The organism is Edaphosphingomonas fennica (genome assembly GCF_003034225.1).
Lineage (GTDB): Bacteria > Pseudomonadota > Alphaproteobacteria > Sphingomonadales > Sphingomonadaceae > Sphingomonas_E > Sphingomonas_E fennica.
The window spans coordinates 1-52,448 of the sequence record NZ_PHHF01000030.1 but is presented as its reverse complement, the minus strand read 5'-3'; the positions used below and the strand labels follow the sequence as shown (position 1 = coordinate 52,448).

Here is a 52,448-nt window from a genome sequence, read left to right as displayed (position 1 = left end):
TCCAGGGCCATCGAATGCGACACGCGCCTGATTGCCCGGAACGCAAGCTCGCGAGCGCGCAGTTCGACCATCTCATTCAAGCTGGTCTTTGGGAGCAGCGCGTAGACGAGGACGCAATCCATCGCCTCGGCAGCGCGGCGCAATGTACTGAGCTGAATTTTGCCGTGCGCTTCGGATCGTTCGAGACTGACGATACCCTGCGCGGTCATGCCCAGCCGTCGGCCAAGCTGCGCGCCGGTCATACCAATGGCATCGCGGATGGCTCTGATCCACCCCTTCGGAGGGACAGTGAAGTGCTCGAGCGGTCTGATGGCGCCGAGCTTCTCATCCAGCCGATCTCTGGCTCTGGTGCGAATTTCCGATTTCATAAAGTCAGGGCTTTATCTTTACACATCCATATCAACCCACAGATTGATACCATGGTACAAAATATAAATCTATAAGCTTATCGCTCTCAAACTGGATAAAGCTTAAAGTTTATAATTGATGGGCTCTTTTCCTTCGCCGGGGGTGCTCATCGCGGCTACAGGTTAGCACTATGAAAGGCGCCCGTGGAAGCGTTGATGCGCTAAGGCGCTCTCGCTAAAGCGCCTCAGGTTCTGCGAAAGGTCGCGGGAACTAATCTCGGCATTAGGGTCGGCCTAACCAAAGCCAACGTGGGCAGCAGAAGGTTGAGTAACGCGATAAAAATTCTCCACCTTCGCAACCGGACTCCCGTTATCTTCCGAGTCCAACCTCCGCGCAAAACTGACTGACCGTACCAATTTGCCATCGAGGATGGACCACCCTATCCGTGCAAAACTAAATTCTAGATTTAGATATGCAAGGATGACGATCGAGCGTAGCGCCAAGAATGAGGTCAGGGGTGCCACTCATCGGTAGGCCGCTTGGCAGGGGCCTCGGCTCGGCGCTCGATGTCGGGCAGTAACTTGACTTGACGGACAATCTGGTTCGCAAGCTCAACGATGCCGCCGGAAGTGCGCCACGGGCCGGAAAGCCGATCTTCCGCTCGGCGATCGACCGCCTCAGTTTGTCCGACGTGCCCGGGATCGCGACCCAGAATGATGGCGCCACCCGATATCTTCAGCACAGTGCCGGCGACGAGCTCAAGACAACGTTGCGGCCGCTAATCGATAGCGCGCTGGGGGACACGGGTGCATTCACGCAGCTCGACCGGTTGTCTCGCAGCTCGAGCCTGCTCCGCATCGCCGGCATCACGCGAGATCGGCTCGGGAGCTCCGTCACGGATCAGGCCCCTCAGCTGCATCTTCAAATATATCGGCGCGGAGGAGGGGCGCCTGCGCGCCAACCCGCTCGGCGCCGCGGGCGGCTGCTGAACAAGGTTCTCGGGAAGTAGGGTGGAAGGCCCGGCCGGTTCCGCGACCACGCGCTCGTGGACCTGCTGCTGAAGAGCCCTTAGTCTTCGCACAACGCGCGCATCGCGTTCATTAGGGGATTATAATGGCAGGAAAAAACTTCACGAGCCTCCGCAAGCCGGCACCTGATGAGGCGCAGATCCGGGTCAATCCGGAGACTGGGAAGGCCTACATTTTCGTCGAGCGCCCGAAGGTGATGTCCCTGCCTACCGCGTCGCCGGAGGAAATCGCCGAGATCGTCGAAGCGCTTCGGAACGCCCCACCGACTTCCGAGCCCGCGGACAGGAATGACATTGGCGAGTGAAAGCGCATCCGGGATCATCGAAAATGCGCGGCACAAATGTGCCGCGCCGTGTGCCGCGCCAGTCTTTCTCACCGAACCGGGATGCGATAATTGATGCCGCCATCGTCTGAGGGATCCTGCCTACTCAATCGCTCACCACCGAGGATGCCTGAAGGCCCGAGAGGTGCCCGCGACAAAAGTTGCCCACCCGCCTGTACAGCATGGCGACGCGTTCCATCATCCACCCTATTTCGCGAGCTGTGATCGGGAAGGACGGCTCATAGCGGGCTTCGACGTAAGCGCGTCGAACCTGTGCGAAGCAGCGCCGCTCGAACCGGCTCGTTCGTGGCCAGACTGACCGAAGCCGTTCATCGAGTCCTTCCGCCAACCCGCGCAGCTCATCCAGGCTATGGGTTCGTCGACCGTGCAGCATCACCGTCCAGAAGACACATTGGTAGAGATGCTCGCATGCCTGGTGGAGCAGAAGGGCCGCCATGCGCATATTCCCCTCGTCGCGATAGAACGACGCGCCGGACAGAAAATCTTCCGCTCTTGGATACCACCGCTCAAATTCCGCACGGCCGCGCCAGCAGCGCTCATCCGATGGAAGATTACGCGGCGTCGCCAACGGCGTTCGATCGAGCTCGTACAGCACGATTCCGCGCCGCACGATCGAGGCGAGGTATGGCAGACCGGACACCAAGGCCCGGTTCACGTCCTGCAGGCAATGCACATCGAGTCGGATCTCGCGGGGTAGGACACCCCGCTCGCGATCGCGGCGGAGCCGCGCGAGCGCATGCCTCCAGTGCTGATCCTTGTCCGCCAGCTCGCGGTGATTCACGATCACAAGAACATCGATGCTCTCGGATGCTGCAAAGCCATCGCCTTCGGCCGTTGAGCGGGGAGCATGGACGATCAGCTTCAGAATACGACCAGCCTTGCGATGGGAAGCTTGCTTGCCCCGCATCGCTTCCTCGAATTCTTCCAGCAGAGCCGATCGCAGAGTGAGTAGTTCGCGGGAAATCTCGTCCGGCAGTCGCTCGATATCGAAATTCGTCATTTGCGCGCCCAAGTTCGGCGAAATTGCGATTCTCATTCCAATTGAGATCAGCGATTTGGACACCGATCGCAACCACTTGTGATAGACCCTGGGGATGCTCGGCCGATCCGCACCCCCAGCGTTCCTGGAGCATATGCGCCGCGCACTTGGCGGGGCCGGGCCGTTCGATCGGCAATCCAGTGATCGTGCGCCGAGTGCCGGTGGTTCCTATGTCCTGCTTGTCCATCTTTCCCGATCGCTGGAATTTGAGAGGCCCGGCCTGCGGCATCGCTTCGAGCCCGGATGGTATGGCTATGTCGGGAGCGCGCGGGGGCCCGGCGGCATTCGTGCGCGGATCGGACCTCATCTCTGCGCGGAGAAGGCGGTTCATTGGCACATCGATAGCCTGACGATCACGGCCGATATTGTTCTGGCGTTTTTTGTCGAGGGCGCCAGCGAATGCACGTTGAGCCATTCACTGCTTCGGTCCAGGTATGGCAGCCGTCGGCGGCGGGTTTCGGGAGCAGCGATTGCCGTAACTGCGCCACCCATTTGCTGGAACCTGATATGGCCGCCATCGACCGCGGTAATTGAACGATCCTGCGAATTCGAGTGGACCACGGGAAATCGGGAGACCAAGTCTGAAAGGGCGGGGCTGATCTAGCCAAGGAGAACAAGCGACGAGCATCACGTTGACCCTACTCGATCTGGGAGGCCTCGTCGCGCTCCTGCTCTGGGGCGTGCATATGGTCCAGACAGGTATTCAGCGGGCGCTCGGTCCTCAGCTCCGGGCGTTCCTCGGTCATAGGATGCAGAACCGGGCGACCGCGTTCTTCGCAGGCCTAGGTGTGACCGCGCTGCTTCAAAGTAGCACGGCGACGGCGCTCATGGTTAAGGGCTTCGCCTCCAGCGGACTGATCTCGCTGCGTCAGGGTCTCGCGGTCATGCTGGGGGCGAACGTCGGCACGACACTGATCGTACAAATCCTCTCGTTCGACGTCGCGTTGGTGGCGCCAATCCTGGTGCTCGCAGGATATCTGCTGTTTCGGAGAGGTCGGGCCGGTCCACGAGATTTCGGGCGGGTCCTCATCGGTCTCGGCTTGATCCTGCTTTCGCTTCACCAATTCCTGTCGGTTCTGGATCTCTTGGCAAGGAACGAATTCGCACGGACCTCCCTGCAGGCGCTCTCCGAGCACATCGTGTTCATCGTGTTGATCGGCGCACTGTTGGCGTGGGCCGCCCACTCGAGCGTGGCGATTGTCCTCTTGGCAATATCATTCGCGGCAAGCGGCGTTCTGAGTGTTGCCGCGGGTATCGCCCTGGCTCTCGGCGCAAACGCGGGCACCGCGATCAATCCGGTTTTGGAAGGTTCCACCGCCGATGCCGCTGCACGTCGGCTTACGATAGGGAAGCTGATCGGCCGGCTGGGCGGCGTTCTGCTCATTCTCGCCGTCTATCCCTTTGTAACCCCACTGATGACCGGTGTGGAGAGCGCGCCGGCGCGCGCAATCGCGAACTTCCATGTCGGCTTCAACCTCGCGTTGGCGCTCATCCTATTTCCGCTGCTCACCCCCTATGCCCGCTTGCTTGAGCGCCTCTTTCCCTCCGCGCAGATTGACGATGCGCCGGATGCTCCACGCTTTCTTGAGCCGATCACCGCCGAGACGGCTCCTGCGATGGCGTTGGCGGCAGCCACTCGCGAAGCCCTTCGCCTGGCAGATGTGCTCGAGGAAATGATCGCGGGGCTGCGCGCTGTGCTTGCGCAGCCTGATCGGCGCCGGGTCGAGGAGACGCGCGCGCTCGACGACAGGCTCGATCGCCTCAACCGCGCGATCAAGGAGAACCTCCTGGCGATCGAGGCCGAGCGGCTAAACGAGGAAGAGAGCGACACCCTGGCGAGGATATTGACCTTCTCGATCAATCTCGAACAGGCGGGCGACCTCATCGATCGCGGACTTCTGAACATGACACAGCGACGAATAAAGCGCGGTGTGGCATTTTCCCGGGAGGGCATCGCTGATCTGCTTGCTCAGGCGGACAAACTTCACGCAACGCTTCGGCGCTCGACCGCAGTGTTCTTGAGCGGCGATCCCATCGGCGCAAGGGCGCTTGCGTCCGAAAAGGAAGCTTTTCGTCGTCTGGAGGACGAAGCTATAGCCGCTCATTTCCAGCGTCTGCGGTCTGGAAACATCGATACGATCGAGACGAGCGCGCTGCATCTTGATGCTCTGCGGGATTTGAAGCGAGTGAACGGCCACTTGATCGAGGCGTCAGCCTATCCGATCTTGAAGAAGCGCGGTGAGTTGCTCGCATCTCGGCTACGTCAGGTGATTTGATGGATTGATATCGGCGTGGCGCGCTTGAAGTCTGATCACCTCGCGATCCAGCGGCGCCCTCCGGCGCCGATCGTCGCAACAAACGCCGCCGGCACGGTCAGGCCGGCGAGCCCGACGAGGCCCAGCGGGAGGAGACTAAGGTCGGAGCCGGAAAGCAGCACGATGGGCAATTGTGCAAAGATCAGGACTGCCGCCCAGCGCCATGGCCGGTCGGGAAACAGGATGCCCAGGCCAAGAGACGCGAGAAGCGAGATTGGATAGGCCACCGACCAGAAGAGCGGATTGTCCCAGGGTTCCGGGCGCGTACCTACCCAGGATGTGGCGGACCAGAGCGGCAGCCCAAGTGTGGCGGCAAGAACGAACGCCCTGAGACTTTGACTCATGTCATACCGCTCCGGTGATGCTCACCGCAGCTTTTACGGGGCAAGCGTTTGAGTTTCGCTTAACTTCGCGAATTGCTTGTGAGCGAGCCGATTCTTCGCTCAATATACCGGGTATAGGGCCAGGATGGGGACGAAGAAGGCCTGCCCCGTTCCTGTGTGGAGGTGGCCATTTCGGGCGGGACGGGGCGATGAGCGACATCGGCGAACAGGTACAGAAAATCACCGTTGAACATTTGGGCGTCTATCCTGACAAGGTGACGCCTCAAGCAAATTTCATCGATGATTTTGGAGTGGATAGCCTCGACGTCGTCGAGCTGGTCATGGCGATCGAGGATGAATTCGGTGTCGAGATTCCGGATGAGGACGCCGAGAAATTCAACACCGTCCAGGACGCGATCCGCTATATAAAGGCAGCGAAAGGCCAGGGGGGTGTTCGCTACGCCCAACATAAGGGCGCGGAGAGGAAACGAGGAAAGGCGCGTGAGGGTTAGGTAATGGCGAGTACGAGTATCGAGCTGCCGATGGATTATCGCCCGTCGGACGACGAAGAATTCATGTGTCCAATGCAGTTGGAATATTTCCGGCAGCGTTTGCTGGCCTGGAAGGCGCAGATCTTGAGCGAGGCCGAGACGACACTGAACGTCCTGCAGATGGAGGAACTGCGCAAGCCCGATCAGAACGACCGCGCGACGAGTGAGGCTGGGTGGTCGATCGAACTGCGCGCCCGTGATCGTCAACGCAAGGTCATCGCCAAGATCGATGCCGCGCTGCGCCGGATCGACGAGGGCGACTACGGCTATTGCACGGTGACGGGAGAGCCGATCTCGCTGCGGCGGCTCGAGGCGCGACCGATCGCGACGATGACGGTCGATGCCCAGGAGCAGCACGAGCGGGCCGAGAGAGTTTCGCGCGACGGGTGAGGGGGCACGGCTAGTCTTTTGGTCTGCGGCCGAAGAGCAACCGCCAGAACCCTCTGGGAGCTGGCGGCTTGGGCATCACGTTTGGAGAATGGTCTCCCGACGGCGCCGAGGCACCATCGGGAGTGGAGGCCCGAACTAAAGGGGGGCCGAGCCTCTCTTCTCTATAACGCTCCTCAGCAAGGTTTAAAGCCCACCGAAGGTTGATGGCTGCCAACTCTCTTATAACCATGACAATATCTCCGACCAGACGATGAATAGTGAAGAACCTTTTCGCGATGACCGACGGCATGATCCGTATGACCCCGCGCAGCGCCGATAGTCCGGACGAGATCGCTGAAGCGCTGTCGGGCCGCGTTCGCGCGCTCGCGATGGCGCATGGCTTTTTGCAGCGGCGCGTTCGTTCGATGGATTCGGAACGCTCGACAAACCTATGTGAGCTGGTTGAATCGATTGTCGCGGTCCATGAAGGCGCCGCCGCGGAGAGAACACCGCGCTTCCGTATCTGCGGCCCGGATGTGCGGTGCGGCGATCATGCCATCAACGGCATCGCGCTCCTCATTCATGAACTGGCGACGAACGCCGCCAAATATGGCGCCCTGAGCAAGGCAGAGGGTAGCGTTTCCATTGCCTGGTCTATAGCTGATGATCGGCTGGAGCTGGTCTAGCGCGAGACGGGCGGCCCTCCGCTCGACGGATCCCCCGAAAGGTCAGGCTTTGGCAGCACGCTGATGAAGCGGACGATCGAGCACCAGCTTCGCGGCACGATGCGGTACGACTGGTTGCGCCAAGGCCTCGCGGTCGAGATTTCGGTGCCAGCCGAGGCATTGACCCGCTAGGCTCCGGAACGCGGCAGGAAGTCCGGGGTGGCTCGATGCGCACCCTGACGTAACAGTGTGCACGCCGGGAGATTGATATGGACAGCAAGATTTCCCGCATGCCGGCGTTATTCATCGGTCACGGCAGTCCGATGAACACGCTGGAGGACAACGGCTACACCCGCGCGTGGCGCGAGATGGGCCAGCACCTTCCGCGACCGCGTGCGGTGCTCGTCGTATCGGCGCACTGGTTCTTTGGCGCGACGGCCGTGACGGCCATGCAGAAGCCGCGGACGATCCACGATTTCTATGGTTTTCCGCCGGAGCTTTTCGCGTTTGACTATCCAGCGGCCGGTGCGCCGGACGTTGCTCAGGAAATCGTAGAGGTTGTGAAACCCCATTGGGTCGGGCTGGATCGTGATCAATGGGGACTGGATCACGGCGCCTGGTCGGTTTTGGCACATCTTTACCCGCAAGCCGATGTGCCCGTGGTGCAGCTTTCTATCAACGCTTTGAAGCCCCTCGACTACCACCTCGATCTTGCGGCCCGTCTCGCGCCGCTGCGCGAGAAGGGCGTCATGATCGTCGCCAGCGGCAATGTCGTCCACAACCTGGGGAAGGTTCAATGGCAGCGCCCCGACGCGGCCTTCGATTGGGCTGAACGTTTCGACGATGCCGTGGTCGATCAACTCGCGCGCGACCCGGGTGACATCCTGCGCGTCGCGGATCATCCCGACTACGGCATGGCCGTTCCCACTCCGGACCATTTCATTCCGCTCCTGTATCTGGCGGGATTGGCGGCTGCGGAAGATATCGGGATCAGTCCGCTGCTGCGAGGCTATGCGATGGGCTCGATATCGATGACCTGCTACGGGCTCGGCGCGGATCTGACCCTCAGCGCGGACCCGTGCGATGCGGCCGATTTGCCGAGTGGGATTCCGCCCGAGCAAACCAACATGTGAGCCCGCTCACAAATCGACCGCCAGTTCGGCGACACTGGTGGGGCATCTGAGAGGGCTGAGTAGCCGCCCGCTCGCCACGATACTGGCTCGAATATTCAGGAGCACCAGCCTTCAACATGGCATTCAAGCGCTGGACCGGGATGACGCCGAGCGAGTTTCGCGCGCAGGCCGATCCGGGCGTCATCGCGTCGATCGAATAAGCCGCCATACCTAACCGCCCGGGTCAGCGGCGCACCCGCGAAAGGACACGCGCTGCGACGTTGCTGCGAACGGCGAGCTTACGGCCATAGCGCAACGCGGTTGTCGGAGAGCTCCAGCGCAGCGCCTGCGCGATGCCGGCGCCATCCTCGCCCGCAGCGAAAAGATCCTGGGTCAGGCCAACGCGGAGCGAATGGGTGGATAGGGCCTGGACGGCATCGCGCAGCTTTCCGGCGGGCAAAATGACGAGGCCCATTTCGTAGGCGGCCAGCGCTACGCGCCGATAGATCCCATTGACGCCTTGCCGGGTGAGAGCAGTCTTGCCGATCGTATAGATCGTTCGCGCCAACTCCATTTCGGGATCTGACTGACGAGCACGCCGGCGATCCACGCCCACTCTGCGGAACATCAGTCCTTGCTTGATGGAACTTGCGTCCTGCCATGCGGCAACCCGTCTCATCGTCTCGACCGACAGCCACGCCCAGGCGCCTTCCTGTTCCTGATCGGTCTTGGAGAAGGGGATGAAAAGGGTGGCCGAACCGTCTTCCTGAAGATCGATATGCTCCACTTCAACCCTGGTGAGTTCGCTGACCCGAAGCCCTGCGTCGTACCCGAGTGAGAGCAGCGCCGCGTCCCTTAGCCCTTGCAGGTCGCCGCCACAGGCGTCGAGCAGCGCGGTGATAGTGAAACCCTTCACGTCGTCGTTCAGTGGGCCGCCGAAACGCAACGGGGCGGCCTGTTTCTGCACGGCGCCTTTGCGGCGCCGATTGGCCCGCAAGGCATTGCGGACCATCGGATGATCGGTTGGCAGATCGTCTTTGTCGCTGTGACCGATCAGACGGTGGATGTTCGCCATGCTCGCCATACGTCGCGAGAGGGTGGCGGGCTTCTTCCCCTCCGCCTCGAGGTGACGAAGATACAGCACGAGACCCTCCGGGGTGGCGGGCAGCGGTGGCCGCTGATCACGGCGCGACCAATCAATGTAGCAATCGAGGTCGGCCGCGATCGCCGCCTTGGTCGCGTCGGCCATAGCCTCCAGCGCCGTCTCGACCTCCAGCTGACTGACCGGCGGGTAATCGGAGGGGAGGGAGGCCGCGATGGTTCGAAGCAAGCGTGTGTCGGTCGGTTCGGCCGAGCCGCGTCGCCTCCGGGGGAGGTTGCCGGCATCCTGGCGGTGGATAACGATCTCACTCATCGGCTGAGGTTTCTTTGTGCGGAGAGCCGAAAGCCGAGACCATCCTTTCGCAGATTGGCTCAAGCCATTTTCCGACCCGATCGCGTGGCTCGTCCCAGACCGCTTTGCCGGCATAGCCGACCATCAAAATCCAGAACGCGATGAAGCCGGCGAACTTCGGGTTGTCACCATGCTGGTCAGCCGCAAAAGCTGCCATGGCGCCGCGCATTTGATCGAACATCATCGAAAGCCCGGCCAGCAGCCCCAGTCCGAAAAGGAAAAGCCACATCAGCTGCAGGTGTTGCCGCGTCAGGCAGGCCTTGGCGAAGCCGCCAACAGTGATCGACCAAAGGAATGTCGCACCCATCAACGCCGCGACCAGCCAGTCGCCTAGGGGCGTCAGGTGAACGATTCTTCCGTCGGTCGTGCCGGCATGCTTCGCGATTGCAGTGAGCAAACTGAGCGGCCCCACGATCAGACCAAAAATCCCAATAAGGTAGGCGCCGATCACAATCACCGATTTCAACGTCTTCTCGGCGTTTGGTATCACCCACGTACCTAGTCGTCGCCAGCCTGAACGCAGCGCCATCACCCCTTCCCCTTTCGCGCCTATACTTACCATAACCTCTCATTATGGTAAGTGAGAAAATCGCGTGGGGAGGGCGGTTTTTCGCGCGTCTTGCTCGATGCGTCACAGACGGCGCGGCGTAGATCGTTCTTGATCACCGCCGCCTAAGCGAGCGACCGGATAATGCTACCTATCAAATGGCAACGCTGGCAAGCTTGGTGTTGGCGACGGTAAACGCTCCCATGGCGCGAATGTCTCCGCGCACGAATTCGCCGACCTGATTGTTGATCCTAGCAGCGCGACCGATTTCAGTGCGCCCGCGTTCTCCTTGTTCTCGGAAGTCAGCCCAGTTCTGCAACTGGAGTTTGTCGAGGAAATGAGCATTGCCGTCGGGAAAGTCTGAGCGGTTGCGCGGGAGTTTTCGCGACTGTCGGGCTACGCGCTTGCACTGGCCACCTGACGCGATCACGCTCGGAGCCTAGCAATTAGAAAATTCTGGAAACTTTCATAAATTGGAAGTATCAGGAATTTCATGTCATCGTTGGCGCAGCAGGTCACGGCAGCGGGTCTGGCCGATCATATCCTCAGCGAGCGCCAGATCGGCGACCTGCTGGGGGGCGGTGACGCGCGGCGCTACGGTCTGGTCAACCGTGCGCTCAAGGATGGTTCCCTGCTTCGCATGAAGCGCGGGACTTATGTGCTAGGCAAGCGCTATCGTAGCGAAACTGTCCATCCCTTCACTATTGCGCAAGGTCTGGTGCCGGGTAGCTACGTCTCTTTCGAAAGCGCGCTCGCCCATCATGGCTGGATCCCCGAAGCGGTCTTCGTGACCGCGAGCGTGTCTCCCGGCCGCAAGACGCTCCGCTTCGAAACGCCGGACTTCGGCGCGTTTAGCTTCCATCCGCTCGCCATCGCGGACTACCGATTTCTGACCGGCGTTGATCGCGTGCAGATGGGCAAGCTCACGGCCTTCGTCGCACAGCCGCTGCGGGCATTGTTGGACCTCGTTGCCCTGCGCAAGGAGGAGTGGGCCGGCCTCGAGTGGCTGACCCAGGGCATGCGGATCGATGAGGACATGCTCTTCGGGCTTCGACGGAAGGATTTCGCCAAGCTGAAATCGGTCTACAAGCACAAGGCGGTGAACGGCTTCCTCACCGCGCTCGAGAGCGCCGTGCTGGCGAGGAAGAGGCCGTCGGTAGATGATTGATATCATCCAAGAAAAGCTGCGTCGCTATAATGCCGCCAACGCGATCGAGGAAGAGAACGCGGTCAAGGAAATCCTCCAGGAGATCGCGCTCTACGCGCTGTGGCGCGGCGATTTCTTCGACATCGCCCTCTTTCAGGGTGGAACGTCCCTACGTATCCTCCATGGCCTGCCGCGTTTCTCCGAGGATCTCGACTTCCTGCTGCGGGAGCCTGATCCAGGGTTCGACTGGACGCCCTATCTCAGGACGCTGATCGAGGTGTTCGGCCAGTTCGGGCTGAAGCTTGATGCGCTGCCCAGGACGAAGATGGACACGGCGATCCGCCAGGCGCTGATCAAGAACGATTCCATCGCGAGCCAGCTAGACTTGTCTTTCGCTGGAGCGGGCAAGCCGAAGACGATCCGGATCAAGCTCGAGATAGACGTCAACCCGCCCACGGGCTCGGGCGAGGCATCGACCTATCTCGATTTTCCAGCGGATCACGAGGTCCGCCACCAGGATCTGCCGTCCAATTTCGCGCTCAAGATCCATGCCCTCCTCTGCCGGGGCTTTCTCAAGGGCAGGGACTGGTTCGATTTCTCCTGGTATGTCGCCAAAGGCGTAGCGCCCAATCTGCCGCTTCTGCGCACGGCGCTTGTCCAGGCCGGCCCCTGGGCGGGCGATGATCACATCGTCGTCAACACGGTGTGGCTGAACGAAGCGCTGGGGAGCACGATCGCGAAGATCGACTGGAAGGCGGCCGCTGACGACGTGCGCCGTTTCCTGCGCCCGGCCGAACTCAAATCGCTCGATCTGTGGAGCGAACGCTTTTTCCTCGCCAAACTGGACAGACTGCCTCCCCCACCGCAGGAAGCAGCCATGCCATGACCGGCAAATTCTCCGCCTTCTTCGTCAAGGCGCTGGTCGATACGATCACCGGCGGCACCGCCCGCCGCCCCCGGAGAGCGGACGAATTCAACGCGCCTGTGCGCGATTCCCGGTCGACCGGTCGAATCAGGATTGTCGTCAGGTTTTAGACCTGCCCCATGAGCAATACGGAATCAGATCCCGACATTATCGCGGAGGATCCCCGGCTGGACGGACTCAAGGACCGCCACGATGCAGCCCATTCGGTCGAGGAGGAACGGGCCCGGCCTGCCGCAAAAGACCGTCACCTTGAGGACAACGGCACGCTGCTGGGAGACCGTGAAGCCTGCGGTGAACGCAAGAAAAATGGGGAGGTTCACGAATGGGTTCATGATCGCGAAGAATGCGCCTAAGCGCTTTCATCAGGTCGACATAACTCATGACAGCCTCTCCGGGCGGCGTGCGCTTCTTTCGTATACCGGCTTCATGCTGCTGACGGCCCGATGCAGTTACGAGCTTGTCGAGAAGACCATCCGCGCGGGCTGCCCTATGCTCGTGACGGTTTCTGCCCGACCAGCCTCGCGGTAGCGCGCGCGGCCGATGCCGGCCTGACTCTGGTGGCGCTGGCCCGCCAAGACAGCGCGCTTGTCGTCTGCGACGATCGCGGGCTTATCGCCTGAGCCAGCACCATTTCTGGCCACTCGCGACGCGCCGGTTTCTTGATGCAAGCGGCCGCCGACGGATGTGGGACATACGTAGCGACGCTCGCCGACCCAAAGGATAAGCAGGGGAAGCGAAGGAACGAACGATGGCCGCCTTTCGAATCTGCTTCTTCAACGAGATCCCGGATTCGACCGGACATGATCACCATTGCTGCCAGAGAAGCATCGAGATCCTCGAAGCCGCGGATGTGGAGGAAGCCATAGCACTTGCGATCCGCGAGTTTGAGGAGCTGGAGAAGATCGCGCGCTGGGATCTGCACGCCCATACCTACGAGTGTGCTCCCCTTGATATGGACATCTAGTCCGCAAATCTCGTTGCGTGCTTCAACCTGAGGAGGCGTCAGCGTCCCACGTGTCGTCAACCGAGCGTGCGAGAGCGATCAGGCGGCATCAAGCATCCGACCGTCAAGATTCAACTCTGAGATGGGAGCTGGCCGGCCGAACAGATAGCCCTGCAGCGCGTGGCAACCCGCGGCGCGCAGTAGCGTCGCCTGTGCCGAGGTTTCGACGCCTTCGGCTATCACCTGGAGATCGAGCGCATTGGCGATGTGCACCATGCCCGAGATCAGCAGCCGTGCCTTGGGATCGGTGCCGAGAGAGCTCACCAGCGATCGGTCGATCTTGATGCAGTCGAACCCATAGGATGGGAGGTAGGCGATGCTGGTGAAGCCGGTTCCGAAGTCGTCGAGCGCGAATTTGACGCCCAAAGCCCTTAGCGTATCGATCGCCTGCCGGGCGCGATCGGGGTGATCGATGAGATGCTTCTCGGTGATTTCAAGCTGCAGCCGATGCGCGGGGAATCCCGTTTCCTCAAGGACCTGCTTGATCTCGGTCTCAAAGCCGAGATGGCGGAACTGCGCAGGTGAGATGTTCACGCTCAGCTTGCAATCGGCAAAGTCACGCATTTCCGAGCACGCTCGACGAAGCACGAACAACCCCAGCTGCTGGATGAAACCGCCAACTTCCGCGATTTCGATGAAATCGTCAGGGGCGATCGGGCCATCGGGACGGCGCGGCCAGCGAGCGAGTGCTTCCACCCAGGCTGTGCCAAAACCCGTCAACAAGTTCAGCCGGCCGGCGGCGCGTGATGCCAGAGCGCGGGGTGAAATCAAACCGCAGCGAGCAGCTTGATCAACCCAAAGGCGTTTGCGGCGTGGGTGATGTGATAGGGTAGGACTGAGAGTGCGGTTTGAGCCTTCACCCGTCTCAGACCACGAGTGAGGAAGCGCGCCGACCAATCGATCATTATTCCGGGTGCCGGCAGATGCTGAAGATAGTCGAGGCTATTCGGCTACGAAGCCGAACGTCCGCAGCGCCAGTTCGATCTGTGCGGCGATCCGTTTGCGACTGAGGCCCTCTTTCCTGCCAAACAGGGCACACAGATGAAAGTCGCCCATTGCCGCGCCTAACAGCATTCCCGTCACGCGCTCGACATCGCCGATACTCGGGCGCGGACGTTCGAGCTTCAGGCGCTCCACGGCGGCCACCAGATAGCGATACCCTTTCGCCATCACGCGCTCATGGAAATCATCGGCCAGTTCCGGCGCGTGCTCCGCCTCCGAGATGAGAAGCCGCGTCAGGCGGACCTGGCGCGGCGACAGCACGAACGCGATCACCGCCGTCAGGCGGCGGCGCAGCTCCGCCAATGGATCGGCGATCGGCACAGCGTCGCGCTCGTCCCAGGGGCAATCGTCGGCGACGACGACAATCGCGGCCAACAGCCGGCTCTTGTCCGCATAGAAGGCGTAGATCGTCTTCTTCGACATGCCGGCGGTCCGCGCCACGTCCTCCATCGTGGCAGCGCCATAGCCGCTGGTTGTGAATACCTGCTCGGCGGCCTGAAGGATGCGCCGCCGCCGCTCGCTGTCCGAATAGACCGGAGGTCGTCCAGCCCTGGCAACGGCATGATCGGGAAAGGTCGAGGAGGTTCTTGACATTACGGAACGATATCGTTTCCTATCGCGGTTTCAAAACGCTACCGTTTCCGAACCGCCGGCGCAAATCCGGGGCGGAGTGGAAGATATCCGGCAAGGTCATTCGCATTGCAGCCCATAGCATCAAGACGCATCGCACCCATCCTCGGAGGCCTCGGCGCGCTCGCGCCATTGGCCATCGACATGTATCTTCCCGGCATGCCGCGGATCGCCGCCGATCTGCACGCCGGCGAGGGTTCTGTTCAATTCAGCCTCATGACCTTCTTCGCGGGCCTGATGATCGGCCAGCTCTTCTGCGGCCCGCTCTCCGACAGGATCGGGCGCAAGCCGACCATCTATGCGGGCCTCGCGCTGTTCGTCGCCGCCGCGCTCGGCTGCGCGAGCGCCGCGACGCCCGAGCAGTTGATCGCCTGGCGCTTCGCGCAGGGCCTTGGCGGCTCGGTCGGCATGACGATCAGCATGGCCATCATCCGTGACCTTTACACCGGCCATGCCGCTGCCCGCCTGATGGGGCTGATGATGATGGCGCTCAGTGTCGCGCCCGTCATTGCGCCGCTGCTGGGAACGGCCATCCTTGCCTTTGCACCCTGGCCGGCCCTGTTCGTGCTGCTGGCGATCGTCGGCGCTGGCTGCGCGCTACTGGTCGCCACCGTTCTGCCAGAGACGCGGCCGCCTGCCCTGCGGACGGCGACCCGCCCGGCCGACGTGGCGCGCAACTATCTGCATCTGATCGTCAGCCCGCGCTACATCGCCTATGTCGGTGTGATGGCCGTCGCACAGGCGGGCTTCTTCGCTTACCTCGCCGGCTCGTCCTTCGTGTTCATCTCCGTCCACGGCCTGACGCCGGCCGCCTACAGCCTGATCTTCGCCATGAATGCCGTCGGCCTGACGGCCGGCGCGCAACTCGCGCCTCGTCTCATGCATCGCTTCGCCCCACAGACGATCGTTCGCGCGGCACTGGCCGTTTATGCGGCGGCAGCGGTCTTTCTCGCCCTGCTCGAACTGGGCGGCGGCGCGGGCATCGTGGCGCTGGCCGCCTTGCTGTTCGTGGCGATCACCGCGCTCGCCTTCGTGATGCCGCTGAACAGCATGATGGCGCTCGAATCCTATGGCGCCATCTCGGGCACGGCCGCAGCACTGATGGGCACGATCCAGTTCGCCGCCGGAACCCTCGCCTCGCTCATCGTCGGGCTTACCGCCGACGGCACGGCATTGCCGATGGTGCTGACGATCGCGGTAAGCGGCATCGCCGCCTGCCTGCTTGCCTTTGGTGCTTTTCCGAAGGCGCACGTTTACGAAGCGCAGAAGGAACCCGCATCATGATCGGAATCACCGGCGCCACCGGCAAGCTCGGCCGGCTCGTCATCTACACGCTCTTGCAGACGGTCCCCGCATCCGACATTACGGCGCTGGCGCGCAGCCCCGACAAGGCCGCGGACCTTGCCGCGAAGGGCGTCGCCGTCCGGCAGGCCGACTATGATCGGCCCGAGACGCTCGACAGCGCCCTTGCCGGGATCGAGCGGCTGCTGCTGATCTCGTCGAACGAGATGGGCCGGCGCGTGCCGCAGCACCGCGCGGTGATCGCGGCGGCAAAGCAAGCGCAAGTGAAGCTGCTGGCCTATACCAGCCTGCTCCATTCCGACCGCTCCCCGCTTGCGGTGAGGGAGGAGCATGTCGCGACCGAGGCGGCATTGGCCGAGGTCGCCGTTCCCTACGTTCTGCTACGCAACGGCTGGTATCTCGAAAACTATACGGGCAGCGTTGGCATGGCGATCGATAGCGGATCGATTATCGGCGCCGCCGGTGACGGGCGCATCTCGGCCGCCGCGCGCGCCGACTATGCCGCTGCGGCGGCGGCCATCCTGACGGCCACTGCCGATCAGGCAGGCCAAGTCTATGAGCTTGCGGGCGATACGGCCTTCACTCTCGCCGAGCTCGCGGCGCAAATCACCCGGCTTTCCGGCAAGACCGTCACCTATCGCGACCTGCCGGCGGACGAATGCCGGGCGGCGCTCATGGTGCGCGGCCTGCCGGAGCCGATCGCCGCACGGATGATCGCCTCCGACATCGGCATCGCCAAGGGCGGCCTGTTCGATGACAGCCGCCAGCTCAGCCGGCTCATCGGGCGGCCGACCACGCCGCTGTCGGAGGCCCTCGCGACAGCGCTGAAGGACCGACCCATCAACGCACATTGAGTCCCAGTTCGCTCAAAAGCTGGCCGGCCTGCTCGCGGGAGATCGTCGCACCGCGAAACAGGCTGGCGTCGACAAGCCGTAAGCCGCCCAGGTCGGCCCCGCGCAGATCGGCGCCGTCGAAACGCGATCCCGTCATGACCGCATCGCGCAAACTGCACTTCTCGAAGATCGTCGCGCGGAAGTCGCACCTGCGCAGATCGGCTTGCCCGAAGTCGATCTTCTTTAAGGTCTGCTTGCGGAACGATAATCCCGGCAATTTGGCATGGATCAACAGGGTCTCATCAAAGCGGATATCGAGCGCTTTCGCGTTCGACAGGTCCGCGCCCGTCAGCTTGCATCGCTCGAATTTCGCGGCGGCAAGGGTTGATTCGCGCAGGACGCAATTATTGAAGTCGCTGGCGACGAAGGTGGCGTCGCTCAGGTCGGCTCCGGTGAATTGCGCGAAAGCGGCGCGGCAAGACCGCCAGGCCGTGCCCTCCAACTTCGCGCCGGTGAAGTCGGCGCGGCGCAGATTGCATCGCTCGAACGTCCAGCGGGATAGGTCCAGTCTGGCGAGGTCGGCCTCTTCGAGATCGCAGTCGATGAGATGAGACGGGGACGCGAGCAGACGCTCGACATCGGCCCGGGTCAATGCCTGCTCGTGAATTGAGCGATCGGAAAACAGATTATCCACTGGTGACTGGTAGCTCGGTCAGCCAATGTTATCCACACTCGCCATGCCTCTAAGCAATGGCCGCCCGCGGGAAGTCGTGCGTGAATGCGAAATAGCCGATTTAGGACGGCTGTTGCCGGTTGAACATGTGGAGCTGATGGCCGAGCAGGGCCCGCAACTCTACGCCGTTGACTGCCCCGCTGTTCTACCGACGCTCGCTCCAGGGTTACGCAAAGCGTGCCCCCAAGTTGTGCTAAAGCTGGCTGGCGATGGTCACTTGGCCTCCTGACTCGTCTGATGAACGGACTGACGCCTGTTGGTGTTCAGATAGGGCCGCAGCACCTAAAACGGCGGCGGCGGTGCTATCGGGGATGTGGCGATGAGCGGCTTTATCAAGGGGCATGACAGGAACCAGGTAAGTTTGCTCCCAGCCTGTGTCGATGATGTTGGCGAAGATGCGCTGGTTCGCATCGTCGATGGCTTTGTCCATAGCCTCGATCTGGCGGAACTCGGATTTCGGCGAGCAATAGCCTCATCTACTGGCCGCCCCGGCTATCATCCGGGCGACATGCTGCGTCTGTATATTTGGGTTATCTCAACCAACTGCGCTCCTCGAGGCATCTGGAACGGGCTTGCCTGCGCGATCTCGATGCGATGTGGCTCATGCGACGCCTCACACCCGATTATCGCACTATTGCCGCGTTCCGCCACGATAACCCCGAGGCGATCGTCAGGATGAGCGCAGCCTTCATCACGTTCTGTCGGGAGCAGGGCTTGGTGCGGGGTAATATTGTGCCGATCGACGGCACCAAGATGCGCCGGTCGCCAGCGCCAAGAACATTGCCGGGGCCGAACGGCTCGCCCGCGTCATCGCACATACCCAGGATGAGATCGCCTACTATCTCGATCGGCTCGACATCGTGGATAATCAGGAAGCCCAAGGGTTTGGCGAGCGGCCCCTCCATCGGCAAGCATTCAACGAGGCGATTGGCGCGCTTGAACGGCGTAAGGACAGACTCGTCAAGCGCCAAGCCGAGCTGGAGACCATCGGCCTCTTCATCTTCATTGGCCTCAAGCAGATGCACATCGGTGGCCAGATCGTCGACTATGCCTTCACCGCCATTGTGGCCGGCGCGGCGATCGCCTTCGCGCTTGCTGTGGGGCTGGGTGGCCGCGAGGTGGCCGCGCGCAAGTTGAACGAACTGATCAAATGAGGCGGTGGGGCTTCGGCCCCGCGCCCTTCGGTTTGCGCCCGGGCGGGATCACACGGTAGAGCCTCGGAAGGCTATCGATCCCCAGGGTAAGGCGGTCTCGAAAGTGACCGCGGAGCACGAACGGATGAATGCACGAACGATCATCGAAGAGGTGGGACGGCGGCGGAACGTCGCGCTCGAGGGCAAGCATCCGGACGTCGTTCTTGCCGATGTCGTCCATCGCCCGCTACCGCCCGCGCGGGTCATCGTGCTGGCGAACGAAAAGGGCGGCGTGGGCAAATCCACGATCGCCTTTCATCTGTGCGTGGCGCTGGCGGACGCAGGTGTATCGGTTGCCGCCGTCGACCTGGACAGACGCCAGCAGACCCTGTCGCGTGCGCTGCTGAACCGCGAAGCGACCGCCAGGCGGCTCGGCGTCGGTCTGCCTCTGCCAAAACAGCAGGTCCTCCAGGTGCAGAGCGGATCAATGCTCTGTCAGGAGATCAACCGCGTCGCCTGGAACGCTGACGTGGTGGTGGTCGACGCGGCAGGCTATGATTCCCCGATCGCAAGGCGGGCCATCGCCATCGCGGACACCGTGGTCACGCCGGTGAACAGCTCTTTCATCGACCTTGACCTGCTTGGGCGATTTCATCCCGTGTCGCTCGATGTCGTCGAAACGGGCTGTTTCGCGACCGCCCTCAACGAGATCCGCGACGCCCGGAGCCGCAATGGATTGCCCGGGATCGATTGGGTGGTCGTCCAGAACCGCACCCGCAAGGGCGCGAGCCAGAATCAGGAGCGGATCGAGACGGCCCTGGAGAAGCTCGCACTCCAGGCTGGGTTCAGGCTCGGCAGCGGCCTCGCCGAGCGGATGGCCTACCGCGAGCTTCTGCACCTCGGCCTCACCCATCTCGACATCCGCCGCATTCCGGACTTCGCGCGGGCGAGGGTCGAGGCCAACCGGGAAATCCTGGCTCTGGTGGCGGATCTCGCGGTATTGGAACCCCGGCAGTCGCACGTCGAAGGTCTTGGTCGCCCAGTGCAGGAAACGCTGGATCGCGCGCCGGTCGCATCGGCCGCATAGGCTGGTGTCGCCATATCAAATGAGGAACGGGCGCTGATGGCCACCGAGGAGACCCTTGCGCGTGTCGCGCCGTGCCGTTCCTTTGATCTTTCGGAGGATGCCGGCCTTCCACCGCTCCCCGGCACTCCCGCATCGGACCAAGCGGACGCCCCTGCCCTCGCCTGCCGGCTCTGGGAACTGCTCGAGGCAGCGAGCCACAATCGCATCCCAGCGCCCGCCCGCCGGGGTGACACGTCGCTTCCCGACGGGTTCGATGCCATCATGACTTCCGCCGCAGAATTCGAGGTCATGCCCGGCATAGCGCTGGCCGATGTGCTCTGGACGCGGAGCGCGCCTTACTGGAACGGTGAGATTGCGTACCGCCTGTTCGACAAGCGTGGGGCCGCGGGCGACGCCGCCGTGCCTGGCGCTGTCTTGTTGTTCGCCCAGGGTGCAGGAAGACGGGCGGCATTGCTCGGGCACGCCCAGCCCTTTGTCGTCGCAGAGGCAATCCTCGGCAGCTTCGACGTGCCGGGGCCCTATCTCGTTCTCGTCGTCTGCGAGGTCGACCCACTTGGCAAGGCCCGGGCGCTTCGCGGCTATGCGCAGCCCATCCTGAACGGGCAGCATTTCATGCCGGTCGCGAGCGGCTTCGAGCGGGATGTCTTCCAGGCGTTGATCGCGTTGCAAGCCAAGCTCGATGCCCACGGCCTCGAATGCACCGTCAGCCGGACGCTGTCGCCGGCGGGGCCGGGTCAGGACATCGAGATCGCCGTCGAGCACGAGAATGGCGAGCGCCTTGTCTTGCACGCCGTGCTTTGCCCGGACGACGGCGCGAAAGGCGGCGGCAGGAAGGATCAGGCAGCGCCCTTCATCGTCACGCCGCGACGGTTCGCCGACGGCTCGTTCCTGGCCTGGCTCGAGGGCGAGCTGGTGGCGGTGCCCGGCGCGAAGGGCGAGAGTGTGGAGAGGCCGGGCGACTGACCGCCGCTCAGCGATCTGCGCGGCGCACCACGACGATCCCGATGATCGACAGGATCGCCAGCGCGAACCAGGTCAGGGCATATTCGAGGTGATGATTGTAGAAGCGGACGATCGTCAGTCCGCCGATCGGCTGGCCGGCGGGCGCGCCCGCTGCGGCATCGATGAAATAGGGTGCGAGGCGTGGCACCCCCCTCTCCTTCCCGATCTCGGCGACGTCGCGCGAATACCAGCGCCCTCCCACAGGGTCGTTGCGCCGCAGGAACGCGCCCTTGGGTTCGCTCAACCGCAGAAGCCCTGTGACGGTGACGGGTCCTTCGGGCTCCCCCTCGCGGCGCGCCGTGCGGTCGCGTTTCTCGGGCGGAACGAACCCGCGGTTGACGAGCACCGCCCAGCCCTCGTCGGTGCGGAGCGGCGTCAGCACCCAATAGCCAGGCCCTTGCTCGGTGACGGCCTGCACCGTCGTCTCGCGATCATTCTCGAAGACGCCGTGGGCGGAGACGTGACGATAGGCGTCGTCCGCCGCGGCGATCCGGGGCCAGCCGTCCGGCCCTGGGGCGGGCGTCGCGGGCGCGCGCACACGCGCATCGACGGCCGCGATCAAGGCGAGCTTCCCGGCGCGGCGCTCGATCTGCCATATGCCGAGGGCCAGGAATATGAGCGTGCAGATGGCCAGCCCGGTGGTCAGCGCCTCTCTGGTCCGGCGCGGCGGGGGAGGTCCTTCGCCGGGCGCTTCGCGCATGCGCCGCTCAGTGGTTGCCCGACATGTCATGCATCTGGGCGACCCCATCCGCGGGCATCGGCATCATGTTCGCGTTGAGGTGGTACATGACCCAGATCGATCCGCCGATCGTAAGCACGACGATGACGGCCGTGAACAGGAAGGCGAGCAAGGTCCAGCCGCCTTCGGAGCGTGTGTCGAGATGGAGGAAGAAGACCACGTGCACGACGATCTGGATCAGAGCCAGGGCGAAGATCAGGATGGCGGTCGTCTGCATGTCCCGCAGCACGCCGGTCATCACCAGCCAAAAGGGTACGGCCGTCAGGACGATCGCGAGGATCGAGCCGATCCAGAAGTGGCGGCTGTTGTGTGCCGATCCCTGTGTGTGCTCGGGGTGCGCGGCCGTATGATGGGAGGGATTGCTCACCGGATGACTCCGAACAGGTAGACGAAGGTGAAGACCCCGATCCAGATGATGTCGAGGAAGTGCCAGAACATGCTGAGGCACATCAGCCGGCGCCGGTTCTCGGGAATGAGGCCGCGCTGGCCGACCTGCACGAGCATGACGGTGATCCAGATGAGGCCCACGGTGACGTGCGCGCCGTGCGTGCCGACCAGAGTATAGAAGGCCGAAAGAAAGGCGCTGCGCTGCGGTGTCGCGCCTTCGGCGAAGAGATGCGCGAACTCGTAGAGCTCGATGCCGACGAAGGCCGCACCGAGAAGCCCGGTAATCGCGAGCCATGCCCGCGTGGGGCCGACGCGTCCCTGCTCGATATGGGGGATCGCGGCGCCGAAGGTGATCGAGGAGGCGAGGAGGAAGGCGGTGTTCAGCGCAACCAGCGGCAGGTCGAAGATGTCGCGCGGCTGCGGTCCGCCTGCAAAGCTCGTGCTGACGACGCCGAACATCGCGAAGAGCGAGGCGAAGATGAGCGCATCGCTCATCAGATAGATCCAGAAGCCGAGGATGGTCGGACCGCTGCCGCCATGCTCGTGCGCATGCTCCTCGGTCACATGCCAGACCGGCGCGGCTGCGGCTGTTTCGGTAATCGCGTCGCTCATGTCAGGCCCCCGCCGCAAGCAGCTCTGAGCGCCCGCTTTCTATGGTTGCGACCTCCTCGGCCGGGATGAAATAGTCACGGTTGTAGTTGAAGGTGTGTGCGATCGCGACGACGAGGAGGCCGGCAAAGCTGAGCGCCGCCAGCCACCACATGTACCAGACCATCCCGAAGCCCATGGCAAGGGCGAGCGCGGAGAGGATCACGCCAGCGCCGGTGTTGCGCGGCATGTGGACCGGCCGGAAGCCGCCCGCAGGCCGTTCATAGCCCCTGGACTTCATGTCGTACCAGGCGTCGAGGTCGTGAATGACGGGCGTGAAAGCGAAATTATAGGCGGGCGGCGGCGAGGAGGTCGACCATTCGAGGGTCCGGCCGTTCCACGGATCGCCGGTCGTGTCGGCGAGTTGCTTGCGCTTCACGATGCCCATGACGATGCTCATCACGAAGCCGAGGATGCCGACGAGAATGATGAGCGCGCCGATGCCGGCGACGATGAAGTAGGGCTGGATCGAGGGATCGTCGAAATGGTGGACGCGCCGCGTCGTGCCCATCAGGCCGACGATGTAGATCGGCGTCCAGGCGACCCAGTAGCCGATCACCCAGCCCCAGAAGGCGACCTTGCCCCAGAACTCGTCGAGCTTGAACCCGAAGGCCTTGGGGAACCAGTAGACCATACCGGCGAACAGGCCGAAGACGACGCCGCCGATGATGGTGTTGTGGAAGTGGGCGACGAGGAACAGCGAGTTGTGGAGCACGAAGTCGGCAGGCGGGATCGCCAGCAGCACGCCGGTCATGCCGCCGACCGTGAAGGTCAGCATGAAGGCCACCACCCATTGCATTGGCAGGTCGAACCTGATGTCGCCCCGGTACATGGTGAAGAGCCAGTTGAAGATCTTGGCGCCGGTCGGGATCGAGATGACCATCGTCGCGATGCCGAAGAAGCTGTTGACGCTGGGGCCCGCGCCCATCGTGAAGAAGTGATGGAGCCAGACCAGATAGGAGAGGATCGTGATGACCACGGTCGCGTAGACCATCGAGGAATAGCCGAAGAGCGGCTTGCCCGAGAAGGTCGCGGTGATCTCGGAATAGATGCCGAAGGCCGGGAGCACGAGGACATAGACCTCGGGATGGCCCCAGATCCACACCATGTTCCAGTACATCATCGGCGCGCCGCCGAGCTCGTTCGTGAAGAAGTTGGTGCCGGCGTAGCGGTCGAGCAGCAACAGGAAGAAGGCGGCCGTGAGCGCGGGGAAGATGGCAATCGCCAGCACGTTCGAGCAGAGCGCGGTCCAGCAGAAGACCGGCATCTTCATCATCGACATGCCCGGTGCGCGCATCTTGATGATGGTGGCGACCATGTTGATGGCCGAGAGCGTCGTACCGACGCCCGCTATCTGGAGCGACCATAGGTAATAGTCGACACCTGTGTCCGGACTATAGGCGAGCTCGGCAAGCGGCGCGTAGCTCAGCCAGCCCGTCCGCGCGAACTCGCCGACGAAGAGCGAGATCATGCACAGCACCGCGCCCGCCACGGTCAGCCAGAAACTCAGATTGTTGAGGAAGGGGAAGGCGACGTCGCGCGCGCCGATCTGCAGCGGCATGACGAAGTTCACGAGACCCACGACCAGCGGAATCGCCACGAAGAAGATCATGATCGTCCCGTGTGCGGTGAAGATCTGGTCGTAATGGTGAGCGTTGAGGTAGCCCTCGTTCGCGCCGAAGGCCATTGCCTGCTGCAGCCGCATCATGATCGCGTCGGAGAAGCCGCGCAGCAGCATGATGATGCCGAGCACGATGTACATGATGCCGATCTTCTTGTGGTCGACGCTGGTGAACCACTCCTTCCAGAGATAGCCCCAGAGGCGATAGCGCGTGATCAGCCCGACGATCGCGAGTCCAAGCACGGCCACGACGATGAAGGTGCCGAGCAGGATCGGCTCGTGGATGGGGAAGGATTCCCACGTCAGGCGACCGAAGATGGTCTTGGTGAGACTGGTGCTGGTCATCGGGCTGGTCTCGCGGTCTTGATCATGGGTTCGTCGTGGCGGACGCGCTCGGAGCGAGCGGCCGAACCGGAGACGACATGGGGTGGTTGTGCGGGTCGCCGGGGGATGGCCGCGGCGCGGGCATGGAGGTGTCGCCGGCGGGCGCGTGGCCGAGACGGCGCAGGCTCTCGGCCGAGCGCGCGCTGTCCTGCGCCATGACATCGACCATGCAGGGCTTGCCGGGCGCGACGCACTGGTTGAGGACGCGGTCGAAAAGCTGCGATTGCACCGCCGCGTAGCGGATCACGGGCACCTTCTCGCTCGGAACCTCGAGCTTCAGATAGTCGGCGGCATTGAGCGTTCCGCCACCTTTCCGGACGCCCGCAACCCAGGACGTGAAGTCGGCCTGGCTCATTCCGCGCAACTGGAAGCGCATGTCGGAATAGCCGCGGCCGGTATAGTTGCCGGAATAGCCCCAGCTGTCGCCGGGCTTGTTGAGGACCGCGTTCAGCTCGGACTTCATGCCCGGCATCGCGTAGATCATGCCGGCGAGCGTCGGGGCGTAGAAGGTGTTGAACTGGCTGGTCGAGGTGATCGAGAAATGGACCGGCACATCGACGGGAACGGCGAGCTCGTTGACCGACGCGACGCCTTGTTCGGGATAGATGAACAGCCATTTCCAGTCGAGCGCCACGACCTGCACCTCGAGCGGCTTCGTGTTCGCCGGCACCGGCCGGCCCGGCGCGATCCGCTCGAGCGGCCGGAAGGGATCGAGCAGATGGGTGCTCGTCCAGGTCACGAGGCTCAGCGCGATGATGATGAGAAGCGGACCCGACCAGATGATGAGCTCGAGGGTCGTCGAGTGGTCGAAGGTCGGATCGTAGACCTTGTCGGGATTGCCGCGCCGATACCGCCAGGCGAACAGCACGGTCAGCACCATCACCGGCACGATGATGAGCAGCATCAGTCCGACGGCGGTGAGGATCAGGTTGCGCTGCTGGAGCGCGATGTCACCCGTGGGGTTCATCACGACCATGTCGCAGCCGCTCAGGAGCGCGAGCGCGCCCGTGGCCAACAATGTGCGCATCCAGCGCCGGATGGGGGATTCTCGCCTAGGCATATGACCCGATAGCCCTCCCGCGGCCCACGCGACTTTGACGAAGGTCAATTGTTATCCGCCGCATATCGGTCACCATCAAACAGGATCGCGAATCAATGCGTTGGTGCTAAAGTGCTCACGGACAGTACAATTTGATGTCGAAGGAGGGAAGCAGGGGATGGTGAGCACGACCATGGAACCGGCGTCGTCCACTCCGCTGGAACGCGACGCGCGCCTGATAAATGCGCGCGAGCATCGCATCAAACCGGGTGAGATCGCGGTCGGTGTCGTTATTGGGCGGACGTCGGAATTCTTCGACTTCTTCGTCTATGCGATTGCCTCGGTGCTGGTCTTCCCGAGCGTCATATTTCCCTTCGTCGATCGGTTGACTGGGACGCTCTATTCCTTTGCGATGTTCGCGCTCGCGTTCATCGCCCGTCCGATCGGCGCGTTCCTGTTCCTATGGATCGACCGGCAGCATGGGCGCGGCGTCAAGCTGACGATCGCGCTCTTCCTGCTCGGCGGCTCGACGATGGCGATGGCCTTCCTGCCGAGCTACCAGTCGGCCGGGGTTTTCGCCATTCTCATGCTGGGCCTGCTCCGCATCGGCCAGGGTTTTGCAACCGGCGGAACCTGGGACGGCCTTCCTTCGCTTTTGTCTCTGAACGCGCCGTCCGAGCGCCGCGGCTGGTTCGCGATGATCCCGCAGCTGGGAGCGCCGCTGGGGCTTCTCGTGGCCGCGGCCGTCTTCGCCTTCCTGCTGACGACGCTGTCGCCGGCCGATTTCCTCGATTGGGGGTGGCGCTATCCCTTCTTCGTCGCCTTCGCGATCAACGTCGTCGCGCTGTTCGCCCGCCTGCGCCTGATTTCGACGCCGGGTTTCGAGCGCCTGTACGAGAACCGGGAGCTTCAGCCCTCGCCCGTCATGGAAATGTTCCGCGAGGAAGGGCGGACCGTCGTGCTCGGCGCCTTCGCGCCGCTCGCGAGCTTCGCGCTGTTCCATCTCGTCACGGTGTTCCCGCTTTCCTGGGTCATTCTTCACGATGAGGCGCCCGCGCGCTTCCTCGTCATCGAGATCGTCGGCGCGGTCGTCGGCGTCGTCGCGGTCATGCTGTCCGGCGTGATCGCGGATCGGATCGGGCGGCGCACGGTGCTCGGCGTATCGGCCGCCCTCATCGCGGTCTACAGCGGGTTCGCGCCGCAACTGCTCGGCAAGGGCGATAGCGGCGAGTGGACCTACATGATGCTGGGCTTCCTGCTGCTGGGGCTCGCGTTCGGGCAATCCTCGGGCGCGGTGAACGGAAGCTTCTCGGCCAAGCACCGCTATACCGGCGCGGGCACGACGGCGACGGCGGCATGGCTGATCGGCGCCGGTTTCGCGCCGCTCGCCGCGCTGCTGCTCGCGAGCAATTTCGGGCTGATCGCGGTCGGAGCCTATCTGCTCTCGGGCGCGCTGTGCACGCTGGCTGCGCTCGGCATCAACCGGGAATGGGGGCGCAAGTCGGCCTAAGGCCGACTTCCCCTCGCCCCGCTGAATTTCCCGCTTAGTGTGCCGGCGCGAACTGTCGGTCCAGCAGGTCTTGGGCGGCCTGTGCCTCGGCGCTCGGCGGCAGGAATGTCGGCAGGATGGTCGTCACGATCCAGAAGGCGAGCATGCCGAGGAACACGCCCGCCGCAATTTTGAGAACCTCGCGCATCTCCCCTCCCTTTCGTGCGATTTGGTCGCGCCAACGGGGCTTCCCTGGTTTACGAATACCCCAAGAAGCAAACTCAGCGTGAACGCTTTGGCACATTTCTAAACCAGCTCATTGCCTCCGGTTTGCATCCATGTCAAAATGTTCGTGATGGATGAACAAACGAGCCCTCCGCTAAACCGGCTCCTGTCCCGGCTGGCGCCCGGGCAGCTGGTGGACAGCGCCTGGCTGCAGGATCAGGGCATATCGCGCTCCTCGATCCATGCCTATGTGAAGAACCACTGGCTCGAGCGTGTCGCCTCCCGGGTCTACCGGCGGTCGGGCGCTTCCTCATCCGCACTTCGCTGGGATGTCGCGGTCGCTTCCGCCCAGGCGCTGCGGCCGTCGAGCTTCTACGTCGGCGGCCCCACGGCGCTCGATCTTCTCGGTCAGGGGCATTATCTCAAGCTCGGCGGTCCCGCGAAGGTTCATCTCTACGATCCTGAGTTCAGCGCGCCGCCCTGGCTCGGGCGGCTGTCGCTCGACGCGGCGCTCCTCGTCCGCACGCGCGCGCTCTTCTCGGACGTCTCGCTTGGCGTCGAGTGGCGGCGCTATGAGCTCGGCACCGGCAGGCTCGGCAGCGCGGTCAAGGAACCGTCGCGGTCCGATCCCTGGGACAATTTCCTGCGAGTCGCCGGCGAGGAGCGCGCGTCGATCGAAATGCTGGACGAAGTGCCGGAAGACGTGGCCTTCGAACTCGCCGACGAGATGTTCCAGGGGCTCTCCAATCTGCGACCCCGGCTCATCACGCAGTTGCTCGCAAGCTGCCGCAGCGTGCGAGCGAAACGGCTGTTCCTGTTCTACGCCGATCGCCACGGACACGGCTGGTCCAAACATGTCGACCGGACCCAGGTCGATCTGGGCAAGGGCAAGCGGCAGCTCGCGGCCGGCGGCCGGCTCGATCCGCACTACCAGATCACGGTGCCGGCCTCCTTCGTCGCCGCGCGGGAAGGCGAGGCATGACCTCGGAGCGCTACATCGACCAGGTGGCGCTGCTGCTGCGTGCGATTCCGCAGATCGCGCCGGAGGCGGACTTCGCCTTGAAGGGCGGGACGGCGATTAACCTTTTCGTGCGCGACCTCCCTCGCCTCTCGGTCGACATCGATCTCGTCTATCTCCCCGTCGCCGACCGCGAGGCCTCGCTGCGCGCTGTGAGCGACGGGCTGGACCGCATTGCCGAGCGTCTCGAGGCGCGGGGCCTGAAGGTCGAGCGGCATCTTCTGGCGGACGGCAAGCGCCTGATCGTCCATTCGGGCGGCGCGGCGATCAAGATCGAGGTTTCCCCGGTCCTGCGCGGCACGGTCTACCCGCCCGAGACGCGAACCGTGGCCGCGGCCGTCGAGGATCGGTTCGGGTTTGCGGAAATGCAGGTGGTGTCGCTGCCAGACCTCTACGCGGGCAAGATCGCCGCGGCGCTGGACCGGCAGCATCCCCGGGACCTTTTCGACATTCATCATCTCCTGGCGCACGGCGGCATCGATGAGCCTCTCTTCCGCGCCTTCCTCATCTATCTCGTCAGCCACCCCCGCCCCGTCCACGAACTCCTCGCCCCCAACCGTCTCGACATCTCCGCGCAATATGACAGCGAGTTCGTCGGGATGACGGTCGAGCCGGAAAGTCTCGAGACGCTCCTTGCCGCCCGCGAGCAGCTGATCGGGCTTGTTCAGGCGCATGCGGCGAAGCCGGGCGCGCGCCGCTTTCTCACACGTTTCCTGGCGCTCGAGCCCGACTGGCAGGCCGTGGATCTCGACCCGGCGCTGGCCGATCTACCGGCCGTGCGCTGGAAGCTGCTCAACCTTGCGCGCCTGAAGGACGCGAATGGCGCGAAGTTCGAGGAGCAGCGGCTGCTGCTCGAGCAGGTTCTCGATGCCGCGCGGTAGCCGGCACCTCGAGACCGGTGTGCTGCTCGAAGGGCCGCATGCTCTGGTGCTGCGGCGCGATGAAGGCGGCGAATGGCGACTGGAAGCGCCCTTCTCGGCAAGGCGCCTCGTCGGCCGCCGCGTTCGCGTCGATGGCGTCCGGGACGGTTTCGACCTCCTCNTCAACCCACTCCCTATGATGGAGCGAACTGTCCTCTTCTATGATTTCCATCGTCAATACCGAATGCCACGTTCCCAAAACGTTCTCCGACTTGGCCAAAATCGCAGCTTGGGGCCGACTGGGCCTCCTCGCGGTGACGGCGATCGAGCCGGTCAACGGCCGCTGGCCGCCGCGGGAGACGATCGCAGAGCGATTCTCAGGATTCCTGCGACGGCTCGGCTTCTGACCGAGACTGTCAGGCGCGATCGCGCCGCGGAAATCCATGCATGCCGAACCACCATTGGACGGCAATGATGGCGCCCTTGGCCGGTTGCAGCAGCCCGATCATCATCACGATCGCCAGGGGAAAGATGATGGCCATCAAGGCCGCGACGGAAAGGTCTGAATCCTTGACGAGTGCGATGATCAGCGGCGCCAGGATATGCCCGGTGAGGAAAATCGAGACATAGGCGGGGAAGTCGTCCGCCTGCTGCGGCGACCAGTCCTCCTGGCACGAGGCGCATTGCGTGATCGGCTTCAGAAAGCGCCGGAAGAGTTTCCCCGTTCCGCAAGAGGGACACCGCCCGAGAACACCTCGGCCGATCGCAGCCCAGACCGAGGCCGGACGGGCATGATCGGCCCGCCCGGCGGGCTCTGCCGGGCGGCTCGTCCTGGCGAGCCGATCGCGCAGCGCGTCGAACGCGTCCGGTTCAGGCATCGCTGAGCACACGGGGGCCGGCGGCGATGACGGCGGCATCGACGGCGTCCTCGAACTGGCGGAAATTCTCGACGAACTGGCGAGCGAGCTTCTCGGCGGTCGCGTCATAGGCGGCGGGGTCGACCCAGGTCGAGCGAGGATCGAGGATGCGGTCGTCGACATCGGGCGCGGCTACGGGGACCGCGAATCCGAAGATGGGATCGATGCGGCATGTGATGGCGTCGAGGCCGCCGGAAAGCGCAGCGTTCAGCAAGGCCCGGGTGACCTTGATCGGCATGCGCTGCCCCATCCCATAGGCGCCGCCCGTCCATCCGGTATTGACCAGCCAGCATTTCACCCCGCCCTTGGCGATCCGCTCCTTGAGAAGATTGCCGTAGACGGAGGGGTGGCGCGGCATGAAGGGTGCGCCAAAGCAGGTCGAGAAGGTGGCCGAAGGCTCGGTCACGCCGATCTCGGTTCCAGCAACGCGCGCGGTGTAGCCCGAAAGGAAGTGGTACATCGCCTGGTCGGGCGTGAGCTTGGCGATCGGCGGCAGGACCCCATAGGCGTCAGCGGTCAGGAAGATGATGTTCGCCGGCACGGGCCCGAGATTGTCCGCACTCGCATTCGGGATGAAGTCGATAGGATAGGAGCCTCGGCTGTTCTCGGCGAGACTGTCATCGTCGAGATCGATCTGGCGGGTCTCGGGATCGATCACCACGTTCTCGAGGATCGTGCCGAAGCGTTTGGTGGTGGCGTAGATCTCCGGCTCGGCGTCGGGGGAGAGCCGGATCATCTTGGCATAGCAGCCGCCCTCGAAATTGAAGACCGCGGTATCCGACCAGCCATGCTCGTCGTCGCCTATGAGGGTGCGGCTGGCATCGGCCGAAAGCGTCGTCTTGCCGGTCCCCGACAGGCCGAAGAACACGGCCGTGTCGCCGGCGGGGCCGATATTTGCCGAGCAGTGCATCGGCATCACGCCGCGCGTCGGCAGCAGGTAGTTAAGAATGCCGAACACGCTCTTCTTCATCTCGCCGGCATAGGCGGTGCCGCCGATCAGGATCAGCTTTTCGGAAAGGTTGACCGCGACGATCGTCTCGCTGCGGCAGCCATGGCGCGCGGGGTCGGCACGGAAGCTCGGCAGGTCGATGATCGTATATTCGGCGGCAAAGCCTTCGAGCTCGTCGGCCGAGGGGCGCACGAGCAGCGTGCGGACGAAGAGGCTATGCCAGGCGAGCTCGGTGACGACGCGGACATTGACCCGGTGCTCCGCCTGCGAGCCGCCGAACAGATCGGCGACGTAGAGGCGATCCCTGCCTTCAAGCGCCTTGATGAAATCGACGCGGAGATTGGCGAAATGCTCGGGCGTCATAGGGACGTTGGTCTTGCCCCACCAGACGCTGTTCTCGGTCTCGGCGTCGCGGACGATATATTTGTCCTGTGCCGAGCGGCCGGTGTGCTTGCCCGTGGCGACGACGAACGGCCCATCGGCGGCGAGCAGACCCTCGCCATTGCGGACGGCCTGCTCGATGAGCTCGGCGGTCCGCAGGTTGCGCTGAACCCTCGCATCCTCGTCAAGAGCGGCAAGCAGGGTTCGGGCAAACAGGTTCGGCATGGCGGAAGGCTCCATAGAGGGGGTGCTCCATTCGCGCGGAGCAACATGCAATATCCATCTAGCATATCGAAGCTATGATATGTAAGATTGTGATTTGATGTCTCATACATCATGGAGACGCGATTGATCACCTCTCAGCAGATGCGGGCTGCCCGGGCGATGCTCGGTATCGACCAGCGCCAGCTCGCCGCTCTTTCCGGCGTTTCGCTGCCGACGATCCAGCGCATGGAGTCGTCCGAGGGCCAGGTGCGCAGCGTGGTCGACACGCTGGTCAAGGTCATCAATGCGCTCGAGGCGGCCGGCATCGAGATCATCGGCGAGAACGCGCCGAGTAATGGCGCCGGGCGCGGAGTGCGGCTCAAGGAGACGGCGGCGGGCCGGCAGCCGAGACGGGTGCTTTCGGTCCTGTTCGACCAGGCCGAAGCGCCGGAGGTCGGGAGCGATGTATCATAGTGCGCGGCTGACGGCGTTTACGCCCAAGCTCGTCACGGTTTTCGGCGAAGGCTATTCGCTGGGCCGCTTTCGGCGCGACGCGGTCGCCGGCCTGACAGTTGCGATTGTCGCGTTGCCGCTCGCCATGGCGCTCGCGATCGCCAGCGGCGCGTCGCCCGACAAAGGCCTCGTCACGGCGGTCATCGCCGGATTCCTGATATCCGCGCTCGGTGGGTCGCGCGTCCAGGTGGGCGGTCCGACGGGCGCTTTCGTGGTCGTCGTCTTCAACGTCATCGCCCAGCATGGCTATGACGGCCTGCTGCTCGCGACCCTCATGGCCGGCCTCATGCTGATCGTCGCGGGCTATTCGGGTCTCGGCAGTCTCGTTCGCTTCATTCCCCAGCCGGTGGTCACCGGATTCACGGCTGGCATCGCGGTGATCATCGCATCCAGCCAGGTGAAGGATTTCCTCGGCCTCTCCATGAAGGCCGTACCGGCAGACTTCATTCCAAAATGGGAGGCCTATTTCGGCGCGCTCGGCAGCGTGCAGGGCGTGACGCTCGCCATCGGCGTGGGGTCGCTGGCGCTCATCGTGGCTCTGCGCAAATGGGCGCCGAAATGGCCGGGCTTCCTGATCGCGGTGGTCGTCGCGGCCGCGATCGTGGCGCTGCTGCATTTGCCGGTGGAGACCATTGGCTCGCGCTTTCCGAATTTGCCGACGGGGCTGCCGGCCCCTGCCCTGCCAGACGTGTCGCTGGCGAAGCTGCAGGCGGTCATGTCGTCGGCTTTCACGATCGCCTTCCTGGCCGGGATCGAGGCTCTGCTCTCCGCGGTGGTCGCGGACGGCATGATCGGCTCGCGGCATCGCTCGAACCAGGAGCTGGTCGGTCAGGGCGTCGCGAACCTTGCTTCCGCGCTGTTCGGCGGCTTACCGGCGACGGGCGCGATCGCACGCACGGCCACCAATATCCGGGCCGGGGCGATCACGCCCGTGGCTGGCATGATGCACGCCGTGTTCCTGCTGCTGTTCGTCCTCTTCGGCTCCGCCCTCATGGCCTATGTGCCGCTCGCCGCGCTCGCTGCGATCCTCTTCATGGTCGCATGGGGCATGAGCGAGCATCACCGCTTCATCCAGCTCCTGCGCATGCCCAATGGCGACCGCGCGCTGCTGCTGCTCACCTTCGGTCTCACTGTCCTTGTCGACTTGACCGTCGCGATCGGCGTGGGCGTGACGCTCGCGTCGCTGGTCTTCATGATGCGCATGAGCAGGACGGTCGAGATCGCCAACGGTCGCAGTGGTGAGGTGCGGGAGGGCGAAAGCGAGGAGATCGATCAGCGCGACGCCCTGCCCGATGGGGTCGAGGTTTTCCGGATCGACGGACCGATCTTCTTCGGCGTCGCCAATGAGCTGCTCGACACGCTGCGCCGCATCGGCCGTTCTCCCAGGGTGGTGATCCTGCGGATGCGGCGCGTTCCGCTCCTCGATGCGAGCGGGGTGACGACGATAGAGGAGATCGTCCGTCAAGCGGCGTCGGCGAACACCAGGGTCATCCTTTCGGGTCTCCAGTCGCAACCGCGCGCGATGCTGGAGCGCGTCGGGCTCGGTGCGGGAAGCGAGCGGGTCGTCCTGTGCGAAGACTTCCCGGCAGCCCTGCGCGCCGCGGCGGCTATCACGGCGGCGTCTTCCGGCGCAGCGCATCTGAACTGAACGGTAATCACAAAGGTTTTCCAATGAGCGATACGAGCGACGACTATGTCTATGACGAAGCATCGGGCGAGTGGATCTCCGCCGCAGAGGCGGCGTCCAACGCCGAGGCCGGGCAACAAATCGAGGTGCGGGACTCTGTCGGCAATCTCCTCGCCGATGGCGACAGCGTCATCACGATCAAGGATCTGAAGGTCAAGGGCGCGGGCCAGACACTTCGCAAGGGCACGGTCATTAAGTCGATCAGGCTGACCGGCGACAGCCAGGAGATCGATTGCCGCTATGAGGGGATAAAGGGCTTGGTTCTCAGAGCCGAATTTGTCCGCAGGCACTGAAACGGTTGGGTGTCACCATACTACTGGGTGATACGGCGGCGGCGACTTCTCCCAATATGGACACTGTCTTCGGTGACCGGCGGCGTCACTCGTGCTAAATACGCCTGTATTCGCACGGGAGGAGACGCATCATGTACTTCACGGAGCGCGTGCTGACCGAGGAGTTGGTGGAAGCCAAGAGGCTTCTCGAGCGAGCGTTGACTATTCTCGACAAGCATGAAGAACATGCCGCCGCCTATAGTGCCTGCGAAGCCATAGAACGGCTGATCGGCGCGCCCAGTACATTGGAGCAATGGTATATGATGACCGGCCGCAATCCGGACGGTTCTTCGGCGCATTAGCGCCTCGAAAGAGACAAAGGACTGCAACGAATGCCGCGGGGTGGCGAAGGCCAGCGACCCTCGCCACCGGAGACTTCATTCGGCGGTTTGAACCTTACGCGCCGCGATCAGGCCGGCGACCTCGTCGAGCATCGCGAGCCGCTCCTTCTTGAGGTTCTCCAGCCGCTCGTCGGAACTCGCTTCGATCCCGGATTCGATGCGCGAGATTTCGCGGGTCGTGTCGTGATAGCGGGCTGCGACCTCCCGATAATGTGCGTCTTCCAGCTTCAGGCTGTGCAGGATCGCGGCATCCTGGGGAAAGGCTGCATGGAGATCGTGACCGACTTCGCTCATAGGGTTTTGCTCCGTGGTTGGCGGCCGCCTGGCCGTCAGGAGGGCAGGAACGCCCGGTTGGTTGACGAAGCCTAGGCAGGCGCGCAGGCCGGGTCGTTACGGGTTGTTCCTTAGTTTGGGGCTGGATCGCCAATCGGTCGCGGCGTGCCCGATCAGCGCGTGGAGAATAGGTCGAAGGGGCCAACGCAGTTGGTCATCCCTGCCACCCTCTTGCGCGCTGATCGGACCATTCAGCTTTACCGGCATGCCAACGGCGGTAAAAGTGAAGCGGGGTCGCCCCGACGTTTCACGCAGTCGGCTGGACGCATCATGGGGACCGTTGGCCGATATATTCCGCCAGGACGACGGCGTGGTTATGCACGGCATCCTTGGCCGCATAGAGCAGCGTCACTGTCCCGCGACCGGCGAGGGCTCGCAGCCTGGCGACGGCATCGGCATTGCGGTCGAGCTCGTCGCGATACCGCCTGCGAAAGCCGTCGAAGCGGTCCGGGTCGTGCGCGAACCATTTGCGGAGATCATCCGACGGCGCGATCGCCTTCAGCCACTCGGAGAGACGCGCCGCTTCACGTTTGACCCCGCGCGGCCAGATGCGGTCGACCAGAATGCGTTGGCCGTCGTCGTCGGACGGCGGGTCATAGATGCGCTTGACGCGCAGAGTGACCGATTTCACGGCTTCGGTGTCCCGTGGCCGTTCCAGCTCGGCGGATCGCTGGCCGGAAAGGATTCCATGGAGGCCTCGTCGACCGGATCTGCGGCGGGCTCCCGGGCGAGGATAACGCGCGCCCGTGCGGCGATGTCGGATACGAGGGCGTCCTCGGCGCCCGATGCAGCTTCTGGGGTCCGATGGAGAAGCGCCGCCGCAGCCGCGCGGGCCAGTTCCTCCAGACTTTGGTTTTCCGTACTGAACCGCTCGGCCACCGCTTGCGCGAGCGCCTCGATCTGCTGCTGCGGAATCTGTTCGATGCTCACGCTAACGCTCCTTGTTCGGCAAGCAGAGCGGCGATGTCCGCGCCGACCTGCATGTCATCTTCAACGCCGAAGCTGTGCTTGCGGATCAATCCCTTGCCGTCGATCAGAATGAGGCTCGGCGTTCCGCGCATGCCATAGGCCTGCATCGTCCTGGGGAGCGGCCCCGGATCGCCAGCCTCGTCGCAGCCGATAGGAAAGCTCAAGCGGTATTCATGGATGAAGGCAGCGAGCGCCGCGGGCGTCATGACATCGTGATGTTCGAAGACGCTGTGGAGGCCGACCACCGCGACGCGCGCGGGGTCGAAAGTCCGGGCGATGCGCTGCGCCTGAGGCAACCCCGCCTGAACGCAGCCCGGACACAGCATCTGGAAAGCATGGAGAGCGACGATCCGGCCGTCGAAATCGGCGAGGCCAAGCGCCCGGTCCGTGTTGAACCATTGCGAAACACGCCATGGGGGAGCTTGCGTGGCGGGCGGTTTCGAAACGTCCATGGGCTCTCCGCTACCGAAGGTGGATGAGCGTCACCATGCCGGCGATGACGACACCGAAGACCATGACCATCACGCCCGCGATACGCAGCACATAGGTAAGCGGATCCTCGTCGTCGTCCGCGGATCGGCGGGTGGCCGGGCGAAGCGGCCGCCCGAGAAGCCGGCGCGCAACATGCTGGCGGAACGCCATCGTAAAGCCGATCACGGCAAGAAGGAGACCGAATAGGTCGACGATGACGACGGAGGCGGGCATCAGCGTCCGCTCTCACCGCTCAGCCGGTGGGTGTTCACGCGCTGCACGCGGCAAGACCTTTGTTCAGTCCGGCGATCAGATCCTGCTCGGCTTCAAGGCCGACAGATAGGCGAAGCAGGCTGTCGCTGATCCCGGCGACCGCGCGGGCCTCCTCGCCCATGTCGGCGTGGGTCATCGTCGCTGGATGAGCCACCAGGCTTTCGACGCCCCCAAGCGATTCAGCGAGCGTGAAGAACTCCACCGCGTCGATGAACTGACGAACGGCCGGAACGCCGCCGGCGAGCTCGAAGCTCAGCATCGCCCCAAACCCACGCTGCTGGCGCGAGGCGATCAGGTGTCCGGGATGCGAGGCGAGCCCCGGATAGTAGACGTTCGCCACCGCCGGATGGCGTTGGAGGTGGTTGGCCACAGCCATGGCGTTGATCTGCTGCCGCTCCATGCGCGGGAACAGGCTGCGCAGGCCTCGCAGGGTGAGCCAGGCATCGAACGGAGCGCCGGCCGAGCCCACGACATTGGCCCATTGGCGCAGTTCCTCGACCGCAGCGGGGTCTGCTGCGACGATGGCCCCGCCGATGACGTCGGAATGACCGTTCAGATATTTGGTGGTCGAATGGATGACATAGTCGGCTCCGAGCGCGATCGGCCGCTGGATTGCTGGCGAAAGAAAGGTGTTGTCGACCGCGACTTCAGCTCCGGCCTTGCGCGCCCGGGCGGCAAGCGCTTCGATGTCGACCACCCGCATCAGGGGATTGCTAGGCGTTTCGATGAGGACGAGCGCGGGCACATCGGCAAGCGCCGCGCCGAAGGCTGCCTCGTCCGCCTGGTCGACGAACCGCACCGAGCAGTGCCCCCGGTCGGCCCGGGCTTTGAGGAGGCGCATCGTGCCGCCGTAGCAATCGTGCGGCGCGAGGATGAGATCGCCTGGCCGCCGTCTACCCACCAGCAGGTCCAGCGCCGCCATGCCGCTTGCCGTGATGACGGCGCCCGCGCCTCCCTCGAGCTTGGCGAGCGCCTCTCCGAGAAGATCGCGCGTCGGGTTGCCGCCGCGGCCGTAATCGTAGCGGCGCGGCTGGTCGTAGCCCGCGAACTCGTAGGTGCTGGAGAGATAGATGGGCGGCGCCACCGCTCCGAAGCCGGCGTCGGTCGCCACCCCATAGGCGGCCGAAATGGTTTGCGGCCGCGGGTCGCGGCGATCCACGTCGTTCATGCGATCAGTCATTGAAAAAGCGCCCTTCGGTAACCGGGCGGACAATCCCGGCACGGATGATGAAATCGCCGAAATGCTCGCCCGGCTCGCGCTCGCGGGCATAGCGGCCGAACGCGTCGGCCAGCACTTCGAGGATCACCGGCTCGCCGACATTCTCGCGCACCATGCGATTGAGGCGCTCACCATGAAAACCGCCCCCGAGATAGAGATTATATTTGCCCGGGGCCCGTCCCGTAAGCCCGATCTCGGCGATATAGGGACGCGAGCAACCGTTCGGGCAGCCGCTCATCCGCACGGTGATGGGTTCGTCCGAAAGACCGTTCTCCGCCAGGATCGCTTCGATGCGGTCCAGCAGGCTGGGCAGATAGCGCTCGCTTTCGGCCATGGCGAGGCCGCAGGTCGGCAACGCGACGCAGGCGATCGCATTGCGGCGCAGGACCGAGAAATTATCGATGTCCGGCCAGTGCTCGGCGAGGATCGCGTCGATCGTGGGGCGATCCTCCTCTTTCACGCCGGCGACGATCACATTCTGGTTGGGCGTGATCCAGAACGTACCCCGGTGGACGTGGGCGATATCGCGGATCATGTCGAGTAGCCCCAGGTCGAGCCGCCCGTTCTCGATGATCAGGGTGCGGTGATGCCGGCCATCGGGCGTCGTATTCCATCCGTAGCTGTCGCCGTTCGAGGTGAAGGTGAATGCCCTCGGCGGCTCAAATGCGAAGCCCATGGTGCGTTCGATCTCGGCGGTGATCCAGTCGAGCCCCTTGTCGTCGATCGTGTATTTGAAGCGGGCGTGCTGGCGGTCCTTGCGATCGCCATAATCGCGTTGGACGGTCATGACCGCGTCGGCGCAGGCGATGACCTGGTCCGCGGGGATGAAGCCGATAACGCTTGCGAGCCGGGGATAGGTTTCGGGCGCCTGGTCGGTCCGGCCCATGCCGCCGCCGATCGCGACGTTGAATCCCGCGAGGCCATCCTCGCCCGCGATGGCGATGAAGCCCAGATCCTGAGCATAGACGTCGATATCGTTGGATGGTGGCAGCGCGAAGCCGATCTTGAATTTCCGGGGCATGTAGGTGCGCCCGTAGAAGGGTTCTTCTGGACCCGAGCCGGCGACGCGTTCGTTGCCGTGCCAGATTTCGTGATAGGCGCGGGTCTTAGGGATGACATGGTCGGAAACCCGCTTCGCCATGGCCGCGACCGCGGCGTGGAATCGCGAACTTTGAGGATCGACCGTACACATCACGCCGCGGCTGTCGTCGCCGCAGGCCGCAACGGTATCGAGCAGTGTCTCGTGCAGGCCCTGGATGATAGGCCGCAGGCTGTCTTTCAGCACCCAATGGAACTGGAAGGTCTGACGCGTCGTGATGCGCAGCGTCTCGCCGCCGTGGGCGCGGGCGAGTTCATCGAGCTTCAGCCACTGCCTGGGCGTGCAGACACCGCCCGGCAGGCGCACGCGGATCATGAACTGGAAAGCCGGCTCAAGCTTCTGGCGCCGGCGCTCGTCGCGAAGGTCGCGGTCGTCCTGCTGGTAGATGCCATGAAACTTCATGAGCTTCACGTCGTCGGCGGACGGCACGGCGCCCGTGATACGGTCGAGCAGGCCGAGCGCGATCGTGCCGCGCAGATAGTCGCTCGTCTCCTTCATGCGTTCGTCCGCGCCGAGTTGCTCGAGCGGCTGCGAAATGTCGCGGCTTCGGTCGATCAGGGCATTGTCGGTCATCCTTGATCCCTCAATAGACGTCGCGCTGGTAGCGATGGTCGGCCTGCAGCGAGCGGACATAGTCCTCCGCGGCTTCGTGGCTGGTGTGCGCTTCGCTCGCGACGATATCGATCAGCGCCTGGTGGACGTCGGGGGCGAGATTGGCCGCATCTCCGCAGACGTAGACATGGGCGCCTTCTTCCAGCCACGCGAAGAGGTCGCGCGCCCGCTCCTTCATGCGGTGCTGGACATAGACCTTGTCCGCTCGATCCCGCGAGAAGGCGACATCGATCTGGTCGAGCCTCCCCTCCTTGAGCCAGGTCTGCCACTCGGTCTGATAGAGGAAGTCCGTCCGGAAATTGCGCTCGCCGAAGAAGAGCCAGCTCTTGCCGCCGCATCCGCGCGCCTCGCGATCCTGGAGAAAGGCGCGGTACGGCGCGACCCCCGTTCCCGCGCCGATCATGACGATCGGCGCATCGTCACCGGGCAGACGGAAGTGCGGATTGCTCTGGATGTAGACCGGCAATGTCGTGTCGAGTTCGACACGATCCGCAAGACAGCCGGACGCGACGCCGCTGCGTTCCGAACCGTGCAGGCTGTAGCGCAGCGGCGCCACGGTGAGATGGGCCTCCTCGGGCGCGGCCGCGAGGCTCGATGCGAGCGAATAGAGGCGCGGCTGGAGCGGCCGTAGGGCCGAGACGAAACCCTGCGCCATCACGCCCCGGACGGGGAAGCGCAGGACGATGTCGAGGATGTGGTGGGTGCGCAGGAAAACGGAGCGCTCGCCGGCGCGGTCGCTGTCCTGGAGCTGCTTCAGCGCATCGGCTTCGCTCAGCATCGCCCAATAGTCGAGGAAGCGCGGCGTCGCGGCGGTGATCTCATAGTGATGGGTCAGCGCTTCGCCGAGCGTGAGGTGTCGACCTTTGAGTTCGAACTCGGCGCCAGATGTGAGCGCAAGGGCTTCGAGCAAGGTCGCGACGAGCACCGGGTCGTTGGAGGCGCCGATACCGAGCGCGTCGCCCGGTTCGTAGAGGAGACCCGAGCCGGCAAGCGAGAACTCGACGTGGCGGGTCTCTTTCGAGGAGCCGCGTCCCACGATCGGGATATTCTCGATCACAGTCGCCTGGAACGGGTTGCGCTTGTCATAGGCGACCGGCGGTACCGGATTGCGAAGCGATCCTGGCGCGTCGGCCGCGGCGGGAAGGCTTCGCGGTTCGGCGCCGAGCTGTGCGACGATGGCCTTCGTCCACGCCTCCGCCGGTTCCTCGTAATCGACATCGCAATCGACGCGCGGCGCAAGCCGCTCGGCGCCGAGATCCTCGAAGCGGCGGTCGAGGCGCTTGCCGGCTTCGCAGTAGAATTCGTAGGTCGAATCGCCGAGCGCCAGGACAGCGAAGCGGAGCTGATCGAGCTTCGGCGCCTTGCGCCCTTCGACGAATTCGAAAAAGCCCGTCGCCGGCTGCGGCGGATCGCCTTCGCCATAGGTGCTGACGATGACGAGAAGATCCTGCTCCTGCGCCAGATTGCGGGGCTTGTAATCCGCCATGTCGGCGAGCGTGCAGGTCATGCCCGTGTCGACGATGGCCGATTGCAGGTTGCGCGCGAGATCGGCGGCGTTGCCCGTCTCGGTGCCGTAAAGGATGGTCAGAGATCGGGCGTTCCCGGCCGATGGCGACGCCGGCAGCGGGTGGGGCTGCCGCAAGCCGGCGTCTAACCCGGCGAAATAGCCGCTGAGCCAGCGCACCTGCAACGGATCCAGCGACCGGGTCAGGGCGTCGACCTGTCGCCATTGTTCCAGGGTCAGGGGATTCCCTGGCAGATCCGCTGCCGTCATGCGTGTGGTTCCTCGGCGTTCAGCTCCTTCCCGTGCTCCGGCCTGAAGACTTCAGGATCCTCCGGGGCACTGTTGTCGCGAGCATCATTTCCACTCAGGAGCCGCACTGTGCGACGGCGGTTTCCATAAGGCAAATGAGTATTATTGAGCATTTAACGCAAAGTTATTGCGCTAAAAGCGTGCGGCACGGCAGGGGTTTGTTGCTTTCTGAGTGATGCGCCCTATCTCTCAGGGATGAGTGGCACCCCCGCCTTCCTTCGGCTGCAGACGCACGGCGGTAGCCTGATGACACGCCTGCACCCCTCGGTGCGGGCCACCTCCTAGGAGCGCCGCGTCCGAGGTCCGATAGCCGGGTTCGCCCATGGTCGAGCCCCTTCGCTTTTCACGGCGCGCGTCGTCGCGGGCGCGCCGCAGGACTGGAATTACAAACATGGAACAGGAAACCACGGGATGTCATCCCGAGCAGCTGCTTGCTGCGCATCGCCCGGAAATCGAGGCGGCGATGGCGCAGCATTTCGCCGGGCCGCAATCGGTCGACGCTTCGCCGGCCGATCTACAGGCCTCCGCCGAACTGGTCGGCCTTCTGATCGACGTCGCCGGGAGCGAGGGCGGTACGCCAAGCGTGGATCATAGGGGGGCAGATCGGCACTACCAGACGCAATTCGGTGATGCTCTCACGGCCGTTCTCAGGGATGTGCTGGGAGAAGCGGCCGATCCACCCTTCCTCGCCAGGTGCATCGACGGCTTCTGGCGGGCGATCCGCGCCCAGGAAGCGAGCCTATGAGCTGAAGCGCGTTGCAGGGAGGAAGACAATCGCGCCGCGGGAAGGTAGGCATGATGCCATGAGTTCCTTCCTGCCCCGGCGGCGGCCCGAGATCGCGATCGATTTCGGCACCGCGAACATGCGTGTCCTGCGGCGCGGCGATGGGCTCGTGTTCGACGAGCCCTCGCTGTGCTGCGTCCGCGGCAGGCATGGCATGACAAGTCTTCTTGCGGCGGGCAGCGAGGCCTATGCCATGGTCGACCGCACGCCGGCGAACCTGCGGATCGCGCGGCCGCTTTGCCGCGGCGTCCTGCAGGATATCGACGCGGCAAAGCGCATGCTGCGTTACGCTTTGGCGAAATCGACCGGCCGGCGCCGGTGGCGCGCGCCAGCGGCGATCATCGGCATTCCCGCAGATGCGACGCAGGCCGAGCGGAGCGCGATGCTCACCGCCGGCAGGGATGCGGGGCTTGGCCCTGTCACCTTGCTGACCGAGCCCTTCGCCGCCGCGATCGGTGCCGGTATCGTTGTAGATAGGCCCAGCGGTGCGATGGTGGTCGAGTGCGGCGCCGGAACGACCGAGGTCGCGATCTTCTCGCTCGGCGGGCCTTGTGGAAGCGGTTCAGTCCGGATCGGGGGCGACACGCTGAACCGGGCGCTCGCCGACCGGGTTCATCTTCGCCACAAATTCCTGATCGGGGAGCGCTCGGCCGAGCAGCTCAAGCTCGACTATGTATCGCAGAGAGAAGCGGGCCCTGCGGCTCCGTCCGACCTTCCGGTGAGCGGACGATGCCTGCGAACCGGCATGCCGAAGACCATTTCGGTCGCGATGCACGATCTTGACCTCATCGTCGAAAAGCATGTCGCGCAAGTCGTAAAGGTCGTGCGCGACGTGCTGGCTCGGACCGCGCCGGATCTCAGTCAGGACATCCATGATGCGGGTATCATGCTGACCGGGGGCGGCGCGCTTGTTCCGCTCATGCGCGACATAATCGCGCAAGGCACCGGCTTGAAGGTCGTGGTCGCCGACAAGCCTGCGCATTGTGTCGCCCGGGGCCTCGAGAGTCTGCTGGACGCCTGAGCGCGTTTTGGAGTCTGCAGCGTCAGGCCGCGAGACGGGTGCCCCGCTCGCGGACGATGTCGGCCAGCGAGTATCGTTCGAGCACGGCCCGGAACGCCGAGGACGCCTGGTCGAGGACGCCGGGAAGCGAGCAGCGGCGCACGAGACGGCAGGAGGTGCAATCCACCATCGGGCATGGCGGCTCCATCGCGCGAATGACCGCGCCGAGATTGATCTCGCCAGGCGGACGCGCGAGCCGGATTCCGCCCCCGCGCCCGCGCGTGGCATCGATGAAGCCCGCGCGCGCGAGCTCGTTGGCGATCTTCATGAGATGGGTGCGCGAAATTGCCTGGGCTTCAGCGACCGCCGCGATCTGCGCGCGCTGGTCCCCGATCCCTGCAAGGTAGATCAGCAGGCGAAGCGCATAATCGGTGTGACGGGTGAGCTGCATCGGGGCCGGCCCTCCTTGCCGGCGCCCAGCCTTTATAATCGAGGGAGGGGCGAAGCCTGATTCATGTCAAATGAATCATTGGAAGCCGCCGATAAGTGGAATTCCGTCTTCATCTTTGGAAGAGGAATTTCCTGATGTATTGCGTGCAGTGCGAACAATCGAACAAGGGCGGATGCGCCACCAAGGTCGGCTCTTGCGGTAAGTCCGCCACGGTCGCCGATCTTCAGGATGTGCTGCTTCGCCTGATGCAGGGCATCTCGGTCTATGCCGATCGCGCCGCGCGGGCCGGGGCTCGCGACGCGGCGATCGATGCCTTCACGCCGCACGCCTGGTTCACCACGCTCACCAACGTGAATTTCGATGAAAGCCGGTTCCACGCGCTGATCGCCAAGGCGATCGAGACGCGCGATGATGCCCGGCTGCTCGCCGAGAAGGCCGGCGCCGATCTCTCCGCGCTTCCCGAGCCCGCGACCTGGAACCCCGGCACGACCCCGTCCGAACTCGCGGCCGCGGCGCCGTTCGCGGCGATCCAGCGGTTCATGGACCGGGACGGCCCCAGTGTCGTCGGCCTGCGCAACCTCATCCTCTATGGGTTGAAGGGAACCGCCGCCTATAGCGAGCATGCCCGTGTCCTGGGCACCGAGGAAGATGCCGTCAGCGCCGAATTCCACCGCATCTCGGCATTCCTTGCGCAGGATCCGGTCGACGTCGACGCGCTCGTCGCGGAATCGCTCGCGATCGGCGCACTCAACCTCAAGGTCATGGAACTGCTCGATGCCGCCAACACCGGACGTTTCGGGCACCCCGAGCCGACCGAGGTGCGCATGACGCCGAAGGCTGGCAAGTGCCTGCTCGTGTCGGGGCACGACATGGGCGATCTGGAGGCGATCCTCCAGCAGACCGAGGGCAATGGCGTCAACGTCTATACCCATGGCGAGCTGCTGCCGGCGAATGCCTATCCCGGCTTCAAGAAATACCCGCACCTCGTGGGCAATTATGGCGGCGCCTGGCAGGATCAGCAGCGTGATTTCGCGGCTTTCCCAGGCGCGATCGTGATGACCTCGAACTGCCTCATCAACCCCGAGATCAAGGGCTATGCGGACCGGATTTTCACCGCCGGGCCGGTGGGGTGGAACGGCGTGCCGCATCTGACCGACCATGATTTCTCGCCGGCGATCGCCTGCGCTCTGGCGCAGCCTGGGTTCAGCGAGGACGCCGGCGAGCAGACGATCACGATCGGCTTCGGGCACAACACTGTCATGGGAGTCGCCGATACCTTGCTCGGCATGATTGGCCGCGGCGACGTGAAGAACCTGTTCCTCATCGGCGGCTGCGACGGCGCGCGCCCTGGCCGCAACTATTTCCATGACCTCGCCATGGCGACGCCCAGGGACAGCCTCGTGCTGACGCTCGGCTGCGGCAAGTTCCGGTTCAACCGCGAGGATCTCGGCGACATCAACGGCGTGCCGCGCGTTCTCGACATGGGCCAGTGCAACGACGCCTATTCCGCGATCAAGGTGGCGGTCGCGGTGGCCGACGCGCTGGGTGTCGGGGTCAATGACCTGCCGCTGCACTATGCGATCAGCTGGTTCGAACAGAAGGCGACCGCCGTCCTCCTGACGATGCTGCATCTGGGCTTGCGCCGCATTCACCTGGGGCCGACGCTGCCGCAGTTCCTGACCCCCGAAGTGCTGGGCGTGCTCGTCGACAAGTTCGACATCCGTCCGGCCGGCGACGCCCAGGAAGACCTCGGCCGTATGCTCGAGGCCGCCTGATCACTGCTTCCTCGCACCGCCGCCAGGTGCGGGGCTCGACGTTCCTTCGCGCGCATCCCTCATCCGCGCGCGAAGGGACGTCGCTTTGTCTGGAGCCTGGTCGCACGCTTAACATGCGCCTTGAATACAGGTATAAGACAGCCTTCCTCCCAGGAGAGGTTCGTGCGGCTTACTCGATACACCGATTATTCGTTGAGGGTGCTGATCCACCTCGCGCTGCACGAGGATCGCATCTGTTCGATCGGCGAGATCTCCCGCACCTACGACATATCGCAGAATCACCTGATGAAGGTGGTCAACGCGCTCGCCCATGACGGCTTCGTCGAGACCCTGCGCGGCCGCGCCGGCGGCATGCGGCTCGCGCGCGCAGCGAAGGACATCACGGTGGGGGAGGTCGTGCGGCGGACGGAGGATGGCTTCCAGCTTGCCGATTGCTCAGGATGCGCCCTGGCGCCGGCCTGCGGGCTGACCGGCGTTCTGCAAAAGGGCGCGCAAGCGATGCTCGCGGTGTTCGATTCCTACACGATCGCCGATCTCCTGACCGACAAGGCGACAATGCTCCGGCTGGCGAGCGGCCAATCGCCTATCGGAATTGGCGCGTAGCGACAGGCAAGCGATCAGGGCTGGGGCTCGTGGGACGCAAGCTCGCTTTCGGCTTGCGCGATATTGGCCTGGTGGCTGTCGAGCATCTCCCGCAAGTCCCTATGCAGGCCGTCGTCGCGGATGCGGGGCTGGAGGGCTTCGAGCTTGCGGACGACCCAGGATTGGCCGCGGTTGAGGAAGGCGAGACGCTCGGCGGGATCGCTGATCGCGAGGGCTTTTTCCTTGAACGCGCCGGTCTTGCGCGAAGGCGTGGCGCCGAGGCGCTTGATCTGGCGGGACAGCATCGCGCACCATTTGGCCTCGTCGGCCCGCACCTGCCGCATGAGCGTGAGATAGCTTGCTGGCCCTTCGGATCTGCTGCTCGCCAGCGCCACTTTCGCTCCGGCGCGCTCGGCTTCGAGAAGTTCGTTGAGCGCCGTCACGATCTCCTCGCGGCCGGCATAGCCCATATAGACGTCGTCGGCCTCAGCGGCGTAGCAGACGGGCGAGGCAGGCTCCGCGGTCATGCCGACACCGCGGCGGCCGAGCGCAGGCCGGCCCGAATGCGATCCATCAACCCCGGGTCGGCCTTCGTCGAGTGGACGACATAGGCGGAGTAGGAGAATTCCGGGCTGTCGGGGACCAGCGCGAGGCGGCCTTCGTCGAGATAGGAGCGGATGAAGCCCTTGCGGAAATAGCCGGATCCGCCAGTCGCCAGGATATAGTCGAGCGCGAGCGGGCCATAACTGATGGAAACCACGGCATTGGGCTGGTCGGGGAAGGCCGCCTGATAGCTGGCGGCAAAGTCCTCGCCCCAGTCGATCTGGACATGATCCTCGGGCGCAAGCGGGGTCGTCACGGGAGTGGTCCGCACAAGCACGAGTTTTTCTTCGAACAGCAGCTCGGCGATGACCCCGGGACGGCTGGGCGCCGCATAGAGGATCGCGACGTCGAGTGAACCGTCCTGGATCTGCTCCATGAGGCGCTCGGAGGTGTCGATCGTCGTGCTGACCGCAATTTCCGGACACTCCTGGCGCATCCAGAGCAGCCAGTGCCGGAGCAGCGGACTCCACAGACTGAGCTCGGCGCCAATAGTCACGACGGTCTCGCGGCCCGGCGGCAGCGCCACCGCACGCTGGGCGCGGGCCCAGACCTGAACCAGGGTCGTGGCGAAGCGCAGGAACTGCTCGCCGGCGGGCGTCAGCTTGGCACCGGCCTTGTTCCGGATGAAGACGGGGCGGTCGAGCTGGTCCTCGAGCACCCGAATGCGCGCGCTGACCGCCGTCTGGGTCAGATTGAGGTTGCTCGCGGCGCTGACGAAGCTGCCGGTCTTGACCACCTCCAGGAAAGTGCGCGCGATGCCGATGTCCATCCATCAAATTCCTTACGCTCAATGCTCAATAATATTCATTTGCTTGATGGATGGTAACGGGTGGAAGATGGCGGCACAAGGAAAGACGGCATTGCGTCTCTCCAAGAAACGAAGAGCGGCCAGCCCGCCTGGCCGAGTAGGCCATGAGATATCCAGGACCCTTGCGGCGCGAGCCGCCGCCGACTGAAAAGTCGGATTTTATCCCCATCATGCTGTCGATCGCGGCCGCGGAGATCGGTTTCGCCCTGACGGCCTTCTGCCTCCGCGATGCCGGCGTCATCGGGAGCCAGACCCTGCTTATCATTCTTGTCGTGCTGATCGCCGTCGCGGGCGGCGCGTTCATCGTCCTCGACGCAGACCGTCAGGCGCGGCGCGACAGGGCTGCGAGGCAAGGCGAGGTTCCGCCGCCGTTCGACATCTACCGGGTCTGGCCGCCGCCAGAAGGGCTGGCTCAAGCCCGCAGGCCACAAGCCAGCGCCGCCAACGATCGTGATCCCCCGAAGGGAGACGGCGATGAACCGTGACGTCGACCAACCGGCGTTCGGGGCGCCGCCTCCTCGGCGGACCCGAGCCTCGAGGGCACTCTATTGGGTCATCGCGATCGCCATTGCGCTCGTTTCGAACCGCCTGTGCCTCTGGTTTCTCGCCAGGGCCGGTCTCATCGCCGAGAACGATGCCAATCTGATGCTCGTAGTCGCGGTTCCTATCGCACTCCTGACGATCGGTAAGATGGCCCCATCACGAGCCGATCGGCGATAAGCCCAGCATTTTTGTTGTTAAGGCAGAATATCATTCGTTTGTTTGATGCTGCGAGCTTGTCCAAAATGCCGGGCACCGCAGCGAGGATTCACCTTTATGACCATTCAGCTTGGGCAGATCGCCCCCGACTTCGAACAGGACAGCACGCACGGCCGTATCAGCTTCCACGATTGGCTGGGTCCGAGCTGGGGCATCCTGTTCAGCCATCCGAAGAACTTCACCCCCGTCTGCACGACCGAACTGGGCGAGGTAGCGAAGCTGCGAGGCGAATGGGACAAACGGAACGTGAAGCCGATCGGACTGTCGGTGGACCCGGTCGAAGCCCACCATAAGTGGGAAGTCGATATCGAGGAGACGCAGGGCACGAAGCTTGATTTCCCGATGATCGCCGACGCCGACGGCCGCGTGTCCAAGCTCTACGACATGATCCATCCGGAGAGCGATCCGACGGTGACGGTCCGATCGGTGTTCGTCATCGATCCCTCCCGAAAGGTCCGGCTCATCCTGACCTATCCGCCCTCCACCGGACGCAATTTTGCCGAAGTGCTGCGCGCGATCGACAGTCTTCAGCTGACCGATGCCCGCACTGTCGCGACCCCCGTGAACTGGTCACCGGGCGAGCCGGTCGTGATCTCGCCCAAATTGTCCGACGAAGAGGCTTCGCGGCTCTTCCCGCAGGGGTACAAGACGCTGAAGCCCTACTTACGGATCGTCGACCTGCAGATGGCGGGGCAATGAGCGGGGAGCGGGCGAGCGAGGAGGAGTTGGCCGTCACCGCCCGCCGCGGTGGCGACGATCTGTCCGCCCTGTTCGCCCGCAACCGCGCCTGGGCCAGCGCGAAGACCAAGGCGGACCCGAGCTTCTTCAGCCGTCTCGTGGGACAGCAGCGTCCTCGCTATTTCTGGATCGGTTGTTCGGACAGCCGGGTGCCCGCGACGGAGATCGTCGACCTCGATCCCGGCGAGATGTTCGTCCACCGCAATGTCGCCAATATCGCGAGCACGTCCGACCCCAATTTCGCGGCGGCGCTGCAGTTCGCCGTGGAGGCGCTCGAGGTCGAGCACGTCATCGTAGTCGGCCATTATGGCTGTGGCGGCATCCAGGCCGCCATGGAGTCCCGGACGGACGATGCGATCGGGCAATGGCTCGATCCCGTGCGCGCGCTGCATCGCGGCGGATCGGCTTGCGCCGCCGGTCGCGAAGAGGATCCGCACGATCTGTGCGAACGCAATGTCGCCGCCCAGGTGAGAGCGCTGGCCGGTAACCCCGTCATCCGGGACGCCTGGGAGCGAGGCGCACCGATCACGCTCCACGGATGGGTCTATGGCATCGGGGATGGTTTGTTGCGCGCCGCGTGCACCCCTATGACGCAAGCTTCGGTCGGCGCCCAAGCTTCCGGGGTGTGGTTCCCATGATGGCGGGCGTGCTGCCTCTTTCCGCGCGCGCATCCCATGCAGCGCTCGAGACTGCGATGGCGTCCTGCAGGCAAGCCGAGCGCCCGGCGAGGGGCCTCGACGCGGAGATCGCGCTCGCGCTGTTCCCGTCCCTGCGAGACCTGGTTCCTGTCGAGGCCGGCATCTGGCGGCAGGAGGATGGCAGCCACGTGCGGGCGCTGCGTTATTCGGAATCCTGGCAAGCGGCCGCATCGATCGTTCCGGCCGGGTGCTGGATCGAGGCTGGCTCGCACGGGCCGCGTGTCTGCGGGCCGCATGGCGACTGGGATGGAACACATGAAATGCGGGCGATCGCGGTCTGCATCGCGGCGCTCGGCGCCCGTATCGGGGAGGCGAACCTTGACCCTGACTAGCCCGGGCATCAGCCCATCACATGTCGATGCCGTGGCGCCGACTTTTCTTCTGCCGCCCCTGACCTATGGCGCGAGCGATCTGTCGCCGGTGCTCTCGGCAGAGACGCTGGAGATCCATCACGGCCGCCACCATGCGCGCTATGTCGAGGCGCTCAACCGGCTACTCGCCGAGCAGAATTTCTCGGCGCACACGCTCGAGGAGATCGTCCGCATCGCGGATGGCAGCGGCGCCAAAGGGCTGTTCAACAATGCCGCTCAGGCCTGGAACCACGGCTTCTTCTGGGAGAGCATGACGCCAAGCGTTGCCCTTCCAACCGAAGCGCTCGCGGATGCGATTGTCGCGGCATTCGGGGACGTCGAGAGCTTGGGCAAGCGGTTCATCGCCGAGGGGACTGGGCACTTTGGCTCCGGATGGGTCTGGCTGATCGCAAGAGGTGGCAGGCTGGAAGTCGTATCGACCCATGACGCGGCCAGTCCGCTTGTCGATGAGGGCGTGACGCCGATCCTCACCTGCGACGTCTGGGAGCACGCCTATTATATCGATTACCGGCAGGATCGGGCCAAGTGGCTTTCGGGCTGGTTCGAGCGACTTGCGAACTGGGAGTTTGCTGGCCGGCAATATGCCGCTGCCCTCGGCCAGGGTGAGCCGTGGCGCTATCCCAAACCGGAAAATGCATGAAAGGAGGCCGCCCATGTTGGTTGAAGTGCTGGCCGGGCCGCACGAGGCCGCGGCAAGATCGAGCGGAAACTTCTACTTTTCTCGCAGCCCCGTTGTCGGCGAGGAGATCGAGATCGAAGGAAAGCTGATCACCGTCAGACGCGCCTGGCATCGGCCGGACGTGTATTTCGCGGGCGCGAAATTCGCCATTCTGGTCGACGCCTGGGATGGTGAAGGCGAGGCCGACACCGTTGCCTATGACGACGCCAGATCGATTATCTAGAGCCGGAAGCAAGTCCAAATTCCCGGCCACCTGGGCGTCGATGGAGTCCGGCCAGTAGCGGCGAGACCGGAACAGGAGAGTTCGGCCGCAGGCTTTTCTGCGACGCCACGAGACGCGGTTGCCATCAAATAGTCTGCTGGAAAACAGCAATATCTTTCATTTGTCATCGTCCTCGAAACCTCTGAATTCCGCCGCGCGAGGGCCGTCGGAGGGCTTTGCGACCTGGGCATGTCAGGGGGATCAACGGTTTGGCTGCGATGCACTACAGGCAGAATGTTCATGTGAGCTTTGGGGGACTCTCGGTCGGCGCGCCGCAGCCACGACCCGAATGGATCGCATTCGACCCCGGGACGGCGAGTTACCTGTCCGTTCCCGCCAGGCTGAACGGCCTTCCGGTTCGCGGCGTCGTCGACACCGGCGCATCGCGCAGCGTCCTCAGCGCGAAACTGCTTGGACAGATTGGCGCGCAGCCGGCCGGAAGCACATTGGCGACGATGTTCACGGCGCGATACTCGCTTCCTCTGTACAGAATCGGACGACTGGAAGCGGGAGGCATCGCGGCCACCGGGCTCGATGTCGCGTGTCACGATCTGGCGATGGTCGAAGCTGCCTTTCCCGGCGAGGGCGCGATGGTCATCGGAAGGGATTTCCTGACCCGCTCGGTACTCGAATGCCAGTTCAGCCAGAGCCGATTCCGTATCGTGGCAGATTTCGTGCCGGAAAATCCCGCCGGTTATACCAGGCTCGAGCTCGGCCGCAGTTTTCATGGTTTGCCGATGATCGCGGCACAGATCGAAGGGTTGGAGGCGGAGCGGGCTGTCGTCGATCTCGGGAGCAACCTCGTTTGCACAATGTCGGAGCGCTATGCGCGGGATGCAGGGCTGCTTTGCCGGCCGAGCTCGACGACCATGTCGGCGGGGCTCGAAGGAAGGGCGGTCGGCATGCAGATCACCCTGCGCGCGCTCAGGATCGGAGATCATGTCCTGTGCGACGTGCCGGCGTGCGTCATTCCCAACTGGTCGCTCGACGCGCCTGTGAATTTGGGCTGGCCGGCTTTCGGAGCCTTTGACCTCGCGTTCGTGTTCGATCGCGAGCTTCGGATCCGCGCCGATGAGACCTTGCTGGGGGCACCCTTGCCGCGGGATCGTTCGGGGATCGGGCGCAACGCTTCGGCGATCACCTGCTGGTCCGCCATGTCTCGCCGCTCAGTCCGGCCGACCGGCAGGGCCTGGTCGAGGGGGACCGGATCATCGCCATCGATGGCGTGCCGGTCGATCCCTCCTACCCCGCCCCCGGCCGACGCCTTGGCGGGCAGAGCGTTGGCACGAAGATGGCGCTGACGCTGGAACGCGGCCGGGAAATCTCCCTCGTTCTCCAAGACTATTTCTGAGAGGCAGTGATATCGGCGGCGCGGCGCGCAGTAGCACGGGCGCTATGAGCACAAAATCTTTGCGTTCATCCTTCAAAAACATTCGTTTGCGTCGGTTGTAGCGCGACGATTACGGAGTCCGGTCGGCGTCAATTTTGATGGCCGATAGGTGGCCGCGCCGGTTGGTGAATTCTG

The 52,448-nt window shown here is 63.9% G+C and carries 67 protein-coding genes and 4 pseudogenes (1 of these 71 running past the window's edge); 42 read left to right on the top strand and 29 right to left on the bottom strand.

What is annotated here, in order from left to right; all coding sequences use genetic code 11:
• Window positions 1-368, bottom strand: the 5' portion of a protein-coding gene (locus tag CV103_RS07210; RefSeq protein WP_107394478.1) for a mobile mystery protein A. The gene continues 91 nt to the left of window position 1, outside the view; only the first 368 of its 459 coding nucleotides appear in the window; the start codon lies at window positions 366-368; the stop codon falls past the left edge of the window.
• A gap of 566 nt (window positions 369-934) precedes the next feature.
• On the opposite strand from CV103_RS07210, the gene CV103_RS07205 reads away from it, so the two are divergent.
• Window positions 935-1,357 (top strand): DUF4197 family protein, encoded by a 423-nt coding sequence (locus CV103_RS07205; protein WP_107394477.1) that lies wholly within the window; start codon window positions 935-937, stop codon window positions 1,355-1,357.
• 104 nt (window positions 1,358-1,461) lie between these two features.
• Window positions 1,462-1,680: a hypothetical protein gene (locus CV103_RS07200; protein ID WP_107394476.1), complete on the top strand. Its 219-nt coding sequence runs from the start codon at window positions 1,462-1,464 to the stop codon at window positions 1,678-1,680.
• Between the two features lie 124 nt (window positions 1,681-1,804).
• On the opposite strand, the gene CV103_RS07195 is transcribed toward CV103_RS07200, so the two are convergent.
• The gene (locus CV103_RS07195; RefSeq protein WP_170112582.1) at window positions 1,805-2,719 is read right to left on the bottom strand and encodes a HEPN domain-containing protein; all 915 of its coding nucleotides are present in this window, start codon (window positions 2,717-2,719) and stop codon (window positions 1,805-1,807) included.
• 133 nt (window positions 2,720-2,852) lie between these two features.
• On the opposite strand from CV103_RS07195, the gene CV103_RS07190 reads away from it, so the two are divergent.
• Together CV103_RS07190 and CV103_RS07185 are read left to right on the top strand one after the other, a co-directional pair.
• Window positions 2,853-3,362 carry a DUF123 domain-containing protein gene (locus tag CV103_RS07190; RefSeq protein WP_170112581.1) on the top strand — a complete coding sequence of 170 codons (510 nt, stop codon included), beginning with the start codon at window positions 2,853-2,855 and terminating at the stop codon, window positions 3,360-3,362.
• Between the two features lie 28 nt (window positions 3,363-3,390).
• Window positions 3,391-5,034, top strand: a complete 1,644-nt coding sequence (locus CV103_RS07185) for a Na/Pi cotransporter family protein (RefSeq protein WP_107394473.1) — start codon at window positions 3,391-3,393, stop codon at window positions 5,032-5,034.
• 35 nt (window positions 5,035-5,069) lie between these two features.
• On the opposite strand, the gene CV103_RS07180 is transcribed toward CV103_RS07185, so the two are convergent.
• Entirely contained in the window at window positions 5,070-5,417 is a 348-nt protein-coding gene (locus tag CV103_RS07180) for a hypothetical protein (RefSeq protein ID WP_107394472.1), read from the bottom strand.
• A 188-nt stretch (window positions 5,418-5,605) separates the two neighbouring features.
• On the opposite strand from CV103_RS07180, the pseudogene CV103_RS07175 reads away from it, so the two are divergent.
• The 4 genes and pseudogenes from CV103_RS07175 to ygiD form a co-directional block, all read left to right on the top strand.
• Window positions 5,606-5,839, top strand: a pseudogene (locus tag CV103_RS07175) (acyl carrier protein); the annotation flags it as partial.
• A 99-nt stretch (window positions 5,840-5,938) separates the two neighbouring features.
• On the top strand, window positions 5,939-6,337 hold the full coding sequence (gene dksA / locus CV103_RS07170; protein ID WP_342749155.1) for an RNA polymerase-binding protein DksA: 399 nt from the start codon (window positions 5,939-5,941) through the stop codon (window positions 6,335-6,337).
• Between the two features lie 257 nt (window positions 6,338-6,594).
• Window positions 6,595-7,002, top strand: coding sequence for a sensor histidine kinase (locus CV103_RS07165; RefSeq protein ID WP_107394470.1), 408 nt, complete (start codon window positions 6,595-6,597; stop codon window positions 7,000-7,002).
• Between the two features lie 248 nt (window positions 7,003-7,250).
• Entirely contained in the window at window positions 7,251-8,114 is an 864-nt protein-coding gene (gene ygiD, locus CV103_RS07160; RefSeq protein WP_245896708.1) for a 4,5-DOPA-extradiol-dioxygenase, read from the top strand.
• Between the two features lie 223 nt (window positions 8,115-8,337).
• On the opposite strand, the gene CV103_RS07155 is transcribed toward ygiD, so the two are convergent.
• The 3 genes from CV103_RS07155 to CV103_RS22640 form a co-directional block, all read right to left on the bottom strand.
• Window positions 8,338-9,507 carry a tyrosine-type recombinase/integrase gene (locus tag CV103_RS07155; RefSeq protein WP_107394469.1) on the bottom strand — a complete coding sequence of 390 codons (1,170 nt, stop codon included), beginning with the start codon at window positions 9,505-9,507 and terminating at the stop codon, window positions 8,338-8,340.
• Window positions 9,500-10,075, bottom strand: a complete 576-nt coding sequence (locus CV103_RS07150; RefSeq protein WP_146163395.1) for a hypothetical protein — start codon at window positions 10,073-10,075, stop codon at window positions 9,500-9,502. The genes CV103_RS07155 and CV103_RS07150 overlap by 8 nt, the downstream gene beginning before the upstream one ends.
• A gap of 172 nt (window positions 10,076-10,247) precedes the next feature.
• Complete coding sequence (locus CV103_RS22640) at window positions 10,248-10,523, bottom strand: hypothetical protein (protein ID WP_211314368.1); 276 nt, start codon at window positions 10,521-10,523, stop codon at window positions 10,248-10,250.
• Window positions 10,524-10,586: 63 nt separating this feature from the next.
• Here CV103_RS22640 and CV103_RS07140 point away from each other — a divergent pair, with 63 nt between their 5' ends.
• From CV103_RS07140 to CV103_RS07115, 7 genes are all read left to right on the top strand, one after another.
• On the top strand, window positions 10,587-11,261 hold the full coding sequence (locus tag CV103_RS07140; RefSeq protein WP_107394467.1) for a type IV toxin-antitoxin system AbiEi family antitoxin domain-containing protein: 675 nt from the start codon (window positions 10,587-10,589) through the stop codon (window positions 11,259-11,261).
• On the top strand, window positions 11,254-12,126 hold the full coding sequence (locus CV103_RS07135) for a nucleotidyl transferase AbiEii/AbiGii toxin family protein (protein ID WP_107394466.1): 873 nt from the start codon (window positions 11,254-11,256) through the stop codon (window positions 12,124-12,126). The genes CV103_RS07140 and CV103_RS07135 overlap by 8 nt, the downstream gene beginning before the upstream one ends.
• Complete coding sequence (locus tag CV103_RS22375) at window positions 12,123-12,275, top strand: hypothetical protein (RefSeq protein ID WP_170112580.1); 153 nt, start codon at window positions 12,123-12,125, stop codon at window positions 12,273-12,275. The genes CV103_RS07135 and CV103_RS22375 overlap by 4 nt, the downstream gene beginning before the upstream one ends.
• Window positions 12,276-12,284: 9 nt before the next feature.
• Complete coding sequence (locus tag CV103_RS22635) at window positions 12,285-12,518, top strand: hypothetical protein (RefSeq protein WP_211314367.1); 234 nt, start codon at window positions 12,285-12,287, stop codon at window positions 12,516-12,518.
• Complete coding sequence (locus CV103_RS23210; RefSeq protein ID WP_425443835.1) at window positions 12,472-12,693, top strand: formate dehydrogenase accessory sulfurtransferase FdhD; 222 nt, start codon at window positions 12,472-12,474, stop codon at window positions 12,691-12,693. Before CV103_RS22635 ends, CV103_RS23210 begins: the two co-directional genes overlap by 47 nt.
• The gene (locus CV103_RS07120) at window positions 12,609-12,785 is read left to right on the top strand and encodes a hypothetical protein (RefSeq protein ID WP_245896706.1); all 177 of its coding nucleotides are present in this window, start codon (window positions 12,609-12,611) and stop codon (window positions 12,783-12,785) included. Before CV103_RS23210 ends, CV103_RS07120 begins: the two co-directional genes overlap by 85 nt.
• 128 nt (window positions 12,786-12,913) lie before the next feature.
• Complete coding sequence (locus CV103_RS07115) at window positions 12,914-13,129, top strand: hypothetical protein (protein ID WP_107394465.1); 216 nt, start codon at window positions 12,914-12,916, stop codon at window positions 13,127-13,129.
• A gap of 78 nt (window positions 13,130-13,207) precedes the next feature.
• Here the strand turns inward: CV103_RS07115 and CV103_RS07110 are convergent, their stop codons facing one another.
• Window positions 13,208-13,864, bottom strand: a complete 657-nt coding sequence (locus CV103_RS07110; RefSeq protein ID WP_211314366.1) for an EAL domain-containing protein — start codon at window positions 13,862-13,864, stop codon at window positions 13,208-13,210.
• 246 nt (window positions 13,865-14,110) lie between these two features.
• Window positions 14,111-14,764: a TetR/AcrR family transcriptional regulator gene (locus tag CV103_RS07105; RefSeq protein ID WP_107394463.1), complete on the bottom strand. Its 654-nt coding sequence runs from the start codon at window positions 14,762-14,764 to the stop codon at window positions 14,111-14,113.
• A 105-nt stretch (window positions 14,765-14,869) separates the two neighbouring features.
• Between CV103_RS07105 and CV103_RS07100 the strand changes: the two genes are divergently transcribed.
• The gene (locus tag CV103_RS07100; protein WP_107394462.1) at window positions 14,870-16,084 is read left to right on the top strand and encodes a multidrug effflux MFS transporter; all 1,215 of its coding nucleotides are present in this window, start codon (window positions 14,870-14,872) and stop codon (window positions 16,082-16,084) included.
• A complete protein-coding gene (locus tag CV103_RS07095; protein ID WP_107394461.1) occupies window positions 16,081-16,956 on the top strand; it encodes an SDR family oxidoreductase in 876 nt (291 codons plus the stop codon). The genes CV103_RS07100 and CV103_RS07095 overlap by 4 nt, the downstream gene beginning before the upstream one ends.
• On the opposite strand, the gene CV103_RS07090 is transcribed toward CV103_RS07095, so the two are convergent.
• Complete coding sequence (locus CV103_RS07090; RefSeq protein ID WP_107394460.1) at window positions 16,943-17,629, bottom strand: pentapeptide repeat-containing protein; 687 nt, start codon at window positions 17,627-17,629, stop codon at window positions 16,943-16,945. The two genes, CV103_RS07095 and CV103_RS07090, sit on opposite strands and share 14 nt — an antisense overlap.
• Before the next feature lie 232 nt (window positions 17,630-17,861).
• On the bottom strand, window positions 17,862-18,098 hold the full coding sequence (locus CV103_RS22370) for a hypothetical protein (protein ID WP_170112577.1): 237 nt from the start codon (window positions 18,096-18,098) through the stop codon (window positions 17,862-17,864).
• Window positions 18,099-18,193: 95 nt separating this feature from the next.
• On the opposite strand from CV103_RS22370, the pseudogene CV103_RS23205 reads away from it, so the two are divergent.
• The 4 genes and pseudogenes from CV103_RS23205 to CV103_RS07075 all read left to right on the top strand — a co-directional run.
• Window positions 18,194-18,307 (top strand): annotated as a pseudogene (locus CV103_RS23205) (transposase); the annotation flags it as partial.
• A 221-nt stretch (window positions 18,308-18,528) separates the two neighbouring features.
• Window positions 18,529-18,822, top strand: coding sequence for a hypothetical protein (locus CV103_RS22810; RefSeq protein WP_245896705.1), 294 nt, complete (start codon window positions 18,529-18,531; stop codon window positions 18,820-18,822).
• A gap of 103 nt (window positions 18,823-18,925) precedes the next feature.
• Window positions 18,926-19,888 (top strand): division plane positioning ATPase MipZ, encoded by a 963-nt coding sequence (locus CV103_RS07080; protein ID WP_245896703.1) that lies wholly within the window; start codon window positions 18,926-18,928, stop codon window positions 19,886-19,888.
• A gap of 36 nt (window positions 19,889-19,924) precedes the next feature.
• Complete coding sequence (locus tag CV103_RS07075) at window positions 19,925-20,851, top strand: hypothetical protein (protein WP_107394459.1); 927 nt, start codon at window positions 19,925-19,927, stop codon at window positions 20,849-20,851.
• A gap of 7 nt (window positions 20,852-20,858) precedes the next feature.
• On the opposite strand, the gene CV103_RS07070 is transcribed toward CV103_RS07075, so the two are convergent.
• The 5 genes from CV103_RS07070 to cyoA are packed head-to-tail and all read right to left on the bottom strand — an operon-like array spanning window position 20,859 to window position 25,696.
• Entirely contained in the window at window positions 20,859-21,590 is a 732-nt protein-coding gene (locus tag CV103_RS07070) for an SURF1 family protein (protein ID WP_107394458.1), read from the bottom strand.
• A 7-nt stretch (window positions 21,591-21,597) separates the two neighbouring features.
• Entirely contained in the window at window positions 21,598-21,996 is a 399-nt protein-coding gene (gene cyoD, locus CV103_RS07065) for a cytochrome o ubiquinol oxidase subunit IV (RefSeq protein ID WP_146163393.1), read from the bottom strand.
• Window positions 21,993-22,628, bottom strand: a complete 636-nt coding sequence (gene cyoC / locus CV103_RS07060) for a cytochrome o ubiquinol oxidase subunit III (protein WP_107394456.1) — start codon at window positions 22,626-22,628, stop codon at window positions 21,993-21,995. The genes cyoD and cyoC overlap by 4 nt, the downstream gene beginning before the upstream one ends.
• Before the next feature lies 1 nt (window position 22,629).
• Window positions 22,630-24,630, bottom strand: a complete 2,001-nt coding sequence (gene cyoB / locus CV103_RS07055) for a cytochrome o ubiquinol oxidase subunit I (RefSeq protein ID WP_107394455.1) — start codon at window positions 24,628-24,630, stop codon at window positions 22,630-22,632.
• A 22-nt stretch (window positions 24,631-24,652) separates the two neighbouring features.
• Window positions 24,653-25,696 (bottom strand): ubiquinol oxidase subunit II, encoded by a 1,044-nt coding sequence (cyoA, locus tag CV103_RS07050; RefSeq protein WP_107394454.1) that lies wholly within the window; start codon window positions 25,694-25,696, stop codon window positions 24,653-24,655.
• A gap of 205 nt (window positions 25,697-25,901) precedes the next feature.
• On the opposite strand from cyoA, the gene CV103_RS07045 reads away from it, so the two are divergent.
• Window positions 25,902-27,218 carry an MFS transporter gene (locus tag CV103_RS07045; protein ID WP_425443834.1) on the top strand — a complete coding sequence of 439 codons (1,317 nt, stop codon included), beginning with the start codon at window positions 25,902-25,904 and terminating at the stop codon, window positions 27,216-27,218.
• A 34-nt stretch (window positions 27,219-27,252) separates the two neighbouring features.
• Here the strand turns inward: CV103_RS07045 and CV103_RS22365 are convergent, their stop codons facing one another.
• On the bottom strand, window positions 27,253-27,405 hold the full coding sequence (locus tag CV103_RS22365; RefSeq protein ID WP_170112579.1) for a hypothetical protein: 153 nt from the start codon (window positions 27,403-27,405) through the stop codon (window positions 27,253-27,255).
• 138 nt (window positions 27,406-27,543) lie between these two features.
• Between CV103_RS22365 and CV103_RS07040 the strand changes: the two genes are divergently transcribed.
• The 4 genes and pseudogenes from CV103_RS07040 (at window position 27,544) to CV103_RS22360 (ending at window position 29,707) form a co-directional block, all read left to right on the top strand.
• Window positions 27,544-28,404, top strand: coding sequence for a type IV toxin-antitoxin system AbiEi family antitoxin domain-containing protein (locus CV103_RS07040; RefSeq protein WP_342749154.1), 861 nt, complete (start codon window positions 27,544-27,546; stop codon window positions 28,402-28,404).
• Window positions 28,401-29,321 (top strand): nucleotidyl transferase AbiEii/AbiGii toxin family protein, encoded by a 921-nt coding sequence (locus CV103_RS07035; RefSeq protein WP_107394452.1) that lies wholly within the window; start codon window positions 28,401-28,403, stop codon window positions 29,319-29,321. Before CV103_RS07040 ends, CV103_RS07035 begins: the two co-directional genes overlap by 4 nt.
• A pseudogene (locus CV103_RS22805) lies at window positions 29,260-29,469 on the top strand (DUF5818 domain-containing protein); the annotation flags it as partial. The gene CV103_RS07035 and the pseudogene CV103_RS22805, both read left to right, overlap by 62 nt.
• Before the next feature lie 52 nt (window positions 29,470-29,521).
• Window positions 29,522-29,707 (top strand): hypothetical protein, encoded by a 186-nt coding sequence (locus tag CV103_RS22360; protein WP_170112578.1) that lies wholly within the window; start codon window positions 29,522-29,524, stop codon window positions 29,705-29,707.
• Between the two features lie 9 nt (window positions 29,708-29,716).
• On the opposite strand, the gene CV103_RS07025 is transcribed toward CV103_RS22360, so the two are convergent.
• Entirely contained in the window at window positions 29,717-30,178 is a 462-nt protein-coding gene (locus tag CV103_RS07025) for a DUF983 domain-containing protein (RefSeq protein WP_107394450.1), read from the bottom strand.
• A complete protein-coding gene (locus CV103_RS07020) occupies window positions 30,171-31,772 on the bottom strand; it encodes a phosphoenolpyruvate carboxykinase (RefSeq protein ID WP_107394483.1) in 1,602 nt (533 codons plus the stop codon). Before CV103_RS07020 ends, CV103_RS07025 begins: the two co-directional genes overlap by 8 nt.
• Window positions 31,773-31,895: 123 nt before the next feature.
• Here CV103_RS07020 and CV103_RS07015 point away from each other — a divergent pair, with 123 nt between their 5' ends.
• The 4 genes from CV103_RS07015 to CV103_RS07000 all read left to right on the top strand — a co-directional run bounded on the left by CV103_RS07015 (window position 31,896) and on the right by CV103_RS07000 (window position 34,585).
• On the top strand, window positions 31,896-32,225 hold the full coding sequence (locus CV103_RS07015) for a helix-turn-helix domain-containing protein (RefSeq protein WP_107394482.1): 330 nt from the start codon (window positions 31,896-31,898) through the stop codon (window positions 32,223-32,225).
• On the top strand, window positions 32,215-33,912 hold the full coding sequence (locus tag CV103_RS07010; RefSeq protein WP_107394449.1) for a SulP family inorganic anion transporter: 1,698 nt from the start codon (window positions 32,215-32,217) through the stop codon (window positions 33,910-33,912). Before CV103_RS07015 ends, CV103_RS07010 begins: the two co-directional genes overlap by 11 nt.
• 23 nt (window positions 33,913-33,935) lie before the next feature.
• Window positions 33,936-34,244 (top strand): alkylphosphonate utilization protein, encoded by a 309-nt coding sequence (locus tag CV103_RS07005; protein ID WP_107394448.1) that lies wholly within the window; start codon window positions 33,936-33,938, stop codon window positions 34,242-34,244.
• 131 nt (window positions 34,245-34,375) lie between these two features.
• Window positions 34,376-34,585, top strand: coding sequence for a hypothetical protein (locus tag CV103_RS07000; protein ID WP_107394447.1), 210 nt, complete (start codon window positions 34,376-34,378; stop codon window positions 34,583-34,585).
• A gap of 75 nt (window positions 34,586-34,660) precedes the next feature.
• Here CV103_RS07000 and CV103_RS06995 read toward each other — a convergent pair whose 3' ends face one another.
• From CV103_RS06995 to CV103_RS06960, 8 genes are all read right to left on the bottom strand, one after another.
• Window positions 34,661-34,918: an HP1242/YdcH family protein gene (locus tag CV103_RS06995; RefSeq protein ID WP_107394446.1), complete on the bottom strand. Its 258-nt coding sequence runs from the start codon at window positions 34,916-34,918 to the stop codon at window positions 34,661-34,663.
• Between the two features lie 307 nt (window positions 34,919-35,225).
• Window positions 35,226-35,588 carry a DUF488 domain-containing protein gene (locus CV103_RS06990; RefSeq protein WP_107394445.1) on the bottom strand — a complete coding sequence of 121 codons (363 nt, stop codon included), beginning with the start codon at window positions 35,586-35,588 and terminating at the stop codon, window positions 35,226-35,228.
• A complete protein-coding gene (locus tag CV103_RS06985; protein ID WP_211314364.1) occupies window positions 35,585-35,887 on the bottom strand; it encodes a hypothetical protein in 303 nt (100 codons plus the stop codon). The genes CV103_RS06990 and CV103_RS06985 overlap by 4 nt, the downstream gene beginning before the upstream one ends.
• Window positions 35,884-36,378: a peroxiredoxin family protein gene (locus CV103_RS06980; protein WP_107394444.1), complete on the bottom strand. Its 495-nt coding sequence runs from the start codon at window positions 36,376-36,378 to the stop codon at window positions 35,884-35,886. The genes CV103_RS06985 and CV103_RS06980 overlap by 4 nt, the downstream gene beginning before the upstream one ends.
• Before the next feature lie 10 nt (window positions 36,379-36,388).
• A complete protein-coding gene (locus CV103_RS06975; protein ID WP_107394443.1) occupies window positions 36,389-36,631 on the bottom strand; it encodes a hypothetical protein in 243 nt (80 codons plus the stop codon).
• A 34-nt stretch (window positions 36,632-36,665) separates the two neighbouring features.
• A complete protein-coding gene (gene metB / locus CV103_RS06970; RefSeq protein WP_107394442.1) occupies window positions 36,666-37,838 on the bottom strand; it encodes a cystathionine gamma-synthase in 1,173 nt (390 codons plus the stop codon).
• Window positions 37,839-37,842: 4 nt separating this feature from the next.
• Window positions 37,843-39,561: an NADPH-dependent assimilatory sulfite reductase hemoprotein subunit gene (locus CV103_RS06965; RefSeq protein ID WP_107394441.1), complete on the bottom strand. Its 1,719-nt coding sequence runs from the start codon at window positions 39,559-39,561 to the stop codon at window positions 37,843-37,845.
• 10 nt (window positions 39,562-39,571) lie between these two features.
• The gene (locus CV103_RS06960; protein ID WP_107394440.1) at window positions 39,572-41,374 is read right to left on the bottom strand and encodes an assimilatory sulfite reductase (NADPH) flavoprotein subunit; all 1,803 of its coding nucleotides are present in this window, start codon (window positions 41,372-41,374) and stop codon (window positions 39,572-39,574) included.
• 430 nt (window positions 41,375-41,804) lie between these two features.
• Between CV103_RS06960 and CV103_RS06950 the strand changes: the two genes are divergently transcribed.
• Both CV103_RS06950 and mreB read left to right on the top strand, forming a co-directional pair.
• Entirely contained in the window at window positions 41,805-42,158 is a 354-nt protein-coding gene (locus tag CV103_RS06950) for a hypothetical protein (protein ID WP_107394438.1), read from the top strand.
• 58 nt (window positions 42,159-42,216) lie between these two features.
• A complete protein-coding gene (gene mreB / locus CV103_RS06945; RefSeq protein WP_107394437.1) occupies window positions 42,217-43,218 on the top strand; it encodes a rod shape-determining protein in 1,002 nt (333 codons plus the stop codon).
• 22 nt (window positions 43,219-43,240) lie between these two features.
• Here mreB and CV103_RS06940 read toward each other — a convergent pair whose 3' ends face one another.
• The gene (locus CV103_RS06940; protein WP_107394436.1) at window positions 43,241-43,648 is read right to left on the bottom strand and encodes an RrF2 family transcriptional regulator; all 408 of its coding nucleotides are present in this window, start codon (window positions 43,646-43,648) and stop codon (window positions 43,241-43,243) included.
• A 134-nt stretch (window positions 43,649-43,782) separates the two neighbouring features.
• Between CV103_RS06940 and hcp the strand changes: the two genes are divergently transcribed.
• Together hcp and CV103_RS06930 are read left to right on the top strand one after the other, a co-directional pair.
• Complete coding sequence (gene hcp, locus CV103_RS06935; RefSeq protein ID WP_107394435.1) at window positions 43,783-45,423, top strand: hydroxylamine reductase; 1,641 nt, start codon at window positions 43,783-43,785, stop codon at window positions 45,421-45,423.
• A 162-nt stretch (window positions 45,424-45,585) separates the two neighbouring features.
• A complete protein-coding gene (locus CV103_RS06930) occupies window positions 45,586-46,026 on the top strand; it encodes an Rrf2 family transcriptional regulator (RefSeq protein WP_107394434.1) in 441 nt (146 codons plus the stop codon).
• 14 nt (window positions 46,027-46,040) lie between these two features.
• Here the strand turns inward: CV103_RS06930 and CV103_RS06925 are convergent, their stop codons facing one another.
• Window positions 46,041-46,532 (bottom strand): DUF6306 domain-containing protein, encoded by a 492-nt coding sequence (locus tag CV103_RS06925; RefSeq protein ID WP_107394433.1) that lies wholly within the window; start codon window positions 46,530-46,532, stop codon window positions 46,041-46,043.
• Window positions 46,529-47,377, bottom strand: coding sequence for a LysR family transcriptional regulator (locus CV103_RS06920; RefSeq protein WP_107394432.1), 849 nt, complete (start codon window positions 47,375-47,377; stop codon window positions 46,529-46,531). Before CV103_RS06920 ends, CV103_RS06925 begins: the two co-directional genes overlap by 4 nt.
• A 209-nt stretch (window positions 47,378-47,586) precedes the next feature.
• Here CV103_RS06920 and CV103_RS06915 point away from each other — a divergent pair, with 209 nt between their 5' ends.
• From CV103_RS06915 to CV103_RS23200, 8 genes and pseudogenes are all read left to right on the top strand, one after another.
• Complete coding sequence (locus CV103_RS06915) at window positions 47,587-47,901, top strand: hypothetical protein (protein ID WP_107394431.1); 315 nt, start codon at window positions 47,587-47,589, stop codon at window positions 47,899-47,901.
• A 331-nt stretch (window positions 47,902-48,232) separates the two neighbouring features.
• Window positions 48,233-48,874 carry a peroxiredoxin gene (locus tag CV103_RS06905; protein WP_107394429.1) on the top strand — a complete coding sequence of 214 codons (642 nt, stop codon included), beginning with the start codon at window positions 48,233-48,235 and terminating at the stop codon, window positions 48,872-48,874.
• Window positions 48,871-49,551 (top strand): carbonic anhydrase, encoded by a 681-nt coding sequence (locus CV103_RS06900; protein WP_107394428.1) that lies wholly within the window; start codon window positions 48,871-48,873, stop codon window positions 49,549-49,551. Before CV103_RS06905 ends, CV103_RS06900 begins: the two co-directional genes overlap by 4 nt.
• Entirely contained in the window at window positions 49,548-49,943 is a 396-nt protein-coding gene (locus CV103_RS06895) for a hypothetical protein (RefSeq protein ID WP_245896697.1), read from the top strand. The genes CV103_RS06900 and CV103_RS06895 overlap by 4 nt, the downstream gene beginning before the upstream one ends.
• On the top strand, window positions 49,930-50,622 hold the full coding sequence (locus tag CV103_RS06890) for a superoxide dismutase (RefSeq protein ID WP_245896696.1): 693 nt from the start codon (window positions 49,930-49,932) through the stop codon (window positions 50,620-50,622). Before CV103_RS06895 ends, CV103_RS06890 begins: the two co-directional genes overlap by 14 nt.
• A 13-nt stretch (window positions 50,623-50,635) precedes the next feature.
• Window positions 50,636-50,884 carry a hypothetical protein gene (locus CV103_RS06885; protein ID WP_211314362.1) on the top strand — a complete coding sequence of 83 codons (249 nt, stop codon included), beginning with the start codon at window positions 50,636-50,638 and terminating at the stop codon, window positions 50,882-50,884.
• A gap of 257 nt (window positions 50,885-51,141) precedes the next feature.
• Window positions 51,142-51,888, top strand: a pseudogene (locus tag CV103_RS06880) (aspartyl protease family protein); the annotation flags it as partial.
• A gap of 176 nt (window positions 51,889-52,064) precedes the next feature.
• The gene (locus CV103_RS23200; protein ID WP_425443832.1) at window positions 52,065-52,274 is read left to right on the top strand and encodes a PDZ domain-containing protein; all 210 of its coding nucleotides are present in this window, start codon (window positions 52,065-52,067) and stop codon (window positions 52,272-52,274) included.
• Window positions 52,275-52,448 lie beyond the last annotated feature (174 nt).

What these genes read in the sequence shown, in the direction of transcription:
- CV103_RS07115 (WP_107394465.1), top strand. Translation starts at nt 12,914, where the DNA reads ATGGCCGCCTTTCGAATCTGCTTCTTCAACGAGATCCCGGATTCGACC.
- CV103_RS07000 (WP_107394447.1), top strand. Translation starts at nt 34,376, where the DNA reads ATGTACTTCACGGAGCGCGTGCTGACCGAGGAGTTGGTGGAAGCCAAG.
- CV103_RS07105 (WP_107394463.1), bottom strand. Translation starts at nt 14,764, where the DNA reads ATGTCAAGAACCTCCTCGACCTTTCCCGATCATGCCGTTGCCAGGGCT.
- CV103_RS06940 (WP_107394436.1), bottom strand. Translation starts at nt 43,648, where the DNA reads ATGCAGCTCACCCGTCACACCGATTATGCGCTTCGCCTGCTGATCTAC.
- CV103_RS06905 (WP_107394429.1), top strand. Translation starts at nt 48,233, where the DNA reads ATGACCATTCAGCTTGGGCAGATCGCCCCCGACTTCGAACAGGACAGC.
- CV103_RS07155 (WP_107394469.1), bottom strand. Translation starts at nt 9,507, where the DNA reads ATGAGTGAGATCGTTATCCACCGCCAGGATGCCGGCAACCTCCCCCGG.
- CV103_RS07075 (WP_107394459.1), top strand. Translation starts at nt 19,925, where the DNA reads ATGGCCACCGAGGAGACCCTTGCGCGTGTCGCGCCGTGCCGTTCCTTT.
- CV103_RS22370 (WP_170112577.1), bottom strand. Translation starts at nt 18,098, where the DNA reads ATGGACAAAGCCATCGACGATGCGAACCAGCGCATCTTCGCCAACATC.
- CV103_RS06900 (WP_107394428.1), top strand. Translation starts at nt 48,871, where the DNA reads ATGAGCGGGGAGCGGGCGAGCGAGGAGGAGTTGGCCGTCACCGCCCGC.
- cyoA (WP_107394454.1), bottom strand. Translation starts at nt 25,696, where the DNA reads ATGCGCACATTGTTGGCCACGGGCGCGCTCGCGCTCCTGAGCGGCTGC.
- CV103_RS06975 (WP_107394443.1), bottom strand. Translation starts at nt 36,631, where the DNA reads ATGCCCGCCTCCGTCGTCATCGTCGACCTATTCGGTCTCCTTCTTGCC.
- CV103_RS07025 (WP_107394450.1), bottom strand. Translation starts at nt 30,178, where the DNA reads ATGCCTGAACCGGACGCGTTCGACGCGCTGCGCGATCGGCTCGCCAGG.
- cyoB (WP_107394455.1), bottom strand. Translation starts at nt 24,630, where the DNA reads ATGACCAGCACCAGTCTCACCAAGACCATCTTCGGTCGCCTGACGTGG.
- dksA (WP_342749155.1), top strand. Translation starts at nt 5,939, where the DNA reads ATGGATTATCGCCCGTCGGACGACGAAGAATTCATGTGTCCAATGCAG.
- hcp (WP_107394435.1), top strand. Translation starts at nt 43,783, where the DNA reads ATGTATTGCGTGCAGTGCGAACAATCGAACAAGGGCGGATGCGCCACC.
- CV103_RS06960 (WP_107394440.1), bottom strand. Translation starts at nt 41,374, where the DNA reads ATGACGGCAGCGGATCTGCCAGGGAATCCCCTGACCCTGGAACAATGG.
- CV103_RS07135 (WP_107394466.1), top strand. Translation starts at nt 11,254, where the DNA reads ATGATTGATATCATCCAAGAAAAGCTGCGTCGCTATAATGCCGCCAAC.
- CV103_RS07045 (WP_425443834.1), top strand. Translation starts at nt 25,902, where the DNA reads ATGGAACCGGCGTCGTCCACTCCGCTGGAACGCGACGCGCGCCTGATA.
- CV103_RS07190 (WP_170112581.1), top strand. Translation starts at nt 2,853, where the DNA reads ATGCGCCGCGCACTTGGCGGGGCCGGGCCGTTCGATCGGCAATCCAGT.
- CV103_RS07180 (WP_107394472.1), bottom strand. Translation starts at nt 5,417, where the DNA reads ATGAGTCAAAGTCTCAGGGCGTTCGTTCTTGCCGCCACACTTGGGCTG.
- CV103_RS07010 (WP_107394449.1), top strand. Translation starts at nt 32,215, where the DNA reads ATGTATCATAGTGCGCGGCTGACGGCGTTTACGCCCAAGCTCGTCACG.
- CV103_RS07200 (WP_107394476.1), top strand. Translation starts at nt 1,462, where the DNA reads ATGGCAGGAAAAAACTTCACGAGCCTCCGCAAGCCGGCACCTGATGAG.
- CV103_RS07150 (WP_146163395.1), bottom strand. Translation starts at nt 10,075, where the DNA reads ATGGCGCTGCGTTCAGGCTGGCGACGACTAGGTACGTGGGTGATACCA.
- CV103_RS06920 (WP_107394432.1), bottom strand. Translation starts at nt 47,377, where the DNA reads ATGGACATCGGCATCGCGCGCACTTTCCTGGAGGTGGTCAAGACCGGC.
- CV103_RS22360 (WP_170112578.1), top strand. Translation starts at nt 29,522, where the DNA reads ATGATTTCCATCGTCAATACCGAATGCCACGTTCCCAAAACGTTCTCC.
- CV103_RS07020 (WP_107394483.1), bottom strand. Translation starts at nt 31,772, where the DNA reads ATGCCGAACCTGTTTGCCCGAACCCTGCTTGCCGCTCTTGACGAGGAT.
- ygiD (WP_245896708.1), top strand. Translation starts at nt 7,251, where the DNA reads ATGGACAGCAAGATTTCCCGCATGCCGGCGTTATTCATCGGTCACGGC.
- mreB (WP_107394437.1), top strand. Translation starts at nt 42,217, where the DNA reads ATGAGTTCCTTCCTGCCCCGGCGGCGGCCCGAGATCGCGATCGATTTC.
- CV103_RS06995 (WP_107394446.1), bottom strand. Translation starts at nt 34,918, where the DNA reads ATGAGCGAAGTCGGTCACGATCTCCATGCAGCCTTTCCCCAGGATGCC.
- CV103_RS07005 (WP_107394448.1), top strand. Translation starts at nt 33,936, where the DNA reads ATGAGCGATACGAGCGACGACTATGTCTATGACGAAGCATCGGGCGAG.
- CV103_RS07095 (WP_107394461.1), top strand. Translation starts at nt 16,081, where the DNA reads ATGATCGGAATCACCGGCGCCACCGGCAAGCTCGGCCGGCTCGTCATC.
- cyoC (WP_107394456.1), bottom strand. Translation starts at nt 22,628, where the DNA reads ATGAGCGACGCGATTACCGAAACAGCCGCAGCCGCGCCGGTCTGGCAT.
- CV103_RS06965 (WP_107394441.1), bottom strand. Translation starts at nt 39,561, where the DNA reads ATGACCGACAATGCCCTGATCGACCGAAGCCGCGACATTTCGCAGCCG.
- CV103_RS22365 (WP_170112579.1), bottom strand. Translation starts at nt 27,405, where the DNA reads ATGCGCGAGGTTCTCAAAATTGCGGCGGGCGTGTTCCTCGGCATGCTC.
- CV103_RS06915 (WP_107394431.1), top strand. Translation starts at nt 47,587, where the DNA reads ATGCTGTCGATCGCGGCCGCGGAGATCGGTTTCGCCCTGACGGCCTTC.
- CV103_RS22375 (WP_170112580.1), top strand. Translation starts at nt 12,123, where the DNA reads ATGACCGGCAAATTCTCCGCCTTCTTCGTCAAGGCGCTGGTCGATACG.
- CV103_RS07040 (WP_342749154.1), top strand. Translation starts at nt 27,544, where the DNA reads ATGTTCGTGATGGATGAACAAACGAGCCCTCCGCTAAACCGGCTCCTG.
- CV103_RS06925 (WP_107394433.1), bottom strand. Translation starts at nt 46,532, where the DNA reads ATGACCGCGGAGCCTGCCTCGCCCGTCTGCTACGCCGCTGAGGCCGAC.
- CV103_RS06950 (WP_107394438.1), top strand. Translation starts at nt 41,805, where the DNA reads ATGGAACAGGAAACCACGGGATGTCATCCCGAGCAGCTGCTTGCTGCG.
- CV103_RS07195 (WP_170112582.1), bottom strand. Translation starts at nt 2,719, where the DNA reads ATGACGAATTTCGATATCGAGCGACTGCCGGACGAGATTTCCCGCGAA.
- CV103_RS06980 (WP_107394444.1), bottom strand. Translation starts at nt 36,378, where the DNA reads ATGGACGTTTCGAAACCGCCCGCCACGCAAGCTCCCCCATGGCGTGTT.
- metB (WP_107394442.1), bottom strand. Translation starts at nt 37,838, where the DNA reads ATGAACGACGTGGATCGCCGCGACCCGCGGCCGCAAACCATTTCGGCC.
- CV103_RS06885 (WP_211314362.1), top strand. Translation starts at nt 50,636, where the DNA reads ATGTTGGTTGAAGTGCTGGCCGGGCCGCACGAGGCCGCGGCAAGATCG.
- CV103_RS07035 (WP_107394452.1), top strand. Translation starts at nt 28,401, where the DNA reads ATGACCTCGGAGCGCTACATCGACCAGGTGGCGCTGCTGCTGCGTGCG.
- CV103_RS07120 (WP_245896706.1), top strand. Translation starts at nt 12,609, where the DNA reads ATGCAGTTACGAGCTTGTCGAGAAGACCATCCGCGCGGGCTGCCCTAT.
- CV103_RS22635 (WP_211314367.1), top strand. Translation starts at nt 12,285, where the DNA reads ATGAGCAATACGGAATCAGATCCCGACATTATCGCGGAGGATCCCCGG.
- CV103_RS07070 (WP_107394458.1), bottom strand. Translation starts at nt 21,590, where the DNA reads ATGCGCGAAGCGCCCGGCGAAGGACCTCCCCCGCCGCGCCGGACCAGA.
- CV103_RS23210 (WP_425443835.1), top strand. Translation starts at nt 12,472, where the DNA reads ATGGGGAGGTTCACGAATGGGTTCATGATCGCGAAGAATGCGCCTAAG.
- CV103_RS06895 (WP_245896697.1), top strand. Translation starts at nt 49,548, where the DNA reads ATGATGGCGGGCGTGCTGCCTCTTTCCGCGCGCGCATCCCATGCAGCG.
- CV103_RS07140 (WP_107394467.1), top strand. Translation starts at nt 10,587, where the DNA reads ATGTCATCGTTGGCGCAGCAGGTCACGGCAGCGGGTCTGGCCGATCAT.